At 62.0% G+C, this 57,671-nt stretch carries 41 protein-coding genes (2 of these 41 running past the window's edge); 26 read left to right on the top strand and 15 right to left on the bottom strand.

Translation table 11 applies throughout. The features are described 5' to 3' along the window. The 7 genes in view from tagH to BLW22_RS15775 are tightly spaced (at most 15 nt apart) and all read left to right on the top strand, a layout consistent with a single transcriptional unit that may run on beyond the window. Window positions 1-967: the 3' portion of a type VI secretion system-associated FHA domain protein TagH gene (tagH, locus tag BLW22_RS15805; RefSeq protein ID WP_065927189.1), read on the top strand. The gene continues 218 nt to the left of window position 1, outside the view; 967 of the gene's 1,185 nt are visible here — the last part of the coding sequence; its start codon lies beyond the left edge, outside the window; the stop codon is at window positions 965-967. A gap of 5 nt (window positions 968-972) precedes the next feature. Then, the gene (gene tssJ, locus BLW22_RS15800; protein WP_074846996.1) at window positions 973-1,473 is read left to right on the top strand and encodes a type VI secretion system lipoprotein TssJ; all 501 of its coding nucleotides are present in this window, start codon (window positions 973-975) and stop codon (window positions 1,471-1,473) included. Further along, on the top strand, window positions 1,460-2,788 hold the full coding sequence (gene tssK / locus BLW22_RS15795; protein ID WP_065948209.1) for a type VI secretion system baseplate subunit TssK: 1,329 nt from the start codon (window positions 1,460-1,462) through the stop codon (window positions 2,786-2,788). Before tssJ ends, tssK begins: the two co-directional genes overlap by 14 nt. A gap of 5 nt (window positions 2,789-2,793) precedes the next feature. Then, the gene (gene icmH, locus BLW22_RS15790; protein WP_065927142.1) at window positions 2,794-3,657 is read left to right on the top strand and encodes a type IVB secretion system protein IcmH/DotU; all 864 of its coding nucleotides are present in this window, start codon (window positions 2,794-2,796) and stop codon (window positions 3,655-3,657) included. Between the two features lie 15 nt (window positions 3,658-3,672). Further along, entirely contained in the window at window positions 3,673-7,047 is a 3,375-nt protein-coding gene (gene tssM / locus BLW22_RS15785; RefSeq protein WP_074846995.1) for a type VI secretion system membrane subunit TssM, read from the top strand. 5 nt (window positions 7,048-7,052) lie between these two features. Next, window positions 7,053-7,769, top strand: coding sequence for a PP2C family protein-serine/threonine phosphatase (locus BLW22_RS15780; RefSeq protein WP_074848182.1), 717 nt, complete (start codon window positions 7,053-7,055; stop codon window positions 7,767-7,769). Continuing rightward, the gene (locus BLW22_RS15775) at window positions 7,766-8,608 is read left to right on the top strand and encodes a serine/threonine-protein kinase (RefSeq protein WP_065927139.1); all 843 of its coding nucleotides are present in this window, start codon (window positions 7,766-7,768) and stop codon (window positions 8,606-8,608) included. The genes BLW22_RS15780 and BLW22_RS15775 overlap by 4 nt, the downstream gene beginning before the upstream one ends. Before the next feature lie 8 nt (window positions 8,609-8,616). Here BLW22_RS15775 and BLW22_RS15770 read toward each other — a convergent pair whose 3' ends face one another. Beyond that, a complete protein-coding gene (locus BLW22_RS15770; RefSeq protein WP_065927138.1) occupies window positions 8,617-8,946 on the bottom strand; it encodes a DUF6388 family protein in 330 nt (109 codons plus the stop codon). A 287-nt stretch (window positions 8,947-9,233) separates the two neighbouring features. On the opposite strand from BLW22_RS15770, the gene BLW22_RS15765 reads away from it, so the two are divergent. Next, entirely contained in the window at window positions 9,234-11,309 is a 2,076-nt protein-coding gene (locus tag BLW22_RS15765; RefSeq protein WP_065927137.1) for a PTS sugar transporter subunit IIC/EAL domain-containing protein, read from the top strand. On the opposite strand, the gene BLW22_RS15760 is transcribed toward BLW22_RS15765, so the two are convergent. From BLW22_RS15760 to BLW22_RS15750, 3 genes are read right to left on the bottom strand one after another with little or no spacing between them, the layout of a single operon-like run. Next, entirely contained in the window at window positions 11,306-12,139 is an 834-nt protein-coding gene (locus BLW22_RS15760; protein WP_074846994.1) for a metal-dependent hydrolase, read from the bottom strand. The two genes, BLW22_RS15765 and BLW22_RS15760, sit on opposite strands and share 4 nt — an antisense overlap. A 15-nt stretch (window positions 12,140-12,154) precedes the next feature. After that, the gene (locus BLW22_RS15755; RefSeq protein ID WP_074846993.1) at window positions 12,155-13,045 is read right to left on the bottom strand and encodes an SDR family NAD(P)-dependent oxidoreductase; all 891 of its coding nucleotides are present in this window, start codon (window positions 13,043-13,045) and stop codon (window positions 12,155-12,157) included. Continuing rightward, window positions 13,042-14,580 (bottom strand): flavin-containing monooxygenase, encoded by a 1,539-nt coding sequence (locus tag BLW22_RS15750; RefSeq protein WP_074846992.1) that lies wholly within the window; start codon window positions 14,578-14,580, stop codon window positions 13,042-13,044. Before BLW22_RS15750 ends, BLW22_RS15755 begins: the two co-directional genes overlap by 4 nt. A 275-nt stretch (window positions 14,581-14,855) precedes the next feature. Here BLW22_RS15750 and BLW22_RS15745 point away from each other — a divergent pair, with 275 nt between their 5' ends. The 11 genes from BLW22_RS15745 to BLW22_RS34515 all read left to right on the top strand — a co-directional run bounded on the left by BLW22_RS15745 (window position 14,856) and on the right by BLW22_RS34515 (window position 29,487). Beyond that, entirely contained in the window at window positions 14,856-15,854 is a 999-nt protein-coding gene (locus BLW22_RS15745; protein ID WP_074846991.1) for an alpha/beta fold hydrolase, read from the top strand. A gap of 306 nt (window positions 15,855-16,160) precedes the next feature. Further along, the gene (locus tag BLW22_RS15740) at window positions 16,161-17,441 is read left to right on the top strand and encodes an alkane 1-monooxygenase (protein WP_074846990.1); all 1,281 of its coding nucleotides are present in this window, start codon (window positions 16,161-16,163) and stop codon (window positions 17,439-17,441) included. 116 nt (window positions 17,442-17,557) lie between these two features. After that, entirely contained in the window at window positions 17,558-18,052 is a 495-nt protein-coding gene (gene praA, locus BLW22_RS15735; protein ID WP_074846989.1) for an alkane oxidation protein activator PraA, read from the top strand. 123 nt (window positions 18,053-18,175) lie between these two features. After that, complete coding sequence (praB, locus tag BLW22_RS15730) at window positions 18,176-18,670, top strand: alkane oxidation protein activator PraB (protein WP_027608591.1); 495 nt, start codon at window positions 18,176-18,178, stop codon at window positions 18,668-18,670. 131 nt (window positions 18,671-18,801) lie between these two features. After that, window positions 18,802-20,256 (top strand): outer membrane protein transport protein, encoded by a 1,455-nt coding sequence (locus tag BLW22_RS15725; protein WP_065927130.1) that lies wholly within the window; start codon window positions 18,802-18,804, stop codon window positions 20,254-20,256. Between the two features lie 254 nt (window positions 20,257-20,510). After that, the gene (locus BLW22_RS15720) at window positions 20,511-23,036 is read left to right on the top strand and encodes an acyl-CoA dehydrogenase (protein WP_074846988.1); all 2,526 of its coding nucleotides are present in this window, start codon (window positions 20,511-20,513) and stop codon (window positions 23,034-23,036) included. Between the two features lie 223 nt (window positions 23,037-23,259). Next, on the top strand, window positions 23,260-24,603 hold the full coding sequence (locus tag BLW22_RS15715) for a 3-oxoacyl-ACP reductase (RefSeq protein WP_074846987.1): 1,344 nt from the start codon (window positions 23,260-23,262) through the stop codon (window positions 24,601-24,603). Window positions 24,604-24,607: 4 nt separating this feature from the next. After that, window positions 24,608-25,498: a MaoC/PaaZ C-terminal domain-containing protein gene (locus BLW22_RS15710; protein ID WP_074846986.1), complete on the top strand. Its 891-nt coding sequence runs from the start codon at window positions 24,608-24,610 to the stop codon at window positions 25,496-25,498. Beyond that, window positions 25,495-26,793, top strand: a complete 1,299-nt coding sequence (locus tag BLW22_RS15705) for an acetyl-CoA C-acetyltransferase (RefSeq protein ID WP_065927126.1) — start codon at window positions 25,495-25,497, stop codon at window positions 26,791-26,793. Before BLW22_RS15710 ends, BLW22_RS15705 begins: the two co-directional genes overlap by 4 nt. 31 nt (window positions 26,794-26,824) lie before the next feature. After that, complete coding sequence (locus BLW22_RS15700) at window positions 26,825-28,528, top strand: AMP-binding protein (protein WP_074846985.1); 1,704 nt, start codon at window positions 26,825-26,827, stop codon at window positions 28,526-28,528. Between the two features lie 140 nt (window positions 28,529-28,668). Then, the gene (locus tag BLW22_RS34515) at window positions 28,669-29,487 is read left to right on the top strand and encodes a hypothetical protein (protein ID WP_143045142.1); all 819 of its coding nucleotides are present in this window, start codon (window positions 28,669-28,671) and stop codon (window positions 29,485-29,487) included. A gap of 72 nt (window positions 29,488-29,559) precedes the next feature. Here the strand turns inward: BLW22_RS34515 and BLW22_RS15690 are convergent, their stop codons facing one another. Continuing rightward, window positions 29,560-30,675 carry a Gfo/Idh/MocA family protein gene (locus tag BLW22_RS15690; RefSeq protein WP_065927123.1) on the bottom strand — a complete coding sequence of 372 codons (1,116 nt, stop codon included), beginning with the start codon at window positions 30,673-30,675 and terminating at the stop codon, window positions 29,560-29,562. A gap of 298 nt (window positions 30,676-30,973) precedes the next feature. Here BLW22_RS15690 and BLW22_RS15685 point away from each other — a divergent pair, with 298 nt between their 5' ends. Both BLW22_RS15685 and BLW22_RS15680 read left to right on the top strand, forming a co-directional pair. Further along, window positions 30,974-32,002, top strand: coding sequence for a WD40/YVTN/BNR-like repeat-containing protein (locus BLW22_RS15685; protein ID WP_174562745.1), 1,029 nt, complete (start codon window positions 30,974-30,976; stop codon window positions 32,000-32,002). A gap of 15 nt (window positions 32,003-32,017) precedes the next feature. Beyond that, window positions 32,018-34,393 carry an efflux RND transporter permease subunit gene (locus tag BLW22_RS15680; protein ID WP_027608582.1) on the top strand — a complete coding sequence of 792 codons (2,376 nt, stop codon included), beginning with the start codon at window positions 32,018-32,020 and terminating at the stop codon, window positions 34,391-34,393. Between the two features lie 54 nt (window positions 34,394-34,447). On the opposite strand, the gene BLW22_RS15675 is transcribed toward BLW22_RS15680, so the two are convergent. Together BLW22_RS15675 and BLW22_RS15670 are read right to left on the bottom strand one after the other, a co-directional pair. Continuing rightward, window positions 34,448-39,118 (bottom strand): dermonecrotic toxin domain-containing protein, encoded by a 4,671-nt coding sequence (locus BLW22_RS15675; RefSeq protein WP_083381374.1) that lies wholly within the window; start codon window positions 39,116-39,118, stop codon window positions 34,448-34,450. A gap of 44 nt (window positions 39,119-39,162) precedes the next feature. Then, entirely contained in the window at window positions 39,163-43,914 is a 4,752-nt protein-coding gene (locus BLW22_RS15670; protein WP_074846983.1) for a dermonecrotic toxin domain-containing protein, read from the bottom strand. A gap of 280 nt (window positions 43,915-44,194) precedes the next feature. Between BLW22_RS15670 and BLW22_RS15665 the strand changes: the two genes are divergently transcribed. From BLW22_RS15665 to BLW22_RS35605, 4 genes are all read left to right on the top strand, one after another. Continuing rightward, the gene (locus BLW22_RS15665) at window positions 44,195-44,485 is read left to right on the top strand and encodes a DUF5629 family protein (RefSeq protein WP_074848180.1); all 291 of its coding nucleotides are present in this window, start codon (window positions 44,195-44,197) and stop codon (window positions 44,483-44,485) included. Beyond that, window positions 44,472-45,647: a lactonase family protein gene (locus tag BLW22_RS15660; RefSeq protein WP_065927981.1), complete on the top strand. Its 1,176-nt coding sequence runs from the start codon at window positions 44,472-44,474 to the stop codon at window positions 45,645-45,647. Before BLW22_RS15665 ends, BLW22_RS15660 begins: the two co-directional genes overlap by 14 nt. 156 nt (window positions 45,648-45,803) lie before the next feature. Further along, window positions 45,804-45,983: a hypothetical protein gene (locus BLW22_RS15655; RefSeq protein ID WP_016980181.1), complete on the top strand. Its 180-nt coding sequence runs from the start codon at window positions 45,804-45,806 to the stop codon at window positions 45,981-45,983. 171 nt (window positions 45,984-46,154) lie between these two features. Beyond that, the gene (locus BLW22_RS35605) at window positions 46,155-46,280 is read left to right on the top strand and encodes a hypothetical protein (RefSeq protein WP_268876168.1); all 126 of its coding nucleotides are present in this window, start codon (window positions 46,155-46,157) and stop codon (window positions 46,278-46,280) included. Here the strand turns inward: BLW22_RS35605 and BLW22_RS15650 are convergent. From BLW22_RS15650 to BLW22_RS15640, 3 genes are read right to left on the bottom strand one after another with little or no spacing between them, the layout of a single operon-like run. Beyond that, entirely contained in the window at window positions 46,277-46,870 is a 594-nt protein-coding gene (locus BLW22_RS15650; protein ID WP_074846982.1) for a glutathione S-transferase, read from the bottom strand. The two genes, BLW22_RS35605 and BLW22_RS15650, sit on opposite strands and share 4 nt — an antisense overlap. Then, complete coding sequence (locus BLW22_RS15645; RefSeq protein ID WP_074846981.1) at window positions 46,867-50,505, bottom strand: AAA family ATPase; 3,639 nt, start codon at window positions 50,503-50,505, stop codon at window positions 46,867-46,869. The genes BLW22_RS15650 and BLW22_RS15645 overlap by 4 nt, the downstream gene beginning before the upstream one ends. Beyond that, window positions 50,502-51,743 (bottom strand): exonuclease SbcCD subunit D C-terminal domain-containing protein, encoded by a 1,242-nt coding sequence (locus tag BLW22_RS15640; protein WP_074846980.1) that lies wholly within the window; start codon window positions 51,741-51,743, stop codon window positions 50,502-50,504. The genes BLW22_RS15645 and BLW22_RS15640 overlap by 4 nt, the downstream gene beginning before the upstream one ends. Window positions 51,744-51,932: 189 nt before the next feature. Between BLW22_RS15640 and BLW22_RS34510 the strand changes: the two genes are divergently transcribed. Further along, window positions 51,933-52,160, top strand: a complete 228-nt coding sequence (locus tag BLW22_RS34510; RefSeq protein WP_141690808.1) for a hypothetical protein — start codon at window positions 51,933-51,935, stop codon at window positions 52,158-52,160. Between the two features lie 275 nt (window positions 52,161-52,435). Here BLW22_RS34510 and BLW22_RS15635 read toward each other — a convergent pair whose 3' ends face one another. The 5 genes in view from BLW22_RS15635 to BLW22_RS15615 are tightly spaced (each overlapping or abutting the next) and all read right to left on the bottom strand, a layout consistent with a single transcriptional unit that may run on beyond the window. After that, a complete protein-coding gene (locus tag BLW22_RS15635) occupies window positions 52,436-54,076 on the bottom strand; it encodes a BatD family protein (RefSeq protein WP_074846979.1) in 1,641 nt (546 codons plus the stop codon). Next, entirely contained in the window at window positions 54,073-55,812 is a 1,740-nt protein-coding gene (locus tag BLW22_RS15630) for a tetratricopeptide repeat protein (protein ID WP_074846978.1), read from the bottom strand. The genes BLW22_RS15635 and BLW22_RS15630 overlap by 4 nt, the downstream gene beginning before the upstream one ends. Then, a complete protein-coding gene (locus BLW22_RS15625; protein ID WP_074846977.1) occupies window positions 55,809-56,897 on the bottom strand; it encodes a vWA domain-containing protein in 1,089 nt (362 codons plus the stop codon). The genes BLW22_RS15630 and BLW22_RS15625 overlap by 4 nt, the downstream gene beginning before the upstream one ends. After that, entirely contained in the window at window positions 56,890-57,384 is a 495-nt protein-coding gene (locus BLW22_RS15620) for a DUF4381 domain-containing protein (RefSeq protein ID WP_065927988.1), read from the bottom strand. The genes BLW22_RS15625 and BLW22_RS15620 overlap by 8 nt, the downstream gene beginning before the upstream one ends. Continuing rightward, on the bottom strand, window positions 57,381-57,671 hold the final stretch of the coding sequence (locus BLW22_RS15615; RefSeq protein WP_027608569.1) for a DUF58 domain-containing protein. The gene runs 642 nt beyond the window's last position; only the last 291 of its 933 coding nucleotides appear in the window; the start codon falls outside the window, past its right edge — the gene reads right to left on this strand; the stop codon is at window positions 57,381-57,383. Before BLW22_RS15615 ends, BLW22_RS15620 begins: the two co-directional genes overlap by 4 nt.

Here is a 57,671-nt window from a genome sequence, read left to right as displayed (position 1 = left end):
CAGCGCGGAGCGTTTGTGCAAGGGGCAGGCACGACTGATCAGCGAGGGTGATGTCTACCAACTGGGGCCAGTGGATATCCGTGCACGACTTGTGGCGCCCGGGAGACAAAATGGCCGGCAGATGTTTTTCGGCAACGATACGATTCCGGATGACGCGTTTTTGGTGCTTGACCCCTTGCACGCACTCGATACCGAGCAGGTGCATGGCAGCTCACCCGGGGATCCGGAGGCGCTGAAACTCTCGGCTGCGAGGGCGGCCTGCGCACTGTCCCACTGCCCCCTGGAACGGGATCACTTGATCGTGCCGAGATGGGCCGAGCCAGTAACGGAAGAGGCCTCGACTCAACCCGCCCAGGTGACTGCAGCCAGTCGTGCCCCATTCTGGTCGCAGTTCGCGGACGCGATGGGCGTGCCCCTGGATACGCTCGATACCCAGGCATGCGAAGCCCTGGCGATCAAGGTGGCTGGCCTGTTCAGGCAAACCATCGAAGGGCTGCAGCAGAGTCTGCGTACTCGCGATGAGCTGAACGGCGAGTTGAACCTCGGTTGGACCGTGCCTGCCATTAAGAGTCACAACCCCTTGAAGGATTGCACCGATACCCCGTCTGCCCTGGCCTCACTGTTGGGCCTCGCTGAGCCGGGCCCGCTGCCTGCAGAGGTAGCGGTCGCCCAGGCATTCCGGGAAATGCAAATCCACCAGCTGGCCTTGGTCGTGGCTTGCCGTGCTGCAATACGTGGCGCTGTGGAGGCATTTGCACCAAGCCATCTATTGCTGTGCTTCGAGCGCCAGGACATGCCGGCCAGGTTCTCTACCGATGGAGCCCACTGGCGGGCCTACCAGCGCCATTACCGACACCTTATCGACGAGCAACCCTTGGGCGAGCAGCTGTTGCGTAACGAATTTTCCAAAGCCTACGCGGAGCAGGTGCGCCTGGTCGCCACGCTGCATGCGGCTTATCCGGGATGACTGTCATGTATCGAGCTGCCGTTCTGTCAATGCTGTTTGTACTCGGCTTGCTGACCGGGTGTGCCAGCGTCTCACCGTATTCAACCCTGACCAAGCTGGACCTGGCGTTGAGCGCCAGCGAAGGCGTCAACCGCGATCTTCACGGTCGCCCGTCTCCCATCGTGGTGCGCCTGCTGGAGCTGCGGCACCCGGTGGCTTTCGAAAACGCTGATTTCTTCACCCTCTATAGCCGCGCGGAGCAGGCGCTGCCCAAGGACTGGGTCAACAGCGAGGAGTTGGAGCTGCGCCCCGGTGAGCGGTTGGCGCTGAAGCTCAGTGTCGAACCACAGAGTCGTTATGTCGGGGTGGTGGCTGCCTACCGGGACCTGCCCCATGTGCAATGGCGGCTTGTGCTGCCCGTCGCCCGGCAGCGCCTGACGCGTGTCGAGCTGATGCTCGACGAGTCCGGGGTTCGCGTCGTTACCCCTCAAGCCCGGAGGTCGGAGGATAGACATGCAGGTTCATAAAGTCGTGTGGCAGGAGGGCATGCTGCTGCGCCCCCAACACTTGCAGCACAACGACCGTTACTACCACCAGCAACTCAACCGTACCCGTTTGCTGGGCATTGATGGTTGGGGATTCCTGACCCTTGACGTCGACGTGCAGTACCTCAACCTGGGTAAGGTAGTCGTCAACCAGGCCAGCGGTGTATTTCCCGATGGCAGCTTGTTCGAGCTGAGCAGCGTAATGGAGCCACTGGTGTTGCAGGTTCCTGCCCACACCAGTGGGCAAGCCATTTACCTGGCGTTGCCGTTGGCCATCGGCAATCAGGTTGAAGTGCGCCAGCAGGAGCACAGTGATGTGCTGGCGCGCTACGTAAGCTGCGAAGCGGAGATCACTGATTCGAATGCTGGCTTTGATTCCCTTTGCCGGATCAACTGTGCACGCCCGGACCTGCGATTGCTGTTAGGGGAGCAAACCAGTGACACGTTGCAGGTGAAACTCCAGGTTGCCCGGGTGCTGGATTCGACTCGCGAGGGCGGCGTGCGGCTGGACGCGGATTTCGTACCGGCGTTTATCCATGTGCAGGGCTCAGGCTATGTCGCGTCATGTATCAAGGAAGTGCTGAGTCTGCTGGGCACCCGAGGCGATGCGATCGCCGCGAGGATCCGGGGAGGTGGTGGATCGGAGGGGGCCCAGGTCGGCGATTTCCTGATGCTGCAGCTGATCAATCGAACCGAGTTGGTGTTGCGTCACTTCCTGAGTCAGAGCCAGGTACGTCCGGAGGTGTTGTACAGGCAGTTGTTGTCGATCCTCGGCGAGTTGTCGACGTTCGCCACCGACAACAAACGCGCGCAACTGGAGACTCGTTACCAGCATGGTGAGCAGGGGGCGAGTTTTCGTGGGTTGATGGAAGGCATTCGCACCGTGCTGTCGTTGGTGCTGGAACAACACGCCACTGAGCTCCCGTTGGAGCCGCGACAGTATGGTGTGCTGGTCTGTCCGGTGAGTGATCTCAAACTGCTGGGTAGCGCAACATTCATTCTGGCGGCAACTGCCCAGTGCGATTCGGAGGAGCTGCGCCACCGCCTTCCGGCGCACTTGAAAATCGGCTCCGTGGAGCGCATCCGCGAGCTGGTCAATCTGCATCTGGCCGGCATCAAGGTCAAGCCACTGCCGGTGGCGCCCCGACAGATCCCGTTCCATGCCGGCAAGACCTATTTCATGCTCGAACTCAGTGCCCGTGATATCACGCAGCTGGAGCAATCGGGCGGTTTTGCCTTCCACGCCAGTGGCGAGTTTGCCGAACTCAAACTCAATTTCTGGGCCATCAGGAACTGAATGCCATGACAATGGACAGCGAATACCCGCAGGACGAAAAAACTATCCTGCTTGACCTCGATGGTCGCGCGCCCGCAGGGGCGCCGGTGACGGACTTCCCATCGCCACCGCGCTTCGAACGGTTGGAAGACCGGATGATCTACACCGCCAGCCTGCAAGGGGCACAGAGTTTCAAGATCGGGCCCAACGTCCTGGTGGCCGCCGCCTGGGAACTCTTGTCGCAGGTCGTTCGACTCAAGCGCAGTTCCGGCCGGGAAAGCTTGCAGGCCCTCAATGATCGGTTGTCGTCGGGGATCACGGCGTTTGAAGCGTATGCCTTGCACCAGGGTGCAGAGGACAGGCAGGTCATGTCGGCGCGCTATGTGCTGTGCAGCGTTATTGACGAAGCCGTGGTCACTACCCCGTGGGGCAGTCGCAGTGACTGGTCGAAATCCAGCCTGTTGAGCCGCTTTCACAACGAAACCTTCGGTGGCGAAAAATTCTTCCAACTGCTGGAGCGCTTATCCCGCGACCCCGTCAAGAACCTGGCAATGCTGGAGTTGATGTACCTGTGCCTGTCACTGGGGTTTGAAGGTAAATACCGCGTCATGGAGCGGGGCGGGCCGCAGTTGGAAGCGGTACGAGATGGCTTGTATCGACAGATCCGGCATGTGCGCGGTGAGCGCCCGCCGATGTCTGTGCCCGCTGCCGCAGCACAGGCACCGGGTGCCGGGCTGCGCATCTTTTCCCCTGCCGGGGTCGTCGTCTTCACGCTCGCCTGTTTGCTGGCCATGTACCTGGGCTTTGCCTGGGCATTGGGCAATGAACGCATGGCGGTGCTGCAACCTTTTCAATCTTTGGCGTCGGATCAGACACGGTCGCCGTTGTAACGCTGGGAGCAATGAATGAACGCATTCTTCAAGGGCGTGGGCACGGCGCTGCGCAAGACTTGGGTCTGGAGCCTGTTTGTGGTGTTCGCCAGCGCGTTGCTGGTGTGGTTTTTCGGGCCATTGCTGGCGGTGGACGACCATCGTTTCTGGCAGGGCGCTCCAGCTCGTCTGTTGACCATAAGCGGGTTATTCCTGCTGTGGGGGTTAGCGATGGTCATGGTCGACTCACGCCGTACCGCACGATTGAATCGGCGCGAGCACCAGGAGCGCCACCAACGCAAGGGGTTGATTGACGAAGAGCGGAGGCAGGTGCGGGGGCGTTTCAAGGAGGCGTTGCACACACTGAAAACCTCCCGTCGTTATGGCGAGCGCAATGAGCGTTGGCGCAACGACTTGCCGTGGTATCTGTTGCTCGGCCAGCAGGGCAGCGGCAGAACCTGTCTGCTGGCCGCCTGCGGATCGCAGTTCCCACTGGATCGGGAGGAAGCGATGGCACCGGGCGCAACCCAGTATTTTGATTGGTATCTCGCCGACGAAGCTGTCCTTGTCGAGAGCGCAGGGCGCTACCTGGCCCAACCCGACAGTGCCGTGGATGGGGCCGGTTGGGCGACGTTTCTGGACCAGCTCAGATTGCGGCGCAGGGCTCGCCCGCTCAATGGCGTGGTGGTGACGCTGGCGGTGGAGACGCTGCTTGGCAGCAATGATCGCGACCTGGACCTGCATGCGCGCCACGTGCACACCCGGTTGCAGGACGTACAGCAGATGCTGCATGTGGATGTGCCGATCTATCTGGTATTGACCCAGGCTGACCGGTTGCCGGGCTTTGTCGAGTTCTTTGATGCGTCCCAGGGCGACGGCGCCGAAGCCCTGCTGGGAGAACCCGTGGCAACAGGTCCGGCCGGTACCGCGATCACCCAGGTTCGCGAAGCGTTTGAGGCGTTTCTGCAACGCCTTGGAGCAGAGCTGATTGCGCGTTTGCATCAGGAACGCGATATCGAACGTCGCGGGCTGATGCTCGATTTTCCTCGGCAGGCTGCGCAAATCGGTGAACGTTTGTGCCTGTTTGTGGAGTCTGCGTTCTCCTCTCATCGCTTTCAGCGTATTAACGGATTGCGTGGCTTTTACCTGACGAGTGCGCAGACTGCCGACAGGCGTTCCTACTTCGTCCAGGGCCTGTTCAACCGGGTGATTTTTGCCGAGGCCAATCTCGCCGGGCTGCAAACTCCGGAACGACAGCGTATCCGTCGACACCAAGGGTTGCTGGCGTTGGCCGCCTCCCTGGTCATTGTCGCGGCGGGGTGGCTGTGGGCACACAGTTATTCGATCAATCACCAGCGGCTGGTGCAACTGGCGCAACTGCTCAAGCCACAGCCGCCCGCGTCACCCGGTCTGGACGATACCCTGGTGCTCCTGCGTGTGCTGGACGACCGCCTGGCTGCGACCCAAGTGTTTCCAGCGTTGGCGGATGCCCGTGCGGTGGAGCGGGGCGGCTTGTATCAAGGGGAGGCGAGTCGGCCACTGTTGGTCAGTGCCTATGAAGACTTGCTGCACCAGCAGTTGTTGCCGCTGGTATCTACGATGCTTGAAGAACAGGTACGGGCCAGCCTTGGCGACCGCGAGGGGCTTTTGGACATCCTGCGGGCTTACCTGATGCTCAGTCTTCGCGAGCGGCGCGATAAGGTTTGGCTGGCGCAACGCGTGGCCGTTCATTGGGCTGTGCGCTATGCCGGTGATGCTTCGGTGCAGAAACGATTGAATGCACATTTTGCACGGCTGCTTGAGCGCCCCTTCGCGATGCCCTTGAACGTTGAGCTGGTCGCCGAGGCCCGCCAGGAACTGCGCGGCGAATCGTTGGCGGGCGTGGTCTATCGGGCGCTGCGTGACCAGGCGCGTGACCTTGAGCCCTTGCGCCTGGCCGAGGGGAGGGGGTTCGCAGCGATCGAGCAGCCCATCCCCGGCTTCTATACCCGGCGGTATGTGCAGTATTTCGAAAGGCAGGGCTCTCGGCTGGTGAATGCCATTGCTCAGGACAACTGGGTACTTGGGGAGGACGCAGACCTCAGCAGCCTGGATTTGCGCCAATTGATGCTGGAGCTCGAGCAGCGTTATTTCAGTGAGTACGCCGACACCTGGAGCCAAGCCATCGGCCAGGTGCGCCTGCAGGAAAGTGACAGCCTGAGCCAGCATGCTGACGGGCTTGCCAGCCTGGCGTCAGCGCAGTCGCCGTTGGTGCAGCTGTTGCGACAGGTTCGGGAAAACACACGCCTGCTGTCGACCAACGACCCCCTTGAGGCCTTGAGCCCGCCCGCCGGCGAGCTCGAGACCAGCGCTTCCAGCGTGTTGTCCAGCCCGTTGCATGGGCAGGCAAAGCCTGATTCTGCCCGGCGTGCACTGCAGCGTCGGTTCGAGCACCTGCACCAATTGCTGGACGCGGATCAGAACCCTGGAGCTGAACTGACGCAGGCGTTGCGGCTGCTCGATGAATGGCATCTGCAACTGGCGGCCCTTAACCGCGAAGCTACCCCAGGGCAGGCGGCATTCATGATGGCCAGGCAACGAATGGAAGGGCAGCAGCCATTGCTGGGGAATCTGCGGGATGCTGCCGGGCGCCTGCCGTTGCCGGTCAAGGAGTGGTTTGAAGGCATTGCCGATGACAGTTGGCGGCTGCTGCTCGATGATGCCTATGTGTATATAAATCAGCGTTACCAAAGTGAGGTCTATGGCTTTTACGCCAAGGCGATCCAGCGTCGGTACCCATTCAACCCACGGTCCGAGAGTGATGTTGCCCTTGGCGATTTCCAGGACTTTTTCAAGCCGCGGGGTGGCATGGCGCGCTTTTATGAAAGCTACCTGCGGGCCTTTGTCAGTGCCGAGTCCGGTCGCTATCGTCTACGCGGCCTGGATGGCCGTAGCCTGGCGCTGTCGCGCTCATTGCTGGACCAGCTGACGAAGGCCCAGGTGATTCGCCAGGGGTTTTTTACTGAGGACCAGGGGGAGTGGGCGGTTCGCTTCACGCTGGCCCCCTATAGCCTGGACCAGGCGGTTAGCCGAGCGATCCTGAGCATTGGTGATCAACACCTTGAATACCGCCATGGCCCGATCGTGCCCATGGCTTTCCAGTGGCCAGGCGAGGCGGACGATGGCCGTAGCAGCCTGGTGCTGGAGCGGGGGGCGGAGCGGCCGCTGGGTATGGAAAAAAACGCTGGTCCCTGGTCGTTGTTCCGGTTTTTCGAGCTGATGCAAAGTGAGCCTGGGAGTGGCCGGGGTTCTCGGCTGCTCAAGGCTGAGCTCGCTGGCACGCGTGCCACCTTCCTGCTCAACAGCCATCGCAACCCTGGTCCTTTTCAGATGGCGAACTGGCGCACCTTCCGTTTGCCGGAGCAACTGTGAGGCATGTGCATGCCGATGGGTGCAGCGCCGGGCGAACGGCGCGAGGCAAGACACGCGCGCGCAATGAGGATGCGTTCCTCGACTGCCCCCGGCGCGGTTGTTGGGCGGTAGCGGACGGAATGGGTGGGCATTTGGCTGGGGATTTGGCCAGCCACTGGGTCATCAGCAGCCTGGCTTCGTTGCCCGACCAAGGCAGCTTTGACGAACGGATCGATGCCATACGCCGCTGCTTGCGATGGCTCGACCGTCAAATGGGGCAAGCCACGACGGAACAAGCTGCCCACGGCATCATGGGCAGCACCGTGGTTGCGTTGCTGCTGGAGGGTAATCGCGCAGCCTGCATCTGGGTCGGGGACAGCCGTTGCTATCTTTGGCGGGGACGACGTTTGTACCAACTGTCGCGGGACCATTCCCTGTGGCAGCAACTGATGGACAAGCAGCAGTTGAGCCTGGAACAGGCCCTGGCGCATCCGGATGCCAGGGCGCTGACCCGTGCCATTGGTGGTCGGCAGCCATTGAGCCTGGCGGTGCTGGAGTTCATTACCCAACCTGGGGATGTGTTTTTATTGTGCAGCGATGGTTTGTATCAGGGCCTCAGCCATGGCGAGTTGGGCAGCGCCTTGAGTGTGGGGCCGCCCCGCCAGGTAGTGGATCGGTTGTTTTCCGACGTGCTACGGGGGGCGGCCCAGGATGACCTGACGGCCGTGGTAGTCCAGCCATGAGCGAGGTCGCCGGCCCGCCGAAACTGCTTGCGGGGCGCTATCAGCTGGATCGGCTATTGGGCAGCGGTGGCATGGGAGTGGTCTACCGAGCCCGGGATATGCTGCACGAGGCGTTCGGCGAGCCCAACGCGTGGGTGGCTCTCAAGTTGTTGGGCGATACGCTTGCCGAATCTTCCGACGGCCATGTATTGCTGTACAGCGAGTTTGCCCTGACCCGGAGCCTGCGGCACGATCACGTGGTCAGAACGTACGCTTTCGAGGTCGATACTCCGCGTCAGGTTGCGTTCTTCACCATGGAATTGCTGCAGGGCAGGACCCTTGACCGCATCCTCTCGGAGTGCCCGTATGGATTGCCGTGGCGGGAGTTGCAACCCATCGCCCTGCAACTGTTGGATGCACTGGCTTATGCCCACAGGCAGGGCGTTCTGCATGGCGATGTGAAACCGGCCAATATCATGCTGGGCGAGCAGGGAGTGCGGCTGTTCGATTTCGGCCTGGGCCATGCCGAGGCGGAGCAGGCTGCGGGGCTGCCCACCTTGAGTCGCAGTCGCTTTAAGGCTTGGACGCCCGGGTATGCGGCGCCGGAACTGGTGGCCGGGGGAAACATCTCCGCCAGGGCCGACTTGTATGGCGCCGCCTGCGTAATCTATGAGCTCGCCCAGGGACGGCGCCCCGGCGAGCATCAGTCGGATCAGCCATTGTCCAGGCCTCGGCAATTGCCTCGGCGGTGTTGGCCGGCATTGCGTTCTGCGCTGGCCCTGGACCCTGAGTGCCGAACCATTGCCGTCGAGGAGTTGTGCGAAGCGATGAATAGACGACGGCGCTACTGGTTTGTGTAGTGGGCGTGTCAATCAGCCAAATCATGCAGTTGGCAGTATTCGGTCCAACTCAAGCCGGCCATCTGGGCAACTTCCTTGTGTACTTCCAGGCGCCGCGCCTCGAAGTCAGCAGGGGACTGGCTGGTCAGCCTGAGGGTCAGCTCCCAGGCAAACAAACCCTGGCGTTCTGCTTCTGCCTCGAAGGCTTCATGCAGCCGTTCGGCGCGGTACTGTGCCAGGGTTTCACCCTTGGCCTGAGCGGCCAGTGGGTTCAGGGTGTTCAGTTCGGCAGCCACATCGGGATGTTCGTTCAGGAATCGATCCAGCGCGAGCTGGTGGTTATCGCCGGGAGGTGACAAGGGCGTGCTCCAAATCAGGTGGGACCAGGCCTCGGTTTCTGGCGCGAGGCAAGCCGTGTGTGCATAAGCAACACGGATAACGGGTATTGAAGCAGATTCCAGGACCGGTCCAGATCAGAAAATTAAATTATTGGAGATGCCCGGCTTTGACTGTCACTCATTGCTGGAAATTCACCGATACCCATGGCAAAGGACTTTCGCTCCCGGTGCCAGGACGTGTAGCGTTAGCCCCGGTGCTTCCGACCCTGCTTTCCAAGGGCAGCGGGCGATGGGCAGAGGGATGGGTCATGGCGCAAACGCTGTTCAAACTTTTCTTTACCCAGCGCCTGGCCGCTTTGGCCAGTGCCGATTCGTTGCGAGCGATCCGCGAAGGGCTGCTGTGGATCTTGCCGTGCCTGCTGGTGTCGGCGGCCTTTCTGATCCTGTCCGAATGCGCTCGGGTGTTGGGCTGCAGCCCGCAGGTGGTGAGCTTCCTGGCGGGGTTGCACAATCAGATCAGTTCGGTGATCCCGTGGCTGGTGGCCGCCTCCATTGGCTACATGCTGGCGATCCAGCACCGCCTGCCGCAATTGCCGGTGGCGTTCCTGTGCCTGGCCCATGTGGTCTTGGCGACGTTTATCCTGCGGGAATATCCCCGGGCATCGGCCACCTTCCTGCTGTTTATTGCTATTGCCTCGCCGCTGCTGAATGTACCGGCCTTGGCCTGGCTGCACCGTTTTCGCTGGACGCGGCTGGTCAACGAAGACCTGGTGGGGCACAACCTGCGAGGCACGATCAATATGGTGGTGCCAGGGGCCATTACCGCCCTGGCGCTGGTGGCAGCGCTGTCCTTGTTGTTGCAGATACCCTATGTGGCGCAGTTGCAGGGCCCCCAGGTGCTCGATGCGCTGGAATCGCCCTACGGCAGCGGTTTGTTTGTCACCCTGATGAACTCGCTGTTGTGGTTTTTCGGGGTTCACGGCGTCTATGCCATGCAACCGCTGTTTGATGTGCTGGACCAGGCCGTGGTGCTCAACGGCGCCGCGTTGGCAGCGGGCGAGCCAATCAGGTATGTGCTGAACGGCGGCCTGTTGGGCAGCTTTGCCTTTATCGGTGGTTCGGGCGGTGCGTTGTGTTTGTTGATCGCAATCCTGCTGTTTTCCAAGAGCCAGTCCATGCGCCTGGTGGCCGTGGCGAGTTTGCCGCTCTCGCTGTTCAACGTCAGTGAAGTCCTGCTGTTCGGCCTGCCGATCATCCTCAACCCGCGTCTGTTCATTCCGTTTCTACTGGTGCCCGCGCTGAACGCAACGGTGGCGCTTACCGTGGTGCAACTGGGCTGGGTATCCCCGGCGGTGGCCAGCGTCCCGTTTACCGCACCGGTGTTGCTCAATGCCTACCTGAGTACTCATGGCGACCTGGCGGCAGTCGCGCTGCAAGTGACGCTCCTGGGCCTGGGCACGCTGGTGTATGCACCCTATGTGCGCGCGATTCATCGCCAGGCTGCCGAAGGTGGCACGGTGTACCTCAAGTCCCTGGACATGACCTTCCGCGGCCTGGAAGAAAAAGGCCGGCTGCGCGAACTGGACCCGGTCCTGGCTTCCCACAAGGCCCTGGCGCGCCAGGCCAATGAACTGAATCGCATCCAGCAGATCAGCGATTATGAGTTCTATCTTGAATACCAGCCCCAGGTCTCGACCCGCACCGGGCTGTGTACTGGCTGCGAAGCGCTGATGCGCGCCCGCGATGCCCAGGGTACGGTGCATTCACCGTGGGAGTTCCTGCAATGGCTGGCCCAGGCGCGGTTGATGCCGGACGTGGATATGTGGGTGGCATCCCAGGCGATTCGCCAATACCAGAAATGGCAGAAACTCGGCTTTACCCTGCCGATGACCATCAATATTTCCAGCGCCACCCTGACCGACGCCGCCCACGGCGAGCGCCTGGTGGAGATCCTCGCCCAGGCCCATGGCCAGGTATCGGTGGAGATCACCGAAGACGCGCTGGTCAGCGATATCCCTGCCACGCGCCAGAACATCCAGAAACTGCAGGGCATCGGCGCCAAGGTCTATATCGATGATTTCGGCACCGGGTTTTCGGCCTTGAGTTACCTGCACCAGTTCCCGGTGGACTTCATCAAGATCGATCGCAGTTTTGTGGTGGCGCAGCACGATCCCAAGGGCGCCCAGGTCCTGACCGGCATGCTGCGTTTCTGCGAAGCGCTGAACCTGGGCGTGGTGGTGGAGGGCGTTGAGACCGCCGAGCAGTTGGCCTTCTTGAACACCGGCGCCGAGCTGATTATCCAGGGCTGGTATTTCAGCAAGGCACTGCCGGGGGACCAGTTGGAAAGCTTTGTGCGCCAGCGTGCGGCCATGGCGCAGGTCTAGTAGCCGCGTTGGGTGTGTTCGATCTCCTCGACCAAGCGATCGATACCCGCCAGGCGTGCACGGTTGTCGTGATCCCAGGGGTGAAAGCCGGGTTTGAAGTAGTGCAACCACGGCCGCAGCATGCGTGGGAAGACGCCCTTGGGGCCATAAAGAAATTTCAACATGCGCCAGAAGCCTTTGAGGTGCCCACCCGCCTTGCGGTCGGCAATCAACAGCCGCACATGAAAATCCAGCACCACCAGCCAGAAAAACACCGTAGTTGTCAGCATGGTTCCGGTGCGCAGCAGGTAACGCTTGGGCCCGGGTTTGATCACCGTGTTCCACACATCAAAGGCCACGGCCTTGTGTTCGGTCTCTTCCAGGGCGTGCCAATACCACATCTGCTGGTAGCCCTTGAGCGAATCGCCAAAGCGCGACGGGTCACTCAGGAGGATTTCCGCGAGCATCGCCGTGTAGTGCTCAAGGGCAATGGTGATCGCCAGGTTGAACGACGGTGCGAAGTGTTTCTTCTGCAGATCGAGAATGAATTTAAGCCGACGGTCCAGGGTGTGCGCCGGAAGCCCGGCTGCTTGCATCAGGTCGTTATAGGCCACATGTTCGCGGCTGTGCATGGCCTCCTGGCCGATAAATCCCTGGATCTGTTTCTTTAGCGCCGGATCGTCGACGCGTTGGCGGTAGTGACGCACGCTGTCCATGAAAAACAGTTCGCCCTGGGGGAACAGCAGCGACAAGGCATTGAAGAAATGCGTGATGAACGGGCCCTGTTCGTGCCAGTCGGTGATGCGTTCGGCGGGCAGGGCAAAATGGAGGTCGCGGCGGATCGGCAACATGATTCGTGCTCCTGTTCAGAGACGGGGCTCGTCGTTGGTTTCAAACACTGGCCTGCGTTGCTTGGGGGCCATGCGCTTGCTGGCCAGCACCACCAGCGCTTGATAGGCCGCCGGCAGGCAACGGGCGAGCAGGTCGAGGAAATACGCGTCGCGGCCAATCAGCACGCGACGCTTGTTTTTGCGCACGCCTTGCAGGATCACCTTGGCGGCCTGGTCGGCATCGGTGATGAAGAGTTTTTCGAAGTCGGCGCGGGCCTGCTGTTCGCTGTGGATCAGGAAGCCGGTCATGTTCGCGTCGATGCGGCTGCTGCGACAGATATCGGTGCGGATGCCGCCGGGGTGCACGCAGGTGGCCGAGACGCCGCAGCGTTGCAGGTCCAGCTCCTGGCGCAGGGCTTCGGTAAAGCCGCGCACGGCGAATTTGGTCGCGTTGTAACCGCTCATGCCGGGCTGGGCAAACAGGCCGAACACGCTGGACGTGTTGATCACATGGCCGTCGCCGCTGGCCTTGAGGTGCGGCAGGAACGCCTTGGTGCCGTGGACCACGCCCCAGAAGTTGATGCCGACGATCCACTCCAGGTCGGCGTAGTCCACGCCTTCGACTGTACTCGACAGGGCCACGCCGGCGTTGTTGAACACCAGGTTGACCTGGCCATGCTCGGCCACGCAGCGCGCCGCCCAAGCCTCCATGGCCTGGCGGTCGGCCACATCCAGGACCTGGGTGGTAATCGTCACCGGCGCCAGGGTTGAGGTCTTGATCAGTGCCAGGGTCTGCTCCAGGCCTTGGGCGTTTTTGTCCGCCAGTGCCAGGTGGCAACCTTCGCGCGCGAGTGCCAGGGCCAAGGCGCGACCCATGCCGGATGCCGCGCCGGTAATCGCCGCCACGCGGCCGTTGAATGACTTCATGAGAGGCTGCCTTCTGCCGTGGAGTGGGGCGCCGTGGCCGGACGGGGCGGCGCAGTGAGGGGCAACAGGTCGACCGCATAGTCCTTGAGTGCGAACTGCCGGGTGACCCGCTTGAAGCGCCATGTCGAAGCGGGCCACAGAGTGGTGTTCTTGCCGGTACGTGGGTCGAGGTACCAGCTCTGGCAACCGCCGGTGTTCCAGATGGTGCGCTTGAGTTGGTCTTGCAATTGACGGTTGTAGGCCTGTTCCACCATCGGTTTGACGTCCACCGTGGCGATGCGATGGCGCTGCATCTGCCTGAGCGCGTCGAGGATGTAGGTGACCTGCGCCTCGATCATCAGGATCATCGAGTTATGCCCCAGGCCGGTGTTGGGCCCGATGATCAGAAACAGGTTGGGATAGCCCGGCACCGTGGTGCCCTTATAGGCGTGTGCGCCGTCGCGCCAGATGTCCATCAGGTCCACACCGTCGCGACCGATGATGCAGTCCCGGGGCAGCGGGTCAGTGGCCTGGAAGCCGGTGCCGAAAATCAGGCAGTCGGCCGGGTGCTTGATACCGTCGGCTGTGATCACACCGTCGGCTTCGATACGCAGGATGTTGTCGGTCACCACCTCGACATTGCTGCGCGACAGCGCCGGGTAGTAGTCATTTGAGATCAGCACACGCTTGCAGCCAATGGTGTAGTCCGGCGTCAGGGCCTTGCGCAGGGAAGGGCGCGGCACTTGTTTGCGAAGGTGGCGCAGGGCGACTTTCTGCACCATTTTCATCAGCTGCGGGTGCAGCGCAAATCCCAGCACACGGCCTTCCAGTGCCCAGTAGAAGGCGCCACGCACCAGGCGCTGGGTAACAGGCAGGTGTCTGAACAGCCAGCGTTCGAACGCTGAAATCCCGCGGTCGGGCTTGGGCATGATCCACGGTGGAGTGCGCTGGAACAGATCCAGGTGCGCCACCTGCGGCGCAATCTGCGGCACGAACTGGATGGCACTGGCCCCTGTGCCGATCACCGCCACGCGCTTGCCCTTCAAGGCGTATGCGTGATCCCACTGCTGGGAGTGGAAGCGCTTGCCCTTGAAGGTTTCCAGCCCCGGAATCTCCGGCAGCGCCGGGCGTGCCAGGGCGCCCATGCCCGACACCAGCACCCGCGCACTGACGTGGCGGCCATCGCTGAAACTCAACTGCCAGCGTTGTAGCTGTTCATCGAACACCGCGCGCTTTAGGCCCATGCCGAAACGCAGGTAGGGCGCCAATCCGAAGCGCACCGCGCAGTCTTCCAGGTAGGCGCGGATTTCCGCTTGCGGCGCGAACTGCCGAGTCCAGTCCGGGTTGGGTGCAAAGGAAAACGAATACACGTGGGACTGCACATCGCAGGCGCAACCGGGGTAATGGTTGTCCCGCCAGGTGCCGCCGAGGGTGTCGGCCTGCTCGGCGATAAAGAAGTCGGTGAGCCCCGCTTCCTTGAGTTTGATGGCCATGCACAGGCCGGCAAAACCCGAACCGATGATGGCGATGTCGATGGAATCACTGTGGGCATTCATAGGCGGTCCTTCATGGGCATCGGATGTGCTCCTGTTTTTGTTGTGTCTTTTAGATAGAACACCATTGCAAAGAAAAATTGAATTAATTATTTTAAAAAAGATTTTAAATAATCTACCTGAAAATAGCGCCTACGCTAGGACCTTGTGCCTTATGTGCGACTTGTCCGACGGACGAGCGTGGTACGCACGCCGTTCAGGTCCAGGGTGTGGACGTTGGCCGAGGCCTTGATCAATTCCGGTCAGGTCGCCGGTCACAGGGAAGCCGAGGACGAGCTATGGCTGTGCAATGGGTGACTGCTGCAGGTGTGCTGGTGGGGGCAAGTGCGGTGCTATGGGGTTTCAGCGCCTGGATGACACGGCGCATCGAAGCCGCTGTTCCGATCAACGGGCGCTTCGTGGAGGTGAATGGCGAGCGCTTTCATTATGTGGAAGAGGGCGAGGGCCCGCCCCTGGTGATGATTCACGGGCTGATGGGCAGCAGTCGCAACCTGACCTATGCCTTGTCCCGCCAGTTGCGTGAGCACTTTCGGGTGATCACCCTCGACCGTCCCGGGTCGGGGTATTCCACGCGGCATAAAGGTACCGCTGCGGACTTGCCGGCCCAGGCGCGGCAAGTCGCGGCCTTCATCAACCAGCTTGGCCTGGACAAACCCTTGGTGCTCGGGCATTCCCTCGGCGGCGCGATTTCCCTGGCCCTGGCCCTCGATCATCCTGAGGCTATATCGGGCCTGGTGCTGGTGGCACCGTTGACCCATCCCCAACCCAGGTTGCCGCTGGTGTTCTGGTCGCTGGCGGTGCGACCGGCCTGGTTGCGACGCTTTGTGGCCAAAACCCTCACCGTGCCCATGGGCCTGTTGACTCGACGTTCGGTGGTCAAGGGCGTGTTTGCGCCGGACGCCGCTCCCGAGGATTTCGCCACCCGGGGCGGCGGCTTGCTGGGTATGCGCCCCGACAACTTTTACGCCGCCTCCAGCGAGATTGCGCTGGTCAACGACTGCCTGCCCGGGATGGTCAAGCGCTACCCCCAACTGGCCCTGCCCATCGGCCTGATCTATGGCGCGCAGGACAAGGTGCTGGACTTCCGCCGGCATGGCCAGGCCCTCGCCGATAAAGTGCCCGGCCTCAAGCTGCAAGTGGTGGAAGGGCGCGGCCACATGCTGCCGATCACCGCCACGGCGCGGGTGGTCGAGGCCGTGCTGCACGTGGCCAAGCGCGTGCGCCCGGTGGAAACGGCCACGGTCCTGCATCCGCCCTTTGCCTTGGCGAACAAATAATCGTGGCCCTCATCGCCGGGTCGAACGTCGCAAATGCCTGCCCTAGAGACCTGACCAAACAGCTGAAAAACAGACTGTCCAGTCACGTAAAAAAGGCCTCGAAAAAGTAGTTGACGACCTAACGATTCCGCGCTATTTATTTAAAAAAATATTTCAATATTTATTTTGAAATGATTTTTGAAATGCCTAAGAGCGAATAAAAATGAAAAAAACGTCTTTTATCGCATGGTTGATTTCCTGGGGTGCCCAGCATTCCTCGAAGCTGTTTTTTGCGTCCCTGCCAACCCGCCTCATCCGGAGGCAGCCATGAATCAGACATTGGCTGTCCCAAGCGTGTGGACCGACGGCAAGCGCCACCTGTGGTGGCTGGGCATCATGCCGCTGGCCACGCCGTTGTTGTCCGGCACCCTGGCGATCACGACCGGTATCCAGCAACTGTGGTGGGTCGGCGTGCTGGTGATCTTCGGCCTGATCCCATTGATCGACGGTCTGCTCGGTGAAGACGTGAGCAACCCGCCCGAATCCGCCGTTGGCCACCTCGAATCCCAAAGCTACTACCGCTGGATCGTCTATACCGGCGTGTTGTTCGTGATCTCCTCGGTGGTGATCACCGGCTGGCTGGCCGCCGGCGGGATCGACTGGATCATCCAGGGTGGCCTGTTGCAGGCTGCCGCGAACCTGGACCCTTCCAGCTGGCTATCCCACGCCGCCAGCTACATCACCGCCCGCACTCAACTGCATGGCGAACCGAGCTGGTTCACTTACCTGGGCATGGCGATGTCGACCGGTGCCGCCACCGGTATTGCGATCAATACCGCCCATGAACTGGGGCACAAGCCCAACGCTTTGGAGGTGTTCCTCGCCAAGGTGACCCTGGCGCCGACCTTCTACGGGCACTTCTACACCGAACACAATCGTGGCCATCACGTACGTGTTGCCACGCCGGAGGACCCCGCCAGCTCGCGGCTGGGCGAGAGCTTTTGGGCCTTCCTGCCGCGTTCGGTGTGGTTCAGCGCACACTCGGCCTGGAACCTGGAGCGCGAGCGCCTGCGCAAACTCGGCCTGCCGGCCTGGCATTGGAAAAACGCTGTGCTCAGTGCCTGGATGTACAGCGTGGTGTTGTGGGGCGCGATGATTGCCTGGCTCGGGGCAGCGGTGATTCCGTTCCTGGTTATCCAGGGCATCTACGGCTTCTCGTTGCTGGAAGTGGTGAACTATGTAGAGCACTACGGCCTTAAACGCCAGAAGTTGCCCAACGGTCGTTATGAACGGTGTTCGCCTCGGCACTCCTGGAACAGTAATCGGATTGTCACCAATATCTTTCTGTTCCAACTGCAGCGGCACTCCGATCATCACGCCAACCCGACGCGCAGTTATCAGTCGTTGCGCCACTTCGATGAGTCGCCGCAACTGCCTTATGGTTACGCGAGCATGATTGTCTGGGCGTATGTACCGTACTTGTGGCGGCGGCGCATGGATCATCGAGTCCTTAATCATTATGCCGGGGATATCACCCTGACCAATCTTCAACCTTCACAGCGTTTGAAGTACCTGGAGAAGTACAGCGGCAGTGCCAAGCCGTTTTGATCTGAAGTAACACTTAGTTTTGTTGTGTGCTCGGGGCCTGATTGCCGCGCAGGATTTTATCGCCCCGAGAAAGTGCTTTGACCCGAAAAAAATAATGAAAGGGAAGGACGTACACCATGCAAACACCTGCCAAGTTCACCACCCATATCGTATTGGCCGTGCTGGGCCTGATCACCTATCACCAGGCCCAGGCCGCGCGTATCGAACCGGCGGGCAGCGCCTTTACCGCCCAGGGCCCGATCAGCTTCTCCAAAGGCGCGCTGATCAGCGCCGATTGCACCATCAAGGTGGCCGGCAAGGTCGCTGCGGACGGTTCCTCGGTCAATGTCGACAAAGTCGAATTCGACGGCGGCCTCAAGTGCAGTCGCGTCGAAGCCATCAACTTGCCGTGGATCCTGATCGCCAAAGATACCAGGAGCGGTTCCATGTCGAAGATCAGTGTCGATGTTCACGCTTTCGGCCTGGGCGGCAAGTGCGGGCCTTCCACCGCCGATGGCACCTGGGATAACGCCACCGGCAAGTTGGAAGCCGCCAATGTACCGATTGGCGAAGACTGCAAGATCAAGACGGTGTCGATCAAGATGCCGCCGAACTTCAAAGTTGTTGAGTAACGTGCTTCGGTAATTGAATTGAAATTTGGCTGGAAAGGGAAGTTCTGCAGTTTCACCGTGACCTCTCGTTCATGGCCATTACCCCCTGGCGAAATGACTCGCCATAACATGTGAGGAAAAACAATGAAAAGCTTGAAAACCCTCGTATCGTTGTCTGCTTTGGCTGTTTGCATGGGTGCTGCGTCGATGGCCAATGCCTATAGCATCACCCCGGTGAACTCGAGCTTCACTGCGCCAGGCACCATTTCGGTGAAGTCGCCATCGTCGTTCCAGGCCACTGTTAACTGCGGCGCAACTTTTACCGGGAACGTCGATGCCAGCGGTGTGGCAAAAATCACCGGTGTGGCGGTGACCGGCGGTGGTCTTTGTGCGCTGCCGAAAATCACCGGTCTGCCATGGACCTTGACCGCCACCGGTGCCGCTGCGGGCTCGGTCAGCAACGTTGGTTACACCATCGCCGCGTCGGTTCTGTATCCGGCGTCCAATTGCGGTCCGTCCACCATCACCGTGGGCTACAGCGGTGGTGTACTGACCGCCTCCAACCAGACCCTGAGTGGTAGCTGCACCGTGGTGAGCCTCAGCGTTACCCCAAGCCCGACATTTACCATCGTGCCTTGATGGGCAACTGACACACCGGGCTGATCACCTGTTGAAAGACTGGCGCCTCGATCGGGCGCCAGTTTGTGAACTGCCGGAAGCAAAACGAACCGGCGGGGCCGGCTCAGAGAAATAACAATAAGGAGTGCCGCATGAATAATAAGAAACAACACGTGCAGGTTTTGCTGGGGCTGGCACTGATAGGCGGGGCGATGGTGAACGCGCCTGCACAGGCCGGCGGTTTTTCAACACCGACCTACGGCGCACCCGGTTGGGGCCGGGCATTTGCCGGTGGCTCGTTGTTCAAGAACGATCCCAGTTCCGCGTACAACAACCCGGCGGCCATGGCGTTTGTCGAACACAACGTGGCGCAATTTACCGTCGACTACGCCCGCATTAAGATCAAGTACAAAGGTGACGCCTCTGATTATGCAGGCAACCCGATTTCCAATACGCCCTTGGACGCCAATGGTTTTCCCGACGTCGCATCGACCACGGTGAATAACAACGACGGCGGCCAAGGCGGGTTCACTGCCTGGTTGCCAACCGGTTTCATGGTCATGCCCCTGGGGGATCGGTTCGCTTTCGGCCTGAGCCAGGTAGTGCCGCAGGGTATGCGCTCCACTTGGGATCAGGACTCGAAACTGCGCGACTTTGCAGTGGACACCAAAATTGAAACCGTAGGATTGACCGGATCCCTGTCCTTTAAGGTGAATGATCAATTTTCTATCGGCGGTGGCGTGATCGTGCAACACAGCAAGGGCTTCGTCAGTCAAAACGTGGACTTGTTGTCTGCCGCCGCGGTGTCCGATTCCGTGCTGGGCGGGATCAATTTTCCGTCTGATGTCGGCAGTGCCTTGATGCGTGTGAAGGTCGACAACATTTCAGCGGGCTGGTTTACCGGCATTGTTTGGAAACCCACGGAGCGAGACACCCTTGGCTTGAATTACCACGCCAAGATCAAGAACAAGATGACCGGCAAATATAATATTTACGCCGATCAGTTTTCCTACAACCTGATGACCCAGCCAAGTCCGTTTGGCGGTAGCGGTACGTTGGTGAATACCGCTTATCCAGGGTTAGAGCTGGCACCGGACGGCGCCCATGCCAGTGTCCAACTGGACATTCCTGCCACGGCCGGCCTGGACTGGGTACACCAGTTCAACGATCGCTTCACGATGGGGGCCAGTGTGACCTGGACTGAGTGGTCCTCTTTCAAAGACCTGACGCTCGAGTCCGGTGGCACCACCATTGTGTCCATTCCCTACAACTACAAGAACACCTGGATGTACTCCCTCGGCGGTGACTACCGCTTGACCGATGAGTTGACCTTGCGTGCAGGTGTAGCCCTTGACCAGACACCTACACGCAATTCGACCCGCGACCCACGAATCCCGGATGGCGACCGTACATTCCTGTCGTTGGGGGCTGGTTACGATGTGAAAGCAATCAAGGGCCTCAGTCTTGACTTGGCCTATTCCCACCAGTTCGTGCAAGAGGTCAAGCTCAAGACTCAAAACGTCGATCGCCTGGGTGGCGCAAGCCTGAATGGCAAGGCGGAGTCGTCGGGCGATGTGGTGAGCGTGTCGGCCACCTACGCGTTCTGATATTTCATAGAGGGTGATGGAAAAGGCACCAAGCGCATCTTGATGCCTTCACCCTCATTCCACGTCAACAGTTCCTTGAGTATTGGCATTCCAGGCTGATTCATTCAGCCGCTATTTTTTCGTCCAGGTATTAAATAAAAATTTCAAAACAAAATTTGAATTTGTCTTTCCAAGTTTGTAGTGTGGCTTTACGCCGCAGGTCGATCCGACCTTTCGCACGTAAACCACGCCCTGAATCGAGTAGAGGTATCCCCATGGTTATCTGGTTATTGGTGGGTGTCGCAGCCGCGATTGCCCTGGCGTATCTACAAGCTGCCGCCATCCTGTGGTTGGGCGCTGGCCTGATCTGGCTGACAGCGGGCTACCTGTTCAATGGAGTGGCGGCTTTCGGCGTCACCGTCGCGGCCGTGCTGGTGGTATTGCCGGCGTTGTTGATGAGCCTTAAACCGCTGCGCCGCGCGCTGTTGACCGGCAAGGCCCTCAATCTGTTTCGCACGATCATGCCGGCGATGTCCGACACCGAACGCGCCGCCATCGAGTCCGGCACCGTGTGGTGGGACGCCGAGCTGTTCAGCGGCAAGCCCGACTGGCAGCGCCTGCTGCAAGCGGCCCCGGCGAGCCTGAGCGCCGAGGAGCAAGCCTTCCTCGACAATGAAGTGGAAACTTTGTGCGATATCGCCAACGACTGGGAAACCACCCAGGTCTGGCAGGACATGTCCCCCGAAGGCTGGCAGTACACCAAGGACGCCGGCTTTCTCGGCATGATCATTCCCAAGCAGTACGGCGGCAAAGGCTTCTCCCACTACGCCCATTCCCAAGTGGTGATGAAGCTGTCGACGCGCTGCTCGGCGGCGGCTATTTCGGTGATGGTGCCCAACTCCCTGGGCCCGGCCGAACTGCTGCTGCATTACGGCACCGACGCCCAGCGCAATTACTACCTGCCGCGTTTGGCCCGGGGCGAAGACATCCCGTGCTTTGCCCTGACCAGCCCGTATGCCGGCTCCGATGCCGGGGCGATTCCCGATCTGGGCATCGTCTGTAAAGGCACCCATGAAGGCCAGGAAGTACTGGGTTTCCGTGTGACCTGGGACAAGCGCTATATCACCCTGGGACCGATCGCCACGGTGCTCGGTCTGGCGTTTCGCGCGGAAGATCCGGACGGATTGCTGGGGCCGAAAGGCTCTCTCGGCATCACCTGTGCCCTGATCCCCACCTCCCATCCCGGCGTAAACAGTGGTCGCCGGCACTGGCCGCTCAATGCCGTATTCCAAAACGGCCCGACCACCGGCAAGGATGTGTTCATCCCGCTGGAGTGGGTGATCGGCGGCCGCGAACAGGTCGGCAACGGCTGGCGCATGTTGATGGAGTGCCTGGCCGCCGGCCGCGCCATTTCCCTGCCGTCGGCCAACGTCGGCCTGGGCAAGGTCGCGGTGCGTGGTACCACGGCCTACGCGGCGATGCGCAAACAGTTCGGCTTGCCCATCGGCAAGTTCGAAGGGGTGCAGGCGCCGCTGGCGCGCATGGCCGGGCACCTGTATGCCTGCGATGCGGTGCGCAAGGTCTCGGTGGCTTCATTGGATGCCGGTGAGAAACCCTCGGTGATCTCGGCCATCGCCAAGTACCACGTCACCGAACGCGCGCGGATGATCGTCAACGACGGCATGGACATCGTCGCCGGCAAGGGCATCTGCATGGGCCCCAATAACTTCCTGGCCCGTGCCTATCAGCAAAGCCCCATCGCCATCACGGTGGAAGGCGCGAACATCATGACGCGCTGCCTGATCATCTTTGGCCAGGGCCTGATTCGTTGCCATCCCTATGTGTTCCGCGAAATGGAAGCGGCGCGCAACCCGGATCGGCGCAAGGCGCTGGAGGAATTCGACAGCGCGATGTTCGGTCATGTGAGCTTTGTATTGGCCAACACCGTACGTGCGGCGGTGCATGCCCTGACCGGCGGGCGCCTGATTTCCGCACCGGCCAAGACCGACCCGGCGCTGGCAACCTACTATCGCCAGGCCAATCGTCTGTCGGTGGTGCTGGCGCTGATCTCGGATATTTCCATGGGCGTGCTGGGCGGTGCCCTCAAGCGCAAGGAAAGTATCACCGGGCGTTTGGGCGATATTCTCTCGCAGCTGTACATCGTGTCTTGCGTGCTCAAGCGCTTCGAGGATGACGGCCGGCCCCAGGCAGACCTGCCGCTGGTGCATTGGGCGGCACAGGACGCATTGCTGCGTGCCCATGAAGCCCTTGCCGAAGTGCTGGACAACTACCCCTCCACAGCGGCGGCGGCGGTGCTGCGTGGCTTGACGTTCCCGTTCGGTATTCCGTTGCGCAAACCTTCGGATCAGCTGCTGGCCCAGGTGGCCGATGTGGTGCAGATCCCCGGCGAAACACGCGACCGCCTGCTGGCCAATTCCTACATTCCGCGTCCGGAAATCGACAAGCTGGCCTACGGCGAGTTGGGCTTGCGCCTGCTGCCGCAAGTCGAGCTGATCGACGCCCGGCTCAAGCCGGCCATCAGGCAAGGCCTGCTCGAACCGATGCCGATTGCCGCCACGGCCTTCACCGCCTGGCGCGTCAAGGCGCGGGCGCTGGACCTGATCAGCGACGACGAAGACGCCTTGCTGGCGCGCTATGTGGAATACGCCGACCACGCTATCCAGGTGGATGACTTCCCCCAGGACTTCGGTTTGCTGGAGGCGTTGCAGCAGCGCAGGCAGGCGTTGGAGCCGGTCGCCAAGCGGCGCAGCAGCCAAAGCGAAAACGCCTCGGTCAACTAGGACAAACGCGGTCAATGTGGGAGAGGGATGGGTCCAATGCCAGTCATGTAGGAGCGAGCTTGCTCGCGAAGAAGGTCTAAGCAACGCGTTCATTCTGGAGAAACGTGGTGGCCCTGAGTTTCTTCGCGAGCAAGCTCGCTCCTACATGACTGGCATTAGGGCTTGCCCCCTCCGACATGGATCGGGTTTACACGGCAAGTTTGTGTGGTGAGTGGATCTATCTATGAGTGACAGCTACCTATCGTTCGTCAATTCCCCCTGGGGCCGTCGCCTGGCCCAGGTGGTGGGCTTGCCCCAGCCCGTGCCGTTGCAGCGTCACCGCAGCGGCCAGCCAGGCCTGGCCAACCCGGTGATTGTCGCCGGGGCAGGGCGCCTGGCTGCGCAGGTGCAACAGGTGTTCAGCGCCACCGACACGGTCACCGCCACCCCGGCGACGCTCAAGGCGCCGTCCACGGTCAAGGTGCAGGGCGCAGTGTTCGATGCCAGCGGCATAACCGGCTTGCAACAACTGGGCGAGCTCTATGAGTTCTTCCACGCCAACGCCAAACGCCTGGGCCAACATGGCCGCGTTGTGGTGCTGGGCACCGCGCCGGAACACTGCACCGAGTTGCCCCAGGCCATCGCCCAGCGTGCGCTCGAAGGCTTGGTGCGTTCATTGGCCAAGGAGTTGCGCCGGGCGATCACCGTGCAGTTGTTGTACGTGGCTCCGGGAGCGGAAGACGCACTGGACAGCAGCCTGCGTTTCTTCCTGTCGCGGCGTTCGGCCTATGTGTCGGGGCAGGTGGTGCGCCTGGAAAAACCGGTGGATGGGCAGGTCGCCGTCAATTGGGACAAACCCTTCGCCGGCCGACGCGCGCTGGTCACCGGTGCTTCCCGAGGCATTGGCCTGGCCATCGCCCAGGTCCTGGCCCGCGAGGGCGCCCATGTGGTCTGCGTGGACGTGCCCCAGGCCCGGGACTCGCTGCAACAGGCGGCCGCGAGTGTGGACGGTTCGGCGCTGCCTTTGGACATCACGGCAGCGGACGCCGCTGCCCAGTTGCATGCCCATGTCGGCCAATACGGTGCCTTCGATGTGGTGGTGCACAACGCCGGGATCACCCGCGACAAGACCATCACCAAGATGACGGAGGCGGCCTGGCGCAGCGTGCTGGCGGTCAACCTCGAAGCACCGTTGCACCTGAGCAGTGCCTTGTTGGATAGCCAGGGCCTGAATCCGGGGGGGCGTATCGTGTGCGTGTCGTCGATCTCCGGCATTGCCGGCAACCTCGGGCAAAGCAACTACGCCACCTCCAAGGCCGGCGTGATCGGCCTGGTGCAAGGCCTGGCCCCGCGTGCGGCGGCGCAACAGGTCACGGTGAACGCGGTGGCGCCGGGGTTTATCGAGACCCAGATGACCGCAAAAATTCCGCTGATGATTCGCGAAGCGGGGCGGCGCATGAACTCGATGTCCCAAGGCGGGCAGCCGATCGATGTGGCCGAAACCATTGCCTGGCTGGCGCACCCGGCGTCGGGCGGGGTCAATGGCCAGGTCGTGCGCGTGTGCGGCCAAAGCCTGCTGGGAGCCTGAGTCCATGGACTACGTGACGCAGATCATCGACCCACCGCCATCACGCACGCGCCTGTTGCTGGACGGCGTACGTGGCCTGCGCAAACCCAAACTCGACGGCGCACCGCTGTTGCCCAGGGAGCGCCTGGTGCGCTCGGCGGTGGAATTGTCCGCTGCGGGCATTGCGGCTTACGGCCGTGCCTGTGGCTTTCGCCGCGAACAAGGCGTGCCGCTGTCGTACCCCCATGTGCTGGCGTTCCCCCTGCACCTGATGCTGCTGACCCGTCCGAGTTTTCCGTACCCGGCCAGTGGCATGGTGCACCTGGCCAACCGCATCCGGCAGCACCAGCGCCTGCAGGAAGGCCAGGCGCTGCGCCTGGAAGTCTTTTGCGAACGTTGGGTGGCCCACGCCAAGGGCCAGGCGCTGAGCATCGCCACCCGTGCCTACAGCAGCGGCAGCCTGGTGTGGGAAAGCGACAGCCTGTACCTGCGCCGCGCGGTGAAAGGTCCCGTCGGCGAGCCATGGGAGGACGCGCTGGCGTTGCAGGAGGAGGGCCTGTTGCGCACCCAGCGCTGGGTGTTGCCGGCCGATCTGGGGCGGCGCTTCGCCAAGGTCTCCGGGGACTTCAACCCGATCCACATCTCACTGATCGGCGCCAGGCTCTTCGGTTTTCGCCGCGCCATCACCCATGGCATGTGGACCCTCGGCCGCGCATTGGCCGCTCAACAACCCCCCGGGGGCCTGGGTCAGGCCGAAGCCCATTGCGACTTCAAGCTGCCGATCTTCCTGCCCGGCCAGGTCGCCCTGTGGCAACACCCCGTGAGCGGCCCGCGGCGCGAATTCGAAGTGCGCAATTTCGCCGGCGACAAACCGCATATGCGCGGGCTATTTGTCTGGAATGAGAGCCCTACATGAGTGACTACAGCTTCAATCCGGCCCCGACCCGCCGCGTGGCGATCATCGGCGGCAACCGCATCCCGTTCGCCCGTTCCAACACGGTGTATGCCCACGACAGCAACCAGGACCTGCTGGTGGCGGCGCTGCAAGGCCTGGTCGACCGTTACAACCTGCACGGCCAGCGCCTGGGCGAGTTTGCCGCCGGCGCGGTGATCAAGCATTCACGGGATTTCAACCTGGCGCGTGAATCGCTGCTGTCGACCACCTTGTCCCCGCAGACCCCGGCCTACGATGTGCAGCAAGCCTGCGGCACCGGCCTGGAAGCGGCCTTGCTGGTGGCGAATAAGATCGCCCTCGGCCAGATTGACGTGGGCATCGCCGGTGGTGCCGACACCACCTCCGACGCGCCCATCGGCATCAATGAATCCCTGCGCCACACCTTGCTCGCGGCCAACCGCGCCAAGGGCATGGGCGACAAGGTGAAGGCGCTGCTGAAGGTGCGTCCGTCGATGTTGTTCAAGCCGCTGTTGCCGCGCAATGGCGAGCCGCGTACCGGTTTGTCCATGGGCGAACATTGCGAAGCCATGGCCCAACGCTGGCAGATCAAGCGCCTGGCCCAGGACGAGTTGGCCCTCACCAGCCACCAGCGCCTGGATGCCGCGTATCAGCGCGGTTTCTTCGACGACCTGATCAGCCCCCATCGCGGCCTGGCGCGGGACAACAACCTGCGCGCCGACGCCAGCCTGGAGAAACTCGCCGGCCTGTCCCCGGCCTACGACCGCCAGCACGGTACCCTCACGGCGGGCAACTCCACGCCACTGACGGATGGCGCCTCGGTGGTGCTGCTGGCCAGCGAAGATTGGGCGGCGGCCCATGGCTGGCCGGTGTTGGCCTACCTGCGCACGGGCGAGACGGCGGCGGTGAATTTTGTCGACGGCAGCGAAGGCCTGCTGATGGCGCCGGCCTACGCCGTACCGCGCATGCTCAAGCGCGAAGGACTGAGTTTCGCCGACTTCGATTTCTTCGAGATCCACGAAGCGTTTGCCGCCCAGGTGCTGTGCACGCTCAAGGCCTGGGAAGACGCCGACTACTGCCGCGAACGGCTCGGCCTGGAGGCGCCGCTGGGGGCCATCGACCGCGCCAAAATGAACGTCAACGGCGGCTCTCTAGGCTGCGGCCACCCGTTTGCCGCCACCGGTGGCCGGCAATTGGCGGCGCTGGCCAAGGCCATTCACGAGCGGGGCGGCGGTCGCGGCCTGATTTCCATCTGCGCGGCGGGCGGGCTGGGCATTACCGCTATCGTCGAAAAGTAGCCCCATCAAAAACAACAATAAGGAGACTGCCATGAACGCTATCAGCCTGGAACACACCGAACGGGTCTGGTTGAACGCTTACCTGCCCGGCGTCCCGGCGGACATCGATGCCGGTATCGAGGACTACCCGTCGTTGCGCGAGGTGTTCCTGGAGCACCTGGAGAAATTTCGCGAGCGGGTCGCCTACGTCAGCATCGGCACCGAAATGACCTACGCCGACTGGCAGGTGCAAGGCATTGCGTTCGCCGCCTGGCTGCAGGGCCAGGGCGTACAGAAGGGCGACCGCGTGGCGCTGATGATGCCCAACTGCTTGCAGTACCCGATCTGCCTGCTGGGCACGATCCTGGCCGGCGCGGTGGTGGTCAACGTCAACCCGTTGTACACCGCCCATGAGCTCAAGCACTTGCTCAAGGACAGCGGCGCCGAAACCGTGGTGATCTTCGAAAACTTCGCCCACACCCTGGAAAAAGTCATCGCCGGCAGCAGCATCAAGCGCGTGGTGGTGGCCGCCATCGGTGATCTGCTTGGCAGCTTCAAGGGCGCGGCGATGAACTTCATCCTGCGTCGCGTGCAAAAGCAGGTGCCGGCGTTCAACCTGAGGGGCTCGGTGCGTTTCAACCAGGTGCTGAAGCAGGGCCGCGCGCTCAACCACTTCCCGGTGGACATGCACCTCGACGACCTGGCCTTCCTGCAATACACCGGCGGCACCACCGGGGATGCCAAGGGCGTGATGCTCAGCCATCGCAATATCATCGCCAACCTGTTGCAGGCCAAGGCCTGGGTCGGCGACCAACTGGACCAGGACAAGCAGGAAACCAACGTCACCCTGCTGCCGCTGTACCACATCTTTTCCCTGACGGTGAACTGCCTGATGTTCATGTGCCTGGGCGGGCGCAACATCCTCATCGCCAACCCGCGGGATGTGAAGCGGGTGCAGATGATCCTGCGCAAGGAGCGCTTCAATGGCATTGCCGGGGTCAATACGCTGTTCAACGGCTTGCTGGAGAATAAGGATTTCTGCGCCCGGGACTTCTCCGACCTGCGCATGGTGATCGCCGGCGGCATGGCCACGCACACGGCGGTGGCCAAGCGCTGGAAGGACGTCACCGGGCTGCCGATCATCGAAGGCTACGGCCTCACCGAATGCTCGCCGGTGGTGAGCATCAGCCCGATCGACATTGCGCGCATGCGCGAAATGGAATTCACCGGCAGCATCGGCGTCCCGCTGCCGTCGACCTGGGTACGGTTTATGCGTGAAGACGGCGAGCTGGCCGATATCGGCGAGCAAGGCGAACTGCAGGTGCGCGGCCCACAGGTGATGCAGGGCTATTGGAAGCGTCCGGACGCCACCGCCGAAGTGCTCGACGCCGAGGGATGGTTGTCGACCGGTGACATCGGCGTGATGGATGAACGCGGCTATATCCGCCTGGTGGACCGCAAGAAAGACATGATCCTGGTCTCGGGCTTCAACGTGTACCCCAATGAAATCGAAGACGTGGTGGCGCTGCACCCGGGCGTCGGCGAAGTGGCGGCCATCGGCGTGGAAGACGGCGTGACGGGGGAGAAGGTCAAGATCATCGTGGTGCGCAAGGACCCGAACCTGACCCAGGAACAGCTCCTCGCCCATTGCCGCGAATACCTGACGGGCTACAAGGTGCCCAGGTATGTGGAGTTTCGCAGTACCGAGTTGCCTAAAACGACAGTGGGCAAAGTGCTGCGTCGAGCCTTGCGCTAGAAAAGCAGGAACTGATTCGGACACGCTGCCACATAAGGACTACTTGCAACCCAGCGTTATCGCTGTGTTCTGCGTCCTGGTGCGACGCTGGACAGGCAGGTGAACACTTTTTGGCCAAACCGGACTGGAGACATCAAACGATGTTGGCGCCTGCTCTTGATAAACCTGTTCCTTCCTCACGCCTGGACTCGGAGGTGGATCAGGGCAATAGCTCTTCCCCAAAACCAACGGCGAATTCGTCCGCCACTCCGCAAAAGAGCGCCTCAATCAGCTTTCAGTCGAGTGACACCCCGCGGTCGCCGGCGTTTTACGCGAACGCGGATACCGCCGGCTTCGAGGCGCGTGACCGTGCACAGCAGATCAAAGCAGGTTATTGGCCCCTGGGGGTTATGAGCAATTTCAAGCTGTTCGTCCGCCACTGCTTTGGCGCCCAGCGCCCTCCAAGTCCCGACCCGTTCCCCTGCAGGCCCTGCTACGGTTTCGGTAGCAAGAGCAATGCGGACCTATCACGCATGCTGCTCGACAGGTTCGATGACTTCAAGGCACCCAATGGGTTCATCACCAAGGACGGCCTGAAGGATATGGCCGGCAAACCGCTGACCGGCGATTATGAAAAAGACCAGAATATCCGCCTGGCACGGGAACTGATGAGGCGTGGAGACCTGGTCGATGATATGGACCGTCACCATATCACCGGCGGGCTGGATGGCCTGATCGATCGAAACAACCTCAACATCACGATGTTTAAAAACCAGAATGACAAAGAGTTGGCCCGAGAGCTGATGCGTGATGTCGATCTGTTCAAGGCTCCGCAGTGGCCCTTCCACCTCAGCCTCGAAAAACTGCATGAAGTTGCCAACTGGACCGTTACCAGGCATCCCTACTTCGGTCGCCAGGCCTGGCTGGCGAAGGAACTCCTCAGGCGTCCCGACATGCTCGACAGGCTTCACTTCCGCTGATTGAGAGGTGTGCAGGTGATCTGAAAGTCGGGAGGGGGGCTTGCCCCTCCCACAAGGGTTTTGCATTGCGCTTCAGAGCGAGTTTAGGTTGACCCAGCGTTCTTCACGGGCCGCCACACGAATCGCCGTCGCCAGCCGTTCCACCTCCCACGCCGCGTCAAAGTCGGTGCCATCCGCGCCCTGGCCGGCCAGCGCCATGATCAACTCCTGCACCTCCAGGGTCTTCAGCTCGTTGTAGCCCAACTGATGCCCCGCCGCCGGGCTGAACGCTGCGTAGCCGGGCAGGGCAGGGCCGGCCAGCAAACGCTGGAAACCGTCCTGGCCGACACGGCACAGGCGCAGTTCATTCAAGCGCTCCTGATCGAACGCCAAGGTGCCCTTGGTGCCGCTGATCTCGAAACTCAGGTGGTTCTTGTAACCGTGCTTGAGCCAACTGCTGCTCACCGTGCCGCGCGCGCCGTTGGCGAAGCGCAGCAGGGCGTGCACCTGGTCATCCACGGCGATGGCTTTCTGCTCGGCGCTGCCTTTGACGGCCGGGCGTTGGGCGTGGACGGTCTGGGTGTCGGCACACACGGCGGTCACATCGCCCACCAGGTAACGCGCCATCGACAGCAAGTGGCTGCCCAGGTCCGCCAGGGCGCCACCGGCATGCTCCACTTCACAGCGCCACGACCACGGTGACGCCGGGTCGGCCATGAAGTCTTCGCTGAACTCGCCCTGGAAGCTGATGATGTCGCCGAGGTCACCCTCGGCAATCAATTGCCGCGCCAGGCCGATCATCGGGTTGTGCTGGTAGTTGTAGCCGACCCGCGTCACCACCCCGGCTTCGCGGGCGGCCTGGCGCATGGCATCGGCCTGCTCCAGGCTGACCGCCAGGGGTTTTTCGCAGTACACCGCCTTGCCCGCTGCAATGGCCGCCATCGCCATGGGAAAGTGCAGGTGGTTCGGCGTGGTGATGGCCACCACATCCACGGCCGGGTCGTCGATCAGCGCCTGCCAGTCACCGTGGGCCTGGGCAAAGCCCCAGGCCGTGGCACAGCGCTGGGCGCGTTCGGTGTCGGCATCGGCCAGGGCGGCCAGCTTGAGGTGTACCGGCAGTTCAAATACCGCCCGGGCATTGTTGAAGGCCAGTGCATGGGCGCGGCCCATGAAGCCTGTGCCGATCAAGCCGATTCCGAGTTCACGCATAGCCGTGGTCCTTTGGATTATTGTTTTCAGGAAGGCTATTAATGGAATAAAAATTCCCATATTTCAATAGATGGAATAAAAATTCATTAATCAGCCTGGCTGATACCCGCCTATTCAGGCATGGCCAAACGCCGTCAGTTAACAAAAGATAACGTAGCACCGATTGTCAGACGATTCGAAAGCCCGATAGGATGGCCCCTGCTTCCTCCAGGCGCTCTAGATTGCAGGTTTCAGGGCCCGGGAAGGCGAGACGACCTAACAATAATAAATGGGAGAAAGGTCTATGAGTGAGCCTGTCATGGGTTGGGTTGTTTGCCGCCCACGCGCCGCACGCAGGGTTGCGTTGCTGGCCGCAGCGCTCTCGCTGTTTGGGACTGTCGCGTTGCCGACCGTCGTCCAGGCCGCCAGCGATACCTCTTTTGCGATTGAATCCCCCAAGGCCGCCAAAGGCCTGATGATCGATGTCGTCCATGCCGGCAAGCGCCTGGTGGCGGTCGGTGATCGTGGGCACATCCTCTATTCCGATGACCAGGGCAGCACCTGGACCCAAGCCAAGGTCCCCACCCGGCAACTGCTCACGGCGGTGTATTTCGTCGATGACAAGCAGGGCTGGGCGGTGGGCCATGATGCGCAAATCCTCGCCAGCACCGACGGCGGTGCCACCTGGACCCAGCAGTATCAAGACCTCAAGCGTGAAGCGCCGTTGCTCGATGTGTGGTTCAACGATGCCCACCACGGCCTGGCCGTGGGCGCCTATGGGGCGCTGATCGAAACCACCGACGGCGGCAAGACCTGGGAAGACGTCAGCGACCGCCTCGACAATGAAGACCAGTTCCACCTCAACGCCATCGCCCGGATCAAGGACGCCGGCCTGTTTATCGTCGGCGAGCAGGGCAGCATGTTCCGCTCCAGCGACGACGGTCAGACCTGGGAAAAACTCGAAGGCCCCTACGAGGGCTCGCTGTTTGGCGTGATCAGCACCGCACAACCCCAAACCCTGCTGGCCTACGGCTTGCGCGGCAATCTTTACCGCTCCACGGATTTCGGCAGCACCTGGGAACAAGTCGAGCTCAATGCCGCACGCGGCGCCCTGGAGTTCGGCTTGTCGGGGGCCACCTTGCTCGAAGACGGTTCGCTGGTGGTGGTCGGCAACGGCGGCAGCGTGGTGGTCAGCCATGACGACGGCCAGACCTTCAGCGTGTTCAATCGCCCCGACCGTATTTCATTGTCGGCCGTCACGGCGGCAGGCAACGGCAACTTGATTCTGGTCGGGCAGGGTGGTGTTCGCGTCGCCACACCCACTGGCGCCGAACCGACAAAACAATAAGAAGGCGGGGAACGCATGAGCAGTCATCACAACGATAAAGCGACCTTTCTTGAGCGCCTGATCTTCAATAACCGCCCGGCAGTCATCGTGATCTGCCTGCTGGTGAGCATTTTCCTGTTCTGGCAGGCGACGTTGATTCGCCCGTCCACCAGCTTTGAAAAGATGATCCCCCTCAAGCACCCCTTCATCGAAAAGATGATGGAACACCGCAACGACCTGGCCAACCTGGGCAACACGGTGCGTATCTCGGTGGAGGCCAAGGACGGTGACATCTTCACTAAGGAATACATGGAGACCCTAAGGCAGATCAACGACGAGGTGTTCTACATCTCCGGCGTCGACCGCTCGGGCCTCAAGTCGCTGTGGAGCCCCAGCGTACGCTGGACCGAAGTCACCGAAGAAGGCTTCGCCGGCGGTGAAGTGATCCCGCAGAGCTACAACGGCTCGACGCAAAGCCTCGATCAACTGCGCAACAACGTGCTTAAGTCCGGCCAGGTCGGACGGCTGGTGGCCAACGATTTCAAGTCGAGTATCGTCGACATCCCGCTGCTGGAGTCCTACCCGGACCCGCAGGACCAGGGCAAGCTGCTGGCCCTGGATTACCGCAAGTTCTCCCATGAACTCGAAGACAAGATCCGCGACAAGTTCGAAGCCCAGAACCCCAACGTCAAGATCCACATCGTCGGCTTCGCCAAGAAGGTCGGCGACCTGATCGACGGCCTGGTGATGGTGGTGCTGTTCTTCGGCGTTGCCTTCGTCATCACCCTGGTTCTATTGCTGTGGTTCACCAACTGCCTGCGCAGCACCATCGCCGTGTTGAGCACCACACTGGTGGCGGTGGTCTGGCAACTCGGCCTGATGCACTTCTTCGGCTTCGGGCTGGACCCGTACTCGATGCTGGTGCCGTTCCTGATCTTCGCCATCGGGATTTCCCACGGTGTGCAGAAGATCAACGGTATCGCCCTGCAATCCAGCGAGGCGGACAACGCCTTGACGGCCGCGCGGCGCACCTTCCGGCAACTGTTCCTGCCGGGGATGATCGCGATCCTGGCGGATGCCGTGGGCTTTATCACGCTGCTGATCATCGATATCGGCGTGATCCGCGAACTGGCCATCGGCGCGTCCATCGGCGTGGCGGTGATCGTGTTCACCAACCTGATCCTGCTGCCGGTGGCGATTTCCTATGCGGGTATCAGCAAGCGTGCCATCGCCCGGAGCAAGAAAGACGCGCACCGCGAACATCCGTTCTGGCGCCTGCTGTCGAAATTCGCCAGCCCCAAAGTCGCGCCGGTCTCGGTCCTGCTCGCGCTGGTCGCCTTTGGCGGCGGCCTCTGGTACAGCCAGAACCTGAAGATCGGCGACCTCGACCAGGGCGCGCCGGAGCTGCGCCCGGATTCGCGCTACAACAAGGACAACAACTTCATCATCAGCAACTACTCCACCAGCTCCGACGTGCTGGTGGTGATGGTCAAGACCAAGGCCGAAGGCTGCTCGCGCTATGAAGCCATGGCGCCCATCGACCAGTTGATGTGGAAGATGCAGAACACCGAGGGGGTGCAGTCGGCGATCTCGTTGGTGACCGTGTCCAAGCAGATGATCAAGGGCATGAACGAGGGCAACCTGAAATGGGAAACCCTGTCGCGCAACCCGGATGTGCTGAACAACTCCATCGCTCGCGCTGACGGCCTGTATAACAACAATTGCTCCCTGGCACCGGTGCTGGTGTTCCTCAACGACCACAAGGCCGAAACCCTCGACCGCGCCGTGCATGCGGTGCAGGACTTCGCCAAGGAGAACAACAAGGACGGCCTGGAATTCATCCTCGCCGCCGGTAATGCCGGGATCGAAGCGGCCACCAACGAGGTGATCAAGGAGTCCGAGCTGACCATCCTGATCCTGGTGTACCTGTGTGTGGCGACCATGTGCATGATCACTTTCCGCTCCTGGGCCGCGACCCTGTGCATCGTGCTGCCGCTGGTGCTGACCTCGGTGCTGGGTAACGCGCTGATGGCGTTCATGGGTATCGGCGTCAAGGTCGCGACCTTGCCGGTGGTGGCGTTGGGCGTGGGGATCGGCGTGGACTACGGCATCTATATCTACAGCCGCCTGGAGAGCTTCCTGCGTGCGGGGTTGCCGTTGCAGGAAGCCTATTACCAGACGCTCAAGTCCACCGGCAAAGCGGTGCTGTTTACCGGCCTGTGCCTGGCCATCGGTGTGTGCACCTGGATTTTTTCGGCCATCAAGTTCCAGGCCGACATGGGCCTGATGCTGACCTTCATGCTGTTGTGGAACATGTTCGGTGCGCTATGGCTGTTGCCGGCGCTGGCGCGGTTCCTGATCAAGCCTGAGAAGCTGGCGGGGCAGAAGGGTAATTCGCTGTTCGCCCACTGAGCCTGCAGCCTGTGGCGAACGCGTAAGTGCCGCCGCCACAGGCTATTGCCGGTCTCACGACTCGAAGGACAGGAACCAGCGTTCAGCCAGCTGTTTGCCGATCAAGCCTCGATGCACATTGACGATGGCCTGGGGACTTTGCGCCTTGGCCAGCAGGCTGTAATAGCTCTCGCGGCGTTGCTCACGGGTTTTCAAATGGGCGGCCGTGTAATCGGCCTTGGGCGTATTCGCGCCGGGGTAGTGAAAGTGCGCGTACCACAGCGTAAAGCCTTTCGCGTCGTTGATCGCGTACTCCTGGATGAAGTCACGACGTGGGCCACCCAACTGAATACGTTTGCCCAGCAACGCAACGTTCGCCTGTTGCTGGTCGATGAGGTATTCGAGGTTGGCATGGGTGGGCGGCAGTTGCAGGCACAGTTGCAAACGTAACGCCTGGCCTTGGCTGTTCAACCGCGAGTAGGCCTCGCGCAGTTGCACCACCAGCGCTTGGTCGGCGGCGCTCCTGCTAGCCTCGGGTTGGGCTTCGATGGCACGGTGCAGCTCTGTGGCCAAGGTGTCATAGCGCACGGCTTCATACTGCAAAATTTCCTGCACTTCCTGCGGGTGCCTGGAGATTTTTCGATAGGCCTCCCCCCGGTTCAAGTGGTCCTGAAGCATGGCCAGGAGTTTGCGTGCCTGGCCCTTTACTACGCTCAGGCTACGGGGCGGCGCCGGCGGTTGTGGGGCCGGCGCCTGGACGAATTCAACCCATTCATCACCGCTTTGTGAATACATCCCCAGCAACTGGTCGCTGCCCTCGGCGCGAACTTCGACGATATCCACGTTGCCGATGGGCTTGAGTTCACCGATGAATGTGCCTTTGCGGCGGGTCTTGATCACGCGCTTAGGCGCAGCGCCGTGGCTGCTCATCGGGCGTTTTGGCAAGCGCTTGGGCGCTTGTGCCGCCGGTTTGATTTCGCTGGCCAGGCGCTGGCTGGCGTCCTGGTAGAGCGCCTCGACCAGCGTGAACAGTTTGCTGCTGTAGGTGTGGTCGAGGACTTCGGCATCGAGGATGCCAAGGCCCTGCAAGGCGTCGAGGGCACTGCCATAGTGTTCCACCAGGCTCTCCAGTACATTCAGGCGGTCACTGCCCGGCAGTTCAAGGCTGTTGAGTTCGCTGTGGGTGCGTACATGCTCCTGCAAGGGATCGACGATGGTGTTCAAGGCATTGAACAGAGGATGTTCAACGTCTTTGACAATCAAACGCTTCAAGCAGCGAATGTGCAGGTCCTTGACTGCCAGGGCGCTGATTTCGTTCGACCGGTCGGCCGTCAATCCAGTCGCACTCTCGGCGCCGGCAGGGCTCAGCTCAAACAGCTGTTCCAGGGAGCGGTCCTTGAGCTCCAGCCAATGAATGCTGCGTTCATTGATCTCCAGCAGCCGCTGGAGAAACTGCCGGTAGCTCGCCGGCTCACCAAGCACCGCCAGGTACAACGCCGGGCCTTCGCGGGTAAAGCGTTGATTGGCGCGATAGAGGGCTTGCCGGTCATTTTCTGCCACGACCACATGCTTGCGCGTATTTTTGACGGTATTTTCCAGGATGCGTTCGAGCGGTGTAAGCGGTAATGCGATGCCCATTTCGCCCCGTTCCTTGGCGCTGTCCAGGATCTTCTGAAATTCCGCTGTCTGGCTGTGCAGCGCACTGTCAAATTGTTTTCGGATCCGGGCCCGTTGGGTTTCTCCGATCGTCGGGTCCTTGTCGGCTTTGTCCATGGCCGCTTGAGCTTCATCGGCGGAGCTCTGCAGCGACGCCTGGCCTTTGAGAAATTGCTCATACTCGGTTTGCAATTGGCTGATACGCATCGCTTTACGTTGGCGTTCGGCGGCAATGCGGCCCAGGGGCATGCCACCGCGCAGGCGCAGGCGGGTATCGATCGTCCACGTGCCGGGCGTCTGCGTCCTTAGGTAAGGGCCGCTGCGATCAGGGTCGGCGGGATCCACAATCACCACGCTGGCGTCGTGCCCCAGGCTGACTTGAAACAGCTCACCGTCAACCCGTGCATGCCAGGTGGTGCCGATCAAGTACAGCCCCTTGCGCGGACCGTTGAGCACCGGCTGCGGCAACGTGGCAGGTGGTGTGACCCTGAAGGTTTGCAAGCGCATGCGCTGGCTGTGGGTGAGGCGCTGGTGGGCCTGGGCAAAGCTGAAATCCAGGGCGGTGTGGTTGCCCTGCGGCAGCTCGCCGGGCAGGGCGACGGTGCCTTGGCGAATCTGGGCCGGCGCAGGCACCGGCCATTGTTCGGCGCTGCGCCGTGGCAGCGCGGTGGCGGAGGCGGGCGGTGTGACCGCCAACGGCAGCGGGCGCCGTGTGATGGGCGTTGCCGGGAAGTCCAGCAGCAACAGCGCGACGTTCAGCAACAGGTCGATGCTGCCCTGTTCACGGACCTTGGGGTTCTGGCTGCCGAGCGCCTGGATGTCTTGCGTCAGGCTGGTCGTGATGGCCAGCAACCACCCCATCAGCATTGCCGGGCCGCGCAGCACGGGCTGTATAACACTGAAGAACAGCAAACCGCCGCCTTCGCGCAAGGTCTGCCAGCGACTTTCACTGTTGGACACGGAGGCTCGGTCAGCCTGTTGTACCAAGGCGCGGGCGTTATCGCTGAACAGGTACTGCATCAGGCTGCCCGTGACCAGGCACTGCTGCAATTCTTCGTTGATACCATCGAGTGCCAGGGTCGCCGGCGGCGGCGTTTCCCTGGGGGCGAACTCATCGCCCTGGCCGAACCGCAGGTAATGGGGTTCGTGAAAACCTCCGTTGTCGTAGATCGGCCTGGTGTTGTCGGGCAGCCAGGTCAGGATGCTGGCTTGCATGTCGCCAGGTGCGGCGATCGCGGCCAGCAGGTCGGCGTGGCTGGCGTACTCGTGCAACGGTTGGGCATAGAGCGGGCGAAACAGCAGGTGCGGGCCGCTGCTGACGTCCTGGAACTCAATGATGTACATGTTGCTCACCACGTCCGGTTGGGCGGCGGGGCTGTGCAGCAGCGCCAGATGACGAATCACCACTGCACGGCCGTCGAGTTGCTGCTCGCTGCTGGTGGCCTGCATCAGGCACTCGACCATGCGTGCGCCCACGGGCGTCACACCGGCTTCGCGCTTGAGGCTCAACTCCAGCGCCAATAGCGGCAGTTGTACCGACAGGTGTTCAGCGAACAGCGTTTCCTGGGCGCGGGCCTTGGCCGTATCGCTGAGCAACTGGTCCTTGAGGTAATGGGGGTAATGCTGGCCGATATCCACTCGCTCAACCAGGGCGATAACGTAGGCCGGTGTCAGCCACGCCGGTAAGGGGGTGCCCTGGCGATGGGCGAGGGTGAACTCGCCGCTGGGACGACCACTCAGGTTTCTGATGGCCAGCTCCGTGAGGCTCATGCGCACGTGCTCGACAATCCCGGCACCACCCGGGTAACCGGCGGCAACCACGAACGTCAGCTGCACATCATCCGGGTTAAGCCCCTGTGTCGGGATCTGGTCTGGACCGTTGCCGACGGCTGTTTCACGGCCCATTTCGCGTTGTAGGGCCGCAACGGTAAAACGTTGGATGTCTTCAATGTCGGTGGCAAGGGCCGGGTCCTGTGCGCGTTGTTTCAGGCCCGCCAGGGCCAAGGTGTAATGGCGGTAGCGGGCACGGTCGGCGGGGCTGGCGCCACGCAGATTCTGCGGTAGCTGCGCACGCACGCTGGCGAGTGTTTGCGCAGGGGCTTGCAGGGCGTCGAGAAAGCACAGCCCTGGGTCGGTGATTTCCAGGTACAGCGTGTGCAGCGTCTGCAGGTCTTGGCCGAGTGGCAGTTGCAGGGCGCCCAGGCGCGTCAGTTGCTGGTTCAGAATCATCGACGCCTGGTGGTCGAAGATGGAGCCTTCGGGTTCGTAACGATTACAGGTAATCGTGCTGGCCTGGTAGTGCGCCGCCAGGCGCTCGCCCCAGGCCTGCAAGAGCGCGTCCATTGAGGCAAAGGATTCGACTTGCCCGTTCGGCGCACACAAAAGGGCCGGCGCCACGCCGTTGATGGCGCGGGTCAGCACCATGTGTTCGGTCAGTTGGCGATCGGCCTGGCCATTGCTGCTCAGCGTGGTCTCAAGCCCATAGGCGAGCACGCTGTGGTCGCCGTGTTTGGCCAGGCGTTGTGCACGGTCCGGGGTGGTGATGAGTTGGTCCAGGGTTTGCCAGGCGGCCTCGTCCAGTTCCGGCTGGCGCAGGGTGCTGGCGCGCAAGGTGCTCCTGAGCATGTCGCTGAGCCAGCGCCAGCGGCTGACTGTTGTGTCTGACGGGGCATTCCAGTACTCGGCCAATGCGTCTTGCAGGGCAATGGGCAGGGTGGGCGGCAGCGTCTTGATCAGCGCCTCAATGACTTTCATGTCCGGCCCAGGCGTCTCGGTGCCGGGTAGCTTGAGGCGCTTGGGCGGGACATCCGACAGGTAGTAGGGCAGATGGTCGACTTCGTTGAAGTCCAGTGGTCCACCTTCGGCCAGGTAGCGCTGGATAACCGTCATCAAGGGGGCCAGGGTCCAGCCACCTTTCCCGGTGGGGGTTGCCAGGCGTGTGCGCGACAGATCGATGATCAAGTCGGGGTATGTTTCGGCAATGGCTGCGCCGAGTAAGGGTTGGATCACCGCCTCCAGGGAGGGGCGACTGGCAAATTGGGCACTGACGGCCTGGGCGGTCAGCGCATGAGTAGTGGGTGTTGCGTGCATCGACATAAAAATCCTTTTTATGGGCGGTCAGCCCCACGCGGGGTTTATTCAGGTATCAGGACGAGGAACAGTTGTTGGTCCAGCGGCCGGTTGATGGGGCTGTAGAGGTCATTGACGATCACGTGGCTGTCCGGGCCTGCCTTGGCGATCAGGTCCTTGAAGGTGGTGAACCGGTGTTCCGGGCGTTTGAGGTGGGCGGCGGTGTAGTCGCCGCGCGGGCTGTCGGCGCTGCTGTAGTGAAAATGCGCGTACCACAGCACGTCGACGCGGTTCTTTTCGCGAATGGCAAACTCCGAGACATAGTCATTCGCGCCAGTGCGCTGCGGGCCATGCACCAGGCCGATATCCACGGCGGCATGGCGACGCAGGTAATCAATGTTTTCCTGGCGCGGACGCTGGGCCTTGTAGCCTTCTATGCAGTGTTGCTCACCCTGACGGCGCAGGTCCGTTGCACGCATGCGCAGGCGCTCCAGGGCCTGGGGGACATCAGGCTTATCCAGGTGATGGGCCTGGATTTCATCGGCAATCGCCTCGATTTTCCTGGCTTGGTGGCCGAACATGTCATTCCAGTCTTGTGGGTTGACGTCGTCACGGCGCTGCGGGTCGGCCAGTTTGCGTTTCTGAAACTCGATGGATTTTTCCAGGGCGGTGATTTGATCGATCAGCCGCTGAGCTTCCGTACGCAGGGTCGCCAGGGCTCGCTGGCGTGGCACGGGTGCCGGGCGCTGCGGCGGTGCGTCGACGATTTCCACCCAGCCTTCATGGGGATGCTCCATGAACCGCGCGCTGATTTCGTCGGTCAGCGGGTTTTTGACCACAATGGTTGGAAAGGGCATCTCGGCGTCGGGGGGCAGCAGGTTGCCCACCAGTGTTCCTTTGTCCCGCGACCGGAACACGCGCTTGGTCGGGGATGGCAGTTGCGCTGGTTTGAAACGCACGAACTGGGCAGGCAGGAATTCATCCTCGCGCAGTACATCCGCCAGGTCTGTCTCGGCTGCGGCGCGCAGGGTTTCCAGGCGCTCGATCAACAGCGGCATATAGCGCGGACGCAGCAGTGTCGAGTCCAGTTCCATCAGCATGCGGTAGGCCTGCAGGCGCCGGCTGTAATGCTCGATCACATTCACCAACACCTCTTTGCGCTCGGCAGAGGTGAAGCCTTGGGTGGTCAACAGGTCGATGTACGAGTGCTCTACGGAGACCTGAGGGAAGTGCAAGGTCTCCAGCCGCGCCATAAAGTATTCTTCCTGGGCGGTGGCTGGCTCCCTCAGCTCATCAATGCTCAACGCCGCCAGCAGGTCGAGCGGCTCGACAATGGCACAGAGGCGGTTGTAGAAGCGCCGATGGGGCATGGCATTGAGGAACTTCAGGCGCTCTGCCGGCCCGGTCTTGAGGCGGTTCGCCATCTCTTCCAACGTCATGTCGATAGCAATCAGGGACTCGGCATGGCGCTCGGAGGTGGCAAAGTGCATTTCAGTCATATCGAGCAACCGCTGATTGGCCGGCTCGTCGCGCTCCATCCGCAACAGGTCGTTCATCAGCTCGCCCCGATCAGACACAAACGTGGCGGTGTGCAGTGACGCCAGGAAGCTGACATCCACCTCCTGCGCCGCCAGCAGGGTTTGGTACTGTTCAAGGCAACTGGACTCATAATCGAACTTGCCATCGGCCGCCTTGACCTGCGCGTAGGCGTCGATTATCGCGCGGCGATTTTGCTGTAACTGCTCGGTGACCGGGGCGTACTTTTCATAGGCCACGAGAAAGTGCAAGCGAGCCCGGGTCCTGTTACGCGCCTCAACGGCGTGGGCGCTGACGGCTGACGGGTCATTAGGGGACAGGCGCAGGCGTTGCATTGCATGGGCCAACTCGCGGTCGCGCACTTCAAATTGTTTCTTGGTTGCCGTCACGGTGTCGAAGAAATGGGCGGTTTGGTCAATTTGTTCAAGGATTTGGCTTTCCAGGCGAGTGACCTTCAGCCACGCCTCTGCACGTTGCTGTTCAATTTGCGCCAACTTGGCCTTGAGTCGGTTTTTCGGCCCCCCTCCACGCAGTTTGAGACCCAGGTCCAAGGCCCAGCGTCCTTGCCCGTCGTAGCTGAGCTTAAAGCCTGGGTGCAGGTTTTTTTGTGGATTGACGATGAACACTTCGCCTGCGTCGGGAACGATGCTGACCTGGAACAGCAGGCCGGCTACCGAGGCATGCCACTGCTGACCAATGCGGTACAACCCTTTGAAGGCACCCAACTCGACCGGAGAGGGAGCGGGCACCGGCCAGGCTACGTGGTGCTCGAGCAACGCGTTGAACAGACGGCGTCGGGAACCGTCACGCGCGGTGGAGTGGATGAAGTCCACCTCGGTACGATCACTCGCAGGCGGCTCGGACGGCAGGCCAACCGGGCCTTGTTCAATCTTTGGCGCAACGTGTGCAGACGGCGTGGGAGGTCGTCGCAGCAAGGTACTCAAGGCCTTGGACACGGGCGGTTTGGCTGGGGTGAAAGCGGGCTCGATTGATGGATGTTGCGCCGACGCCCTGTGTATCAGTAACAGGCCGATATTGAGCAGGACATCGACCCAGGCCAGTTCGCGTGCGACCGGGTCATCGCCGTGCAAGGCCTCCAGGTCATGTTGCAGGCTGACGGCCAGTTGTACCATCCAGCCCGCGACCATGGCGGGGCCGCGCAGCAACGGCAGCAATAGTGCGTTGAACAGCAGCCAGCCACCCTCCAGCAAAATCGCCCAGCGGCTTTCGGCGTTGGACACGGCGTCACGGTCGGCCAGGTCGACCAGCGCCCGCGCGTTGCTGCCGTACAGGTATTGGGTCAGGTTGCCAGCGGCCAACGACTGGGCGAGAGACCCCAGCACTGCAACCCCGTTGCTATCGTCCGCCAACTGCGCGGGTGCCGGTGCCGGCCATTGCACGGTGTCGTCGCCCTGGCCAAAACGGATGATATGCGGGCTGACAAAGCCATTGTTGCTGTAGATCGGCCGGGCGTGGTCGGGTAGCCAACTGAGCACACTGTCTTGCAGGGGGCCAGGCTCAGCAATGGCGCCCAACAGCGCGTCACGGCTCGCAAACTGGCGTAGCGAGTCCGGATACAGCGGCCGGTAGAGGATATGTGGACCGACCTGACGGTCCGACGCCTCGATAATGAACATGTTGTTGACCACATCCGGCTTGGAATGCGGTGTGCGGTGGAAGGCCAGGGCGTGAATCACAATGCTCAGGTCGTCGACCACCCGGTCCGCGGCGCTGCGCTGCATCAACGCCTGCACATAACGGTAGCCTTGCCAGGTCATGCCATGCTCGCCCCGTATCTTGTGCTCCAGGGCCTGCAGTGGCAGGCGCACGCGCAATGCTTGGTCGAACAACGCTTCACGGCGTTGGGCTTCACTGTCGTTGCCCAACAACAGGGCCCTGAGGGTGGTGGGGTAGCGTTCGCCGATATTGGTGCGAGCGATCAGCCCCTGGGTGCTGGTGAACAGGCCTTTTTCTCCCAGCAGGTAGTCGGCGTTCATCCAGGCCGGTATCGTCGCGCCGGATTTGGAGCGCAGGGTCAGGCTTCCCTGGGGCGCGGCCGCCAGGTTCTTGATCGCCAATTGCGTCAGGCTCATGGACACGGGCGTGAGGTAGCCGCTGCCCAGGTCGCCGACGGGTACATGGAAGGTCAATTCAAGGTCGTCCGGATCAATCGTCGTGACCTCGGGATGATCGGCGTGGATCTGTTCGAGCAAGGTATTGCGCGTGAAGTCATGCAGGTTCTCGACGCCATCCAGAAACGAAGCCCCCGCTGTTTGCCGGTGTACGCGTGCCAATTCAGCCAGCTGTTGGCGGTAGGCAAAACGATCACCGGGTGTCGCTGTTTGCAGCCACACGGGAAGGTTCGCCTGGAGGGTGTGCTCAAAGGTCGGGCTCGGCGCCGGGGCCTGGATGAACCAGGGCGTGGGGTCTGTGGTGTCGGCAATGCGCTGTTCCAAGGCGTTCAGGCCGTCGCTGGCCGGCAGCACGACGGTGCCGAGCGCTTCCAGTTGTTGGTTAAGCAGCAAGGCCGCGAGGGTGTCGAAGCTATTGCCATCGGGCTCATAACGTTTGATGGTCACGCTGTCGGCCAGCACCTGGCGCGACAGGTCCCGCCCCCGCGCCTGGGTGAAGGCTTCAAGGGAATCATGGAACTCCAATGTGCCGTTGCTGCGGTACAGCATGACGTTTTGTGCCTGCACCACCAGCAATTCGGGTTCCATGATGTTGGCGGTGTGGCTGCCCTGGACGATGCTCGTTTCCAGGCAATAGGCATGCACCCCGCCTTGCACCGGCGTCGGGCGCGTTCTTTGGTCCGGGTAAGCGGTCAAGTGGTGCAGGGCTGTTTGTTGTTGCTGGTATTGGGTCGGTAACAGGCTGGCGGTGCTGCTCAAGCCTGTGGCCAACAGGTCGCCCAGCCATTGCCAGCGGATAGGGCCGGTGTCGCCCGGCTGGTTCCAGTAATCTGTCAGAGCGTCCTGGAATACCGTCATCAGGGTGGGTGTCAGGTCGAGGATTTTTGCCTTGATCAGTTGCAAATCCGGCTCTCTGATCGCTTCGGCCTCATAGGTCAGGGGATGGGGCGCTCGGTTGGTCAGGAAGCAGCGGCGCCCGTCGATGACCGTGTCCGTGTCTAACAGCGTACCGCTGCCCACGTAATCGAGCGCCACATCCAGCAAGCGCTTAAGGTCCCAGCCCCCGACCAGGTTAGGGACCGCTAGCCGGGTAAGCTGCACGTCAAGGTCCAGCGGCGGGTATTGCTCTTTGATCGCTTTTTGCAGCATTTGCCCGAACACCGCTCTCAGGCTCGGGCGCGAGGCGAACTGACGGCTGACCGCCTGGGCCGGGGCGTCGCTGTGTTGGGTAAAGGTCGGGGGTGTGGGCGGCAGCGGGGGGGGGCGTAGTTGGCATAGCAGATTCCATTCCGTGGCTGAAGAAGTGTCGTATCGGCCCAAGCATGGCGACTGGTTGGCGGGGAAAGGTGGTAGTCGATTACCGCAAGAGGGGAAACGCGCGCGAGATTGGCCTATCATCAGCGTCTTTATGAACTGATGAATGATCCTGATGACTGCCGACAACCTGAAAACCGTCCTTGAAGCCAGCGATATGCTTGAAATCGACGGGCTGCACGCCTTCGACTTCCAGCTCGCTGATGAAAAGCTGCTGATCACCGCCATGGACGGCCGTGCCGAAAAACGCTGGAGCTTCAGCACGGCGCAGGTGCAGGCCGCCACCTTCGACGAGCCCTTGCAAAGTTGGACCCTGACCGGTGAGTCGGGCGAGCACCGCCTGATCTGCATGAGCGCGTTCACCGGCAACAATAACGATGAGGACCCAGCCGATGATGATGCGTAAATTCTGGCCGCTGCTGATGGCCGGCAGTGTCGGTGCGATGTCGGTACACGCCGCACCGGCTGACACCTACGAGCTGTTGGTCGGCAGCTACACCGCCGGTACCAGCGAAGGCATTTACCGCGTGCAGTTCGACAGCCGCACCGGCCAATTCCAGGGCGCGCCGGTACTGGCGGCCAAGGCAGCTAACCCATCGTGGCTGACGGTCTCGAAGGATCAGAAACACCTGTTTGTGGTCAACGAAAACGGCCCAGGGCAGAAAGACGCAGTGGGGCGTGTGAGCAGTTACAGCATTGACCCGCAGAGCCACCAGTTGACCTTGATCAACCAGGTCCAGAGCCTGGGCAACGAGCCCACCCACTCCAGCGTCGCCGCTGATGGGCGCTACCTGTTCGTCGCCAACTATTCGGTGCTGCAAGATCCGGGCGGCAGCCTGGCGATCCTGCCGGTGGACGCCACCGGCAAGCTGTCGGCGCCCGTGCAGTTGAGCGGGCACCCCGCCAGCCGCGTGAACCCCGAGCGCCAGGCGTCCAACCATGTGCACTCGGTGGTGTCGTCGCCGGATGGCAAGTACGTGTTTGTGCAGGACTTGGGTGCCGACAAGGTGTTTGCCTACCGTTATGACCCCAAGGCCAACCACGAACTGCCGTTGACCCCGGCCAACCCGGCCTCGGTGCAATTGCCTCCAGGCAGCGGCCCGCGTCACTTGCTGTTCAGCGCAGATGGCAAGCATGCCTGGCTGACCACCGAGATGAGCGCCCAGGTCGCGGTGTTCGATTACCACGACGGTACGCTCACACAGACCCAGTTGCTGGACTATGCGCCGGGGCAGCCGGTGTCGGACAAAGCCGGCGCGGCGCTGCACGCGTCAAGCGATGGCAAGTTCCTCTACGTGAGCAATCGTGGCACGGCCAATCAGATCCTGGTGTTCAGCATCGACCCGGCCACTGCGCACCTCAAGCAGGTGCAGCAGCGCTCGGTGGAAGGCGATCACCCGCGAGAGTTCAGCCTGGACCCGAGCGGCAAGTTCCTGCTGATCGCCAACCAGAAGAGTAACGAAATCGTGGTGGTCGAACGTGACCCCAAGACCGGCCTGCTGGGTAAAACCGTGCAGAAATTGCCGATCGATGCGCCCAGCGACCTCAAGTTCCTGGTGCGTCAATAAGCCACAGGCCCCGCCATGCGGGGCCTGACCCTTAGTATTAATTGTATTAATAGCGGCTACTGTTTCAAAGCATTTCTAAGGTTCAACCCTCGGGCGTAAGTTGGGTTCCAAGGCCTTCCCCGGCCACCCAACCGAACGAACACAAGGGTTACCGACATGAACTTGAATCTCTTCTCCATCATCGCCGCCTCCGCCGTTTCCGCCACCGTGGCCCTGCCTGCCGCCGCCAGCGTGGAAGTCAGCGGCAAAAAATCCAGCACCAGCGCCTACACCCAGAAATACCTGCAACAGAGCGCCAACTTCTACGCCGCCCTGGATCACAAGACCCAGCAATGAGCGCTGATTGACCCTGCACACAAGCAGACGCCAAACCACTGGAACGTAAACGCGCGTTCGAGTGGTTTGGCGTTTGTGCAGCTGTCGAAGAAAAAAATGAGGTAATGGCGCATTGCCATGTGTTTAAATTGACGCTTAAATATTGACGCGCTCTTTCATGGAATCGACAGCATGGCACTTCGACTCGCCGCACTTATCCTCGCCCTTTATTCCACCCCGATCCTGTCATCCGCGCAGTTGACGGACGGCGAACCGGAGATCGCTCGCGAGCGGTTGTTGAGTCTGATCGAAGGCTAAGCCTTCGCCATCACGCCGATAAACAGGGGCGATTGCAGGAAGTCTTCCAACCAGCGTTGCAACGCTTTGTACGGCGTACCGGCAAACCATTCGCGGTCCACGTGGGCAAACTGCCGTATAAACGGCGCAAGCGCCATGTCCGCCAGGCCAGGGTGGTCGGCCAGCAGATAGGCGCGCTGGGCCAGCAACCCCTCGAGCTTCTGCAAGAACACCTCGCCTTCGGCTCGATAGTGTTCCACCGGCTGCTCGGGATAGCGCTCGGGGTACTTGTATCGATTCAAGTGATGTTTAAAGGTTGAATCGTTCTCGGCGATCAGCTCAAGTACCGCTGGATCGCCCTGCAATAACCAGTTATCCGGATCATGCCGGGCCAAGGCCCATTGCATGATCGCCAGGCTCTCGTCGATCACCACGCCATCCGCCACCAGCACCGGCACCGTGCCCTTGGGCGACAGTGCCAGCATCTCCGCCGGCTTGGCCTTGAGGCTCACCTCGACAATCCGCACCGCCACCCCCGAGTAGCGCAGCGCCAGGCGTGCGCGCATCGCATAGGGGCAGCGCCGGAACGAATACAGCAGCGCCTCGCTCACTTGACCTCCAGGGTGCTCAAGCCATTGCCCTGGCGCTTGACCTGGATCTGCACCGGAATGCGCTCGTGCATTTCCTGTACGTGGGAGATCACCGCCACCTTGCGCCCCTGGGCCTGCAAGCCGTCGAGGGCGTCCATGGCCAATTGCAGGGACTCGGGGTCGAGGCTGCCAAAGCCTTCGTCGATAAACAGCGATTCGATCTTCAAGGTGCTGGACGCCATCGACGCCAGGCCCAGGGCCAAGGCCAGGGACACCAGGAACGTCTCGCCGCCGGACAACGAATGCACCGAGCGCAGTTCATCGCCCATTTCCGTGTCCATCACCAGCAGGCCCAACATGCTGCCGCCGCGCTTGAGACGGTAGCGGCGCACCAGTTGGCGCAGTTGCACGTTGGCGTGGTGCACCAGCAGGTCGAGGTTGTAGGCCTGGGCAATCTTGCGGAAGGTATCGCCGGTGGCCGAGCCGATCAGTGCGTTCAGGCGTGCCCAGCGTTGCCACTCGTCATAGGCCTTGGCGATCTGTTCGGCCAGGGCACTGTTGGCGTCCTGGCGACGCTGGTCTTCGGACTGGCGCGCGCGCAGTTCGGCGCAGTGTTTTTCGCCGTCGGCCAAGTGTTGATTGAGCGCAGCCAGGGCGCCGTCGAGTTGTTCGGCGTCCAGGTTGCCGTTGTGCAGGGCCTGGTGTTCGGCGAGGCGTTGTTCGCGTTCCTGCAGCAATACCTTGGCTTGCTCGACGGCTTTTTCGCTGCTGTGCAGATGCTCGCGCAGCGTGGCGATGTGTGTGTCATCGAACGCCAGCAGACGCGCCAGGCCCTCGTCATCCAGCTCTGGGTGCAGGGCGCGCCATTCGTGGGTGCGGGTCTGGAGGGCCTGCTGCTCGGCTTCAAGGGATTGCCGGCGCTCCTGCCGGGCCTTGAGGTCGGCGGCCAGCTGGATCAGTTGGTTGCAGATGTCCTGCAACTGCTGGTTGGCGTCCGTCTCGCTCTGGCGTGCCTGCACCACGGCCTGTTCCAGTTGTTGTTGCCAGTGTTCGGCGCTGGCGTGCTCGCCCAGCAAGGCCCCGAGTTTTTCCTGGGCGGCCTGTCGCTGCGCGGCCAACTCGGTAAATTGCTGGTTCAGGGCCTCGAGCTGCTGTTGGCGATGCTGCTGGTGCGTGTGCTCTTTCTCGATGGCCTGCTGGCGTTCCTGCTGCTCGGCCAACTCATCCTTCTGATGGCCCAGTTGTTCAAGGCGTTGGCTGACCTGCTGGTCCAACTGCATAAAGGTCGCGGCCGGGTCGCTGCGCAAGCCTTCCAGGGTGTCGGCGGGGAGCAGGTTGGCGAAGGCGTTGAGTTCTTCGTCGAGGCGCTCGCGGTCGTTGGACAGCTCGCGCTGTTGATCCAGCATTAATTGGCGGGTCTGCTGGCTACTGTCCTGAGCGGCTTGCAGTTGTTGCTGCAAGCGCCCGGCGTTTTGCTGCAGGTTGAGCAGGGCGGCCTGGCGCTGTTCGTCCTGGGTGATGCTTTGGGTCAGTTGGCTGAGTTGCTGGGCCAACCAATGGCTGCGTTTGGCTGCGTCCTGATTGAACAGCGAGGCCGCCAGTGGGTGTGCGTCCAGGCTGGGCTGGAGCGCCTGCTGTTGGGTGACCAGGTGTTCCTGTTGTTGCAGGAATTCTTTCTGCTGGGCGATCAGGCCGCCGACTTCACCGCGCAGTTCGGTGAGTTTTTCCTTGAGGGTATCGACCGCTTTCTGCGCCGTGGCCTCTTCGTTGTCGTCGTGGCGCCCGAGGCTCTGCAGCAGGGCTTCGGGCTGGTGGTACGGGTGTTCATGGCTGCCGCACACCGGGCAGGGCTGGCCGTCCTGCAATTGTTCGCGCAATTCCTCGACGCTGGCGCTGCGGGCCAGGCGCTGGCGCTCCAAGAGTTGCTTGGTCACCGTCAGGGTCTGTTCAGCCACGGCCAGCTCGGCCTTGGTTTGCAGGCCGGTCTGGTTCAGTTGGTCGCGTTGCTGGGCGGCATCGGCGAGCTTTTGCGTGAGGGCAACGGCTTGCTGCTCCAGTTGCTGCTGGCTGTCCCACAGGCGTGACAGGTCTTCGAAGGCGCGCTGCTGCTTGCGATTGTCCTGCAACAGGCTGGCCAGCAGTTGCACCTGTTCGGCCACGGCATGGGGTTCGGCGCCGGCTTCTTGATACAGCAGGTCGAGGGCTTCGCGTTGCTGGGCAAATTTTTCTGCGGCGCTGGTAGCACGCTGTTCAAGTTGTGGCAGTTCGGCCTGGCCTTTTTTCAGGCGATTTCCGATCAGCATCAACTGTTGCAAGCGATCGCGGTAGGCGTTCCAGGCATCGCTGAGCGGGGCGAGGGCGCTGCTGCGTTCAAGTTCGGCGGCCAGGCGTTGCAAGCGCTCGGCAACGTGGGCGTGTCTGTCCTGCAAACCCTTGAGCAGCGTCTGGCCTTCGGCACAGGCGGCTTCGTGTTGCTGTTTTTCCTCGTTGCGCTTGGCCAGGTCTCTGGTCAGGTGGGCAAGGGTGTTTTGTGCTTCAAAGGCCTGGCGCAGCAACGGCACCGCATCGCCCTGGGCCTTGAGCGCTTCGGCCAGTGCCGCCTGGGCGGATGCCTGCTGCTGTTGGGCCTGCGCCTGGCGGGTATGCAATTCGGCCTGTTGCTCGATGTGCGCCTGAATCTGCGTAGCCAGCGGTGTGAGCAAGGTGTCGAGTTCGGCCTGGCGCGCAAACTGATGCCGCTGCGGCGCCAATTGGTCCAGGCGGCTCAGGTCTTGGCGCTGTGCATCCTGGCTGTCCCAATCGGCCTGTGCGCGCTGGAGCTGCTCGGTGGCACTGCGCTGGCGGTCCTGCCATTCGCGCAGTTCCTTGAGCCAGGTGTGCTGCAACTCCAACTGCTTGAGCTGCGCCTGCTGGGTCTTGAGCTGCTGCTGGGCCGCGTCGAATTGCTGGTCCAGTTCGGCGCGCGCTTCAGGGGCCAGGGGCACTACGCCGGTAGCCTGGTCCTGCAGGTGTTTGTGCGTATCCTTGGCCTCCTTGGCCTTGTCGAATGCGCGGCGGCCGAGCTGGGTGTACAGCGCGGTGTCGGTGAGCTTTTCCAGCAGTTCGCTGCGCTCATTGTCGTTGGCCTTGAGGAAGGCGCTGAACTCGCTTTGCGCCAGCAACACCGCGCGGGTGAACTGCTCGAAGTTCAGGCCCAGGGCCAGTTCCAGCTGGGTTTTGTATTCGGTCTTCTGGCTGGCCAGCAGTTGGTCGCTGTCCAGGTCGATCAGGCTCTGCCGACTGTTCTGCAATTTGCCGCTGGCCTTGTCGCGGGCGCGATTGGCTTCCCAGCGCGCCCGGTAGCGACGGCCGCTGACACCGACAAAGTCCACTTCGGCGTAGCCGCCACCGGTGCCACGCCGGATCAGGGTGCGTGGATCGCCGATGGAAATATCGCTGTCGGCATCCGGCATCTTGGCCTGGCCGGTATCGCCCAGGCGTGGCACGGCGCCAAACAGCGCCAGGCACAGGGCATCGAGCAGGGTGCTTTTACCGGCGCCGGTCGGCCCGGTAATCGCGAACAGCCCGGCACTGGCCAGGGGCTCGGCAGTAAAGTCGATCTCGAACGGCCCGGCCAGGGAGGCGAGGTTTTTCAGGCGGATGGCAAGAATCTTCATGGCTGTTCACCTGCCTGTTGCACTTCCTGGAGCAGCACGGCGAAATCCTTCAAGGTCTGTTCATCCACTTCACTGCCGTAGCTGTCCTGCCAGGCACGGCTGAACAGCTCTTGCGGCGAGAGTTGATCGAGTTCGATAAAGCGCTCTTCGTCATGGGCATCACTGCCACGTTTACCCGCGTACTCGGCGGCGATACGCACCAGGCGCACGGCCTTGCTTTGTAGGGCGGTTTCGATCTGCTGGCGCAGGTCGGGCTGGGGCTCGTCCAGAAGTACGCGCACTTCCAGCCAGGGATGGCGCTGGGTTTCGGCGAGCAGGTCGATATCGGGCAGCTCTGCCAGCTGTTTAAGAATATCCGCCAGCGGCGCGGCTTCCAGGCGTTGCAGGTCGACCGAGCGGGGAATCAGCAGCGGTTCGACGCTCACCAGGCATTGGCCCTGGAACGTCACATCGAGAATCTGGTGCTTGTAGCCGATTTCGGAAAACGACAGTGGAATCGGTGAGCCGCTGTAGCGAATGCGCTCTTCGCCATTGACCTTTTGCGGCTTGTGCAAATGGCCGAGGGCCACATAGCCCACACTCTTGTCGAACAGTGTGGCCGGCAGCGCCTCGGCGTTGCCGATGATCAGGCTGCGCTCGGAGTCTTCCGACACCGAACCACCGGCCATGTGCGCATGGCTGATGGCAATCAGCGCCTGGCCTTTTTTGCGTTTGGCGTTGGCGGCGGCGATCAGCCATTCATGTACCTGGCCGATACCCTGCAGGTAGTCATCACCCAGGTGGGCACCGGTGACTTCCGCCGGGCGCAGGAACGGCAGCGCCAGGCACCACGCGGCGACCTTGCCCTTGGCATCCGGCAGGGGAATCAGCAGGCGCTCGGCGTCCAGCTGGCCGTCGTCCAGCCACAGCACGCGGCCCAGCGCATGGGTGCGCAGGCGCCGCATCAACGGCGCGGGCAGCTCGATGCGCGAGCCGGAGTCGTGGTTGCCGGCGATCATTACGATGGTCAGCGTCGGGTTTTGTTCGTGGGCGCTGATGATGAAATCGTACAGACGCTCCTGGGCCTTGAGCGGCGGGTTGACGGTGTCGAAGATATCGCCGGCGATCAACAGCACATCGGGTTGCTGGGCCGCGATCTGGCGCAGCAGCCACTCGAGGAAGCAGGCGTGTTCGAAGTCGCGTTCCTGGCCGTGGAGGTTTTGGCCCAGGTGCCAGTCGGAGGTGTGGAACAGACGCAAGGCGAACTCCGTAGAGGAAAAGAGGATGAATGGCCGCCGAAAACAAAGCAGGGCGATAAAGCTGGAGAGTTTACCTGTAAATACCCTGTTACCAGGCGCGCTTGGAACTGACCGCTGATGAACATGCACTCAAAACAGGTCCCACCTGAAGGTGGGATACCTATGAACTGTTTGAAGGATAAATTGAATATGAGTGCAATTAATCCCGGTGGTGATCACCTTCTTTACTCGTTCACCTTACCTCCCGTACATCATCAGTCGCCGGAAAAAAAAAGCGAGCCAAAGGAAGCACCAATGAATCCCAGGGATTGGCTTGAAAGTGTGACCAATGAAAAGCGCGATCCAAAACTGGCTGAGGCTGGTGCTGATCACGCGCGGTCCATGGTCATGTGGTTCGAGTCCGGAAAACCCACATAAGGAGCCGATGCAGGAGTGCTCATCGGCATTGTCTGCCAATCAGCAAGGCCTGCTTTAACGCCTTTAGACGGTGGATGTCCTTTGATTGATTATTTCCACGCCCCACGCGGGAATATTCAAAGGAGGGCGTCCACCCTGGATGCGGCCCGCCGCTCCGTCGGCGAGGCTATTGGCGCTGCTGATCAAATGCACGTCCTGCAATTTTAACGAACTATGGATTGCTGGCCTTTAACAATACAGGTCCCCCAGGCAGCACAAGTCAAATCTGGGAGGGCTTATTTGGGATACAGCGGCGGCAAACTGGTGGTGTCCGTCGCCGGGCCCTGCTCGCGCTCGGCCATGGGGATGGCCTTGACCGCACGCCACAGCTCTTCGCCCAGCCAGTATTGACCGCTTTCGCTGTACAGCGCGCCATTGAGCCCATCCAATGCATCCGACAACGGCACGAACCGTGCCGCCATATCCGCCAACGTTTCCGGCTGTTGCCGCGCCCAGGCATCCAGCGCCTGGCGGGTGGCCTGGGGGTCGTTGGCCTGGGTGGCACGCTTGAGGTCGTCGAGCAGGGTGCGCGGGCTCGGGCCGGTTTGCGTGGCGCGCAGTACCGCCGGTTGCCGACGGGCCCGCCACCACAGGCCGAAGCCCAGCAGGGTGGTGCAGGCCAGGAGCAGGGTGCTGAGTTGCCACAGCCACAGGCGGCTGTCGTCCGGTGCGGTGATGATGGTTGGGGTGGCCGGCGTGTCCACCGCCAGGCTGGGGTTGTTGGCCACTTGCAGGGTGCGGGCCGGCAGGCTGGTGCGTTCCAGATGGTCCTCGTGGGTGTTCCACCACACCACCTCGACGGCAGGCAGTTCCAGGGCGCCGACCCGGTTGGGCACCAGGGCCTCACGGTCCTCGCGACTGCCGATCAGGCCACGGTCACTGGTCTGGTTGCCGAGCACCGGCTGGTCCGGGTAGCGGCGCAGGCCGTTGATGTCGGTGCTGGGCAGGGCCGGCAGTTGGGCGCTGGACAGGCCCTCGGCCTTGACGGTCAGGCTGCGGGTCAGGGAGTCGCCGACTTGTACATGTTCCGGCTCCGGGTTCCAGCTCTCGGTGAGCGTGAGGCTGCGGGCCGGCAGCCAGGGGGCATCGACGGGGTACAGCGCAGGCTTGGGCTTGACCGCCAGTGGCAGCGCCGCCGAACTCACATGGATCAGCTTGCCGGGCTTGGTGCCCTGCAGTGTGTTTTCCTGGGGCGGACGCGACTCCACCAGCGTGGCGCTGAATGTCTGCGCGGGAATCTCCAGGGTGCCGCTGTGCTGCGGGTAGATCGCGTAGCGGGTTTCGATCACGCCATGGCGGATGCTGTTGATGACCTTTTCATAGGTGCGCGACTCGCCCAACTGTTCGACACGGGCATCGGGGATCTGCAACGGCGTCAAGCTGCTGTCGTCATACAGCGACACCGAGTGGTACACGCGCACGGTCAACAGTGCCTGGGCCTGGACGTACACGCTGGTCTGGTCGAGGTTGGCTTCGACAAACACCGGGGCCAGTTCGGCGTTGGTGTCCTGGCTGGTGGTTTCCAGCACTTGCAGGCTGATCGGCTGGGTCGTGTACTCACCCACTTGCAGCGGCGGAATCACCACCGTGCCGTTCTGTTTGGGCAGCAGGGTAATGATCCAGCGGGTGGTCGCATGGTTATCGCCACCCAACGTCGTAAGTTGGTTGAGCTGGCGCGTGCCACTGACTTCGAATTGCGCATCCAGGGGCGACAGGTCGGGCTTGCCGAACTGGGTGACATCGCTGGATTCCACCGTCAGTTCCACCGTTTCCCCGGAATTGAGACGGTTGCGGTCGACGCTGGCGACCAGGCTGGCCGCCTGGGCGTGGCCTGCCGACAACGCGAGCAGAAGCAGAAGGGTGGTGCGGCGGCTCATCGAGTCTTGTCCTGATGCTGTTGCTGTTCGTACCAGAATTTGCGTCGCAGCAGTTCGCCGGGATTGTCCGGGATCTCCTGCAGCCATTGTTCCAGGGCCTGGCGGTGTTCACCGTCGAGGTTGGCGTCGGCAGCAAGCAGCGGCGGGGTGGTGGTGTGCTCATCGCCCAACTCGCTGCCCGGCACGTCGTTGCCAGCGGCTGGCGGCGGGGTGCCGGCCTGGGTATCGCCGCTGCCGGCTTCGCCCTGGCCCTGGGACGACTGCTCGCCACCTGTGGCATTTCGCCCAGTGGCGCCCGGTTGCGCAGTTTGGCCGGGTTGGGTGGTTTCGTCATCCTCGTTTTTTGCCTGCGTTTGCGGCTCGGGTTCTGTCTGTTCCTGGATCAGGGCTTCTACCAGGGCCTTGTTTTTCAGTGCCGGTTGCAGGTCGGGCTGGGCTTCCAGGGCTTGTTCGTAGGCGTCGATGGCCGCTTCGAGTTCACCGGACCTGGCCAGGGCGTTGCCGCGATTGTAGTGGGAATAGGCGTCATTGCCCTCGGCAAACCGCTTGATGGCCTCGGCATAGTTGCCGGCCGCGTACAGGGCGACGCCTTGCCACTGCGGATCCTGGAAGTGCTCTGCGGCCTCGGCGGGGCGTTTCTGCTTGAGCAGGTATTGGCCTTGCTGGTCCGGCCGCAGCCACAAATCCTGGAATTCAAAGGCATAGCTGGGTTGTGGCACGCCCAACAGCAGAAGCGGTAAAAAGAACAACCAGCCGCGCCGCCCGGCGCAGGCGGCCAGCAGCAACAGCGGCAGCAGCAGCCAGTATCCCTGGTCGGCCCAGGTGTCGAGGTGCAGTAACTGGCCGTCGTTGCGCAGGGCTTGGGGCGGGTCCAGCACGCCGAGCTGGCGCAGGTCTTTATCGTCCAGGCGTGCGGCCCGGTAGCGGCCGCCCATTTCGTTGGCGAAGGCCTTGAGTGTCGGGCTGTCGAGGCGCGGTACCAGGATCGCGCCTTGTTCGTCCTTGAGGAATTCGCCGCTTTCCTGGGTCACCGGCGTACCTTCACGGCTGCCGATGCCCAGGATCGACAGGCTCGGCGCCTGGTTGCCCTGCAGCAGCAGGCGAATGCCCTGGCGTTCCTGTTTGGACAGCGATGAGCCGACCAGCAGCAGGCGACCCTGGCCCAGGCCGCCATGCTTGAGCAGGTCCAGGGCTTTCTCCACCGCCAGGTCGGCGCGGTGGCCGGACTCCGGCATGATCGAGGGGCGCAGGGCGTCGAGCAGGTTGCGGCTGGTGGCCAGGTCGTCCGACAGCGGCACCAGGGTGTGGGCGCTGCCGGCATACACGACGATGGCGGTTTGCGCATCGCTGCGCGCCTGCAACAAGTCATAGAGCTTGCGCCGTGCCTGTTCGAGGCGGTTGGGCGGGCTGTCGGTGGCGAGCATTTCCGGGGTCAGTTCGAGCAGCACCACCAACGGGTCGGAGGGTTTCTGGCTGGTTTGTTCAACCCGTTGCCAGCTGGGACCCAGCAACGCCAGCACCGCCAACAGCCAGGCGAGGCCCAGCAACACCCACGGCGATTTGCTTTCGCGCCCGCTGCCACCGCTGAGCAGTACGGCGTGAAAGGCCGGCGGCAGGATCATCTGCCAGCGCCCGGCGCGCTTTTGCCGATGCCACAGTTGCCACAGCAACCAGCCGAGCAGCGGCAGCAGCAACAGCCACCAGGGACGGAACCAATGCGGCCACAGGGCGATCATCGACGCCTCCGTAGACGCAGGCGTTTAAGGCGCTGGCGCCATTGCGGATGCTGTTGCAGGAAGATTCCCTTGCTCGACAGTTTGTTGAACCCGCGTTGCAGGGCGTTGTTTGGCCAGCGTTCGTGGATCACCAGCAACATGCTCAGGATCAGCGCCAGGGCCAGCGGTCCGCTGTACAGCGCCTGCGCCGGGCGTGCCTGGGTCGGTTGCTGTTCGACGGGCTCGAGCTTGTCCAGTGTCTGCTTGATCGCTTCCAGCTCCTGGCCATCGCGGGCACGGAAGTATTGGCCGCCGGTGGCCTCGGCAATCGCCCTGAGTGCCGGCTCGTCGAGGTCCAGGCTCGGGTTGACGCCAAGGATGCCCAGGGAACCGGTTTGCTCAGGGTCGGCGCCGATGCCGATGGGGTAGATCTTCACCCCTTCTTCGGCCGCCAGGCGCGCGGCGATCAGGGGCGCGATCTGCCCGGCGTTGTTGGCGCCATCGGTGACCAGGATCAGCACGCGGCTTTGCGCAGGCCGCTGACGCAGGCGTTTCAGCGCCAGGCCTATGGCATCGCCAATGGCGGTGTTCTTGCCGGCGATGCCGATGCGCGCCTCATCCAGCCAGGTGCGCACGGTGCGGCGGTCAAAGGTCAGCGGTGCCTGGAGGTAGGCCTGGCTGCCGAACAGGATCAGGCCCACGCGGTCGCCTTCGCGGCCTTCAAGGAAGTCGCCGAGCAGGTGCTTGACCAGGTTCAGGCGGCTGACGTCTTCGTCCTGCCAGTGCATGTCGGGAAAGTCCATGGAGCCGGACACGTCCACCGCCACCAGCAAATCGCGGCCGCTGGCGGCAATCGGCAGTGGCTCGCCCAGCCATTCCGGGCGCGCAGCGGCACTCAGCAGCAGCAGCCACAGCACCACGAAGGGCGCCTGTTGGCGCCAGCCCGGCAGGTTCACCCGCGCACGGCGGCGGGCCAGGCTTTCGAGATCGCCGAGGTAGCTGACTTTAAGGGCGGGCTCGCCGCTGTCGGCCGCCGGCAGGATGAACCGCATCACCCACGGCAAGGGCAACAGGATGAAGATCCACGGCCAGGCGAACTCAAACATGTTTGCGGATCCAGGTGTCGACCGCTTGGGTCAGGCCGGCGATGGCCTTGTCGTCGAGTTTGCATTCGGGTTTGTAGGCACCCTCCACCAGCACCATCCAGCGCGTGAGGCCGGCGGCCGGGCAACGGTTGTCGAGGAATGCCAGCCATTTGCGGCCGTTGAGGGTATGGCTCTGGCTATAGGGATAGTCGTTGCGGCACAGGCGCTTGAGCAGGCCATTGAGCTGTTGCAGCCAGGCACCGGCGGGCGCGCCATCGTAGGGTTTGGGCATCAGCGCCAATTCCGCCAGGGCGGCGATGCGCAGCGGGTCCAGCGGCTGTTCGGCACGGGCCAGGGGGCGTCGAGTCGGCAAGAAGCGGCGCAGCGACCACAACCCCCAACCCAGCAGCGGGATGACCAGCAGCAACAGCCACCAGCCCGGCGCGGGCGGCCAGAAGCCGATGGGCGGCGGGGCGATCAGCGGTTGCAGTTGGTCGAGGCTGCTCATTGCTTTTTAACCGGGCGTTGCGGGTTGAGGTATTCGCGCAGTTGTTCGACCATTTCGCTCTGGGTGCTCAGGGGCATCAGCAGGATCCGCAGTTTCTGCGCGAGCAGTTCCCAACGGGCGATGCGCGCTTCGGCCTGGGCCTTGTAGGCCTGGCGCAAATCGAAGTTCAGCGTATCCAGTTCCAATTGCGCCCCGCGTTGCGCAAAACGCAGCAGCCCGGCGGCGGGGAGGGCGTGGTCCAGCGGGTCGGAGATCGGCAACAGCAGCAAGTCGCAATGGCGTGACAG

Source organism: Pseudomonas marginalis (assembly GCF_900105325.1).
Classification (GTDB): domain Bacteria; phylum Pseudomonadota; class Gammaproteobacteria; order Pseudomonadales; family Pseudomonadaceae; genus Aquipseudomonas; species Aquipseudomonas marginalis.
Note: the sequence above shows the minus strand (reverse complement) of the source record. Positions and strands in the feature narration are given on the sequence as shown.

Excerpts from the sequence above, each read along its gene's own strand:
- tssJ (WP_074846996.1), top strand. The coding sequence starts at position 973 with ATGTATCGAGCTGCCGTTCTGTCAATGCTGTTTGTACTCGGCTTGCTG.
- tssK (WP_065948209.1), top strand. The coding sequence starts at position 1,460 with ATGCAGGTTCATAAAGTCGTGTGGCAGGAGGGCATGCTGCTGCGCCCC.
- icmH (WP_065927142.1), top strand. The coding sequence starts at position 2,794 with ATGACAATGGACAGCGAATACCCGCAGGACGAAAAAACTATCCTGCTT.
- tssM (WP_074846995.1), top strand. The coding sequence starts at position 3,673 with ATGAACGCATTCTTCAAGGGCGTGGGCACGGCGCTGCGCAAGACTTGG.
- BLW22_RS15775 (WP_065927139.1), top strand. The coding sequence starts at position 7,766 with ATGAGCGAGGTCGCCGGCCCGCCGAAACTGCTTGCGGGGCGCTATCAG.
- BLW22_RS15765 (WP_065927137.1), top strand. The coding sequence starts at position 9,234 with ATGGCGCAAACGCTGTTCAAACTTTTCTTTACCCAGCGCCTGGCCGCT.
- BLW22_RS15760 (WP_074846994.1), bottom strand. The coding sequence starts at position 12,139 with ATGTTGCCGATCCGCCGCGACCTCCATTTTGCCCTGCCCGCCGAACGC.
- BLW22_RS15755 (WP_074846993.1), bottom strand. The coding sequence starts at position 13,045 with ATGAAGTCATTCAACGGCCGCGTGGCGGCGATTACCGGCGCGGCATCC.
- BLW22_RS15750 (WP_074846992.1), bottom strand. The coding sequence starts at position 14,580 with ATGAATGCCCACAGTGATTCCATCGACATCGCCATCATCGGTTCGGGT.
- BLW22_RS15745 (WP_074846991.1), top strand. The coding sequence starts at position 14,856 with ATGGCTGTGCAATGGGTGACTGCTGCAGGTGTGCTGGTGGGGGCAAGT.
- BLW22_RS15740 (WP_074846990.1), top strand. The coding sequence starts at position 16,161 with ATGAATCAGACATTGGCTGTCCCAAGCGTGTGGACCGACGGCAAGCGC.
- praA (WP_074846989.1), top strand. The coding sequence starts at position 17,558 with ATGCAAACACCTGCCAAGTTCACCACCCATATCGTATTGGCCGTGCTG.
- praB (WP_027608591.1), top strand. The coding sequence starts at position 18,176 with ATGAAAAGCTTGAAAACCCTCGTATCGTTGTCTGCTTTGGCTGTTTGC.
- BLW22_RS15725 (WP_065927130.1), top strand. The coding sequence starts at position 18,802 with ATGAATAATAAGAAACAACACGTGCAGGTTTTGCTGGGGCTGGCACTG.
- BLW22_RS15720 (WP_074846988.1), top strand. The coding sequence starts at position 20,511 with ATGGTTATCTGGTTATTGGTGGGTGTCGCAGCCGCGATTGCCCTGGCG.
- BLW22_RS15715 (WP_074846987.1), top strand. The coding sequence starts at position 23,260 with ATGAGTGACAGCTACCTATCGTTCGTCAATTCCCCCTGGGGCCGTCGC.
- BLW22_RS15710 (WP_074846986.1), top strand. The coding sequence starts at position 24,608 with ATGGACTACGTGACGCAGATCATCGACCCACCGCCATCACGCACGCGC.
- BLW22_RS15705 (WP_065927126.1), top strand. The coding sequence starts at position 25,495 with ATGAGTGACTACAGCTTCAATCCGGCCCCGACCCGCCGCGTGGCGATC.
- BLW22_RS15700 (WP_074846985.1), top strand. The coding sequence starts at position 26,825 with ATGAACGCTATCAGCCTGGAACACACCGAACGGGTCTGGTTGAACGCT.
- BLW22_RS34515 (WP_143045142.1), top strand. The coding sequence starts at position 28,669 with ATGTTGGCGCCTGCTCTTGATAAACCTGTTCCTTCCTCACGCCTGGAC.
- BLW22_RS15690 (WP_065927123.1), bottom strand. The coding sequence starts at position 30,675 with ATGCGTGAACTCGGAATCGGCTTGATCGGCACAGGCTTCATGGGCCGC.
- BLW22_RS15685 (WP_174562745.1), top strand. The coding sequence starts at position 30,974 with ATGGGTTGGGTTGTTTGCCGCCCACGCGCCGCACGCAGGGTTGCGTTG.
- BLW22_RS15680 (WP_027608582.1), top strand. The coding sequence starts at position 32,018 with ATGAGCAGTCATCACAACGATAAAGCGACCTTTCTTGAGCGCCTGATC.
- BLW22_RS15675 (WP_083381374.1), bottom strand. The coding sequence starts at position 39,118 with ATGCACGCAACACCCACTACTCATGCGCTGACCGCCCAGGCCGTCAGT.
- BLW22_RS15670 (WP_074846983.1), bottom strand. The coding sequence starts at position 43,914 with ATGCTGCAAAAAGCGATCAAAGAGCAATACCCGCCGCTGGACCTTGAC.
- BLW22_RS15665 (WP_074848180.1), top strand. The coding sequence starts at position 44,195 with ATGACTGCCGACAACCTGAAAACCGTCCTTGAAGCCAGCGATATGCTT.
- BLW22_RS15660 (WP_065927981.1), top strand. The coding sequence starts at position 44,472 with ATGATGATGCGTAAATTCTGGCCGCTGCTGATGGCCGGCAGTGTCGGT.
- BLW22_RS15655 (WP_016980181.1), top strand. The coding sequence starts at position 45,804 with ATGAACTTGAATCTCTTCTCCATCATCGCCGCCTCCGCCGTTTCCGCC.
- BLW22_RS35605 (WP_268876168.1), top strand. The coding sequence starts at position 46,155 with ATGGCACTTCGACTCGCCGCACTTATCCTCGCCCTTTATTCCACCCCG.
- BLW22_RS15645 (WP_074846981.1), bottom strand. The coding sequence starts at position 50,505 with ATGAAGATTCTTGCCATCCGCCTGAAAAACCTCGCCTCCCTGGCCGGG.
- BLW22_RS34510 (WP_141690808.1), top strand. The coding sequence starts at position 51,933 with ATGAGTGCAATTAATCCCGGTGGTGATCACCTTCTTTACTCGTTCACC.
- BLW22_RS15635 (WP_074846979.1), bottom strand. The coding sequence starts at position 54,076 with ATGAGCCGCCGCACCACCCTTCTGCTTCTGCTCGCGTTGTCGGCAGGC.
- BLW22_RS15630 (WP_074846978.1), bottom strand. The coding sequence starts at position 55,812 with ATGATCGCCCTGTGGCCGCATTGGTTCCGTCCCTGGTGGCTGTTGCTG.
- BLW22_RS15625 (WP_074846977.1), bottom strand. The coding sequence starts at position 56,897 with ATGTTTGAGTTCGCCTGGCCGTGGATCTTCATCCTGTTGCCCTTGCCG.
- BLW22_RS15620 (WP_065927988.1), bottom strand. The coding sequence starts at position 57,384 with ATGAGCAGCCTCGACCAACTGCAACCGCTGATCGCCCCGCCGCCCATC.